The sequence below is a fragment of the Flavobacterium longum genome (assembly GCF_965137575.1).
Lineage (GTDB): Bacteria > Bacteroidota > Bacteroidia > Flavobacteriales > Flavobacteriaceae > Flavobacterium > Flavobacterium longum.
This window is the reverse complement of record NZ_CBCRZJ010000003.1, coordinates 57,672-115,342: the sequence shown is the minus strand read 5'-3', so window position 1 is coordinate 115,342 and position 57,671 is coordinate 57,672. Positions and strand designations below refer to the sequence as shown.

At 48.7% G+C, this 57,671-nt stretch carries 51 protein-coding genes (2 of these 51 cut by a window edge); 24 read left to right on the top strand and 27 right to left on the bottom strand.

Annotated elements, in window-relative coordinates:
* The 4 genes from typA to ACM9J1_RS06095 form a co-directional block, all read left to right on the top strand.
* On the top strand, positions 1-1,578 hold the 3' portion of the coding sequence (gene typA, locus ACM9J1_RS06110; protein ID WP_415581135.1) for a translational GTPase TypA. It extends 222 nt beyond the left edge of the window; only the last 1,578 of its 1,800 coding nucleotides appear in the window; the start codon falls outside the window, past its left edge; the stop codon is at positions 1,576-1,578.
* Positions 1,579-1,670: 92 nt separating this feature from the next.
* On the top strand, positions 1,671-3,677 hold the full coding sequence (locus ACM9J1_RS06105) for a tetratricopeptide repeat-containing sensor histidine kinase (protein WP_415581133.1): 2,007 nt from the start codon (positions 1,671-1,673) through the stop codon (positions 3,675-3,677).
* 6 nt (positions 3,678-3,683) lie between these two features.
* Positions 3,684-4,433: a LytR/AlgR family response regulator transcription factor gene (locus ACM9J1_RS06100; RefSeq protein WP_415581132.1), complete on the top strand. Its 750-nt coding sequence runs from the start codon at positions 3,684-3,686 to the stop codon at positions 4,431-4,433.
* Positions 4,434-5,038: 605 nt separating this feature from the next.
* On the top strand, positions 5,039-8,023 hold the full coding sequence (locus ACM9J1_RS06095; protein ID WP_415581130.1) for a fibronectin type III domain-containing protein: 2,985 nt from the start codon (positions 5,039-5,041) through the stop codon (positions 8,021-8,023).
* Positions 8,024-8,076: 53 nt separating this feature from the next.
* On the opposite strand, the gene ACM9J1_RS06090 is transcribed toward ACM9J1_RS06095, so the two are convergent.
* Genes ACM9J1_RS06090 through ACM9J1_RS06070 form a run of 5 tightly spaced genes read right to left on the bottom strand, consistent with a single transcriptional unit; the run spans position 8,077 to position 17,522 of the window.
* Positions 8,077-8,991, bottom strand: a complete 915-nt coding sequence (locus ACM9J1_RS06090; RefSeq protein ID WP_415581128.1) for an alpha/beta hydrolase — start codon at positions 8,989-8,991, stop codon at positions 8,077-8,079.
* Between the two features lie 3 nt (positions 8,992-8,994).
* The gene (locus tag ACM9J1_RS06085) at positions 8,995-13,449 is read right to left on the bottom strand and encodes a T9SS type B sorting domain-containing protein (protein WP_415581126.1); all 4,455 of its coding nucleotides are present in this window, start codon (positions 13,447-13,449) and stop codon (positions 8,995-8,997) included.
* Positions 13,450-13,475: 26 nt separating this feature from the next.
* On the bottom strand, positions 13,476-15,776 hold the full coding sequence (locus ACM9J1_RS06080; RefSeq protein ID WP_415581124.1) for a choice-of-anchor L domain-containing protein: 2,301 nt from the start codon (positions 15,774-15,776) through the stop codon (positions 13,476-13,478).
* Between the two features lie 16 nt (positions 15,777-15,792).
* Positions 15,793-16,626: an ABC transporter permease gene (locus ACM9J1_RS06075; protein ID WP_415581123.1), complete on the bottom strand. Its 834-nt coding sequence runs from the start codon at positions 16,624-16,626 to the stop codon at positions 15,793-15,795.
* 5 nt (positions 16,627-16,631) lie between these two features.
* A complete protein-coding gene (locus ACM9J1_RS06070; protein WP_415581121.1) occupies positions 16,632-17,522 on the bottom strand; it encodes an ABC transporter ATP-binding protein in 891 nt (296 codons plus the stop codon).
* Positions 17,523-17,660: 138 nt separating this feature from the next.
* Between ACM9J1_RS06070 and ACM9J1_RS06065 the strand changes: the two genes are divergently transcribed.
* Positions 17,661-19,727, top strand: a complete 2,067-nt coding sequence (locus ACM9J1_RS06065; RefSeq protein ID WP_415581119.1) for a CotH kinase family protein — start codon at positions 17,661-17,663, stop codon at positions 19,725-19,727.
* 13 nt (positions 19,728-19,740) lie between these two features.
* Here ACM9J1_RS06065 and ACM9J1_RS06060 read toward each other — a convergent pair whose 3' ends face one another.
* The 10 genes from ACM9J1_RS06060 to ACM9J1_RS06015 form a co-directional block, all read right to left on the bottom strand.
* Positions 19,741-20,154, bottom strand: a complete 414-nt coding sequence (locus ACM9J1_RS06060) for an arsenate reductase ArsC (RefSeq protein WP_415581118.1) — start codon at positions 20,152-20,154, stop codon at positions 19,741-19,743.
* A 1-nt stretch (position 20,155) separates the two neighbouring features.
* Positions 20,156-20,290, bottom strand: coding sequence for a hypothetical protein (locus ACM9J1_RS06055; protein ID WP_415581117.1), 135 nt, complete (start codon positions 20,288-20,290; stop codon positions 20,156-20,158).
* Positions 20,274-20,732 (bottom strand): DUF6428 family protein, encoded by a 459-nt coding sequence (locus tag ACM9J1_RS06050; RefSeq protein ID WP_415581115.1) that lies wholly within the window; start codon positions 20,730-20,732, stop codon positions 20,274-20,276. Before ACM9J1_RS06050 ends, ACM9J1_RS06055 begins: the two co-directional genes overlap by 17 nt.
* Positions 20,733-20,743: 11 nt before the next feature.
* On the bottom strand, positions 20,744-21,076 hold the full coding sequence (locus ACM9J1_RS06045) for an ArsR/SmtB family transcription factor (protein ID WP_415581114.1): 333 nt from the start codon (positions 21,074-21,076) through the stop codon (positions 20,744-20,746).
* Positions 21,077-21,211: 135 nt separating this feature from the next.
* Positions 21,212-21,451, bottom strand: coding sequence for a hypothetical protein (locus ACM9J1_RS06040; protein ID WP_415581112.1), 240 nt, complete (start codon positions 21,449-21,451; stop codon positions 21,212-21,214).
* Between the two features lie 191 nt (positions 21,452-21,642).
* Positions 21,643-22,701: a nucleoid-associated protein gene (locus ACM9J1_RS06035; RefSeq protein WP_415581110.1), complete on the bottom strand. Its 1,059-nt coding sequence runs from the start codon at positions 22,699-22,701 to the stop codon at positions 21,643-21,645.
* 92 nt (positions 22,702-22,793) lie between these two features.
* Positions 22,794-23,327, bottom strand: a complete 534-nt coding sequence (locus tag ACM9J1_RS06030) for an IS1096 element passenger TnpR family protein (RefSeq protein WP_415581109.1) — start codon at positions 23,325-23,327, stop codon at positions 22,794-22,796.
* A gap of 70 nt (positions 23,328-23,397) precedes the next feature.
* The gene (locus tag ACM9J1_RS06025) at positions 23,398-24,681 is read right to left on the bottom strand and encodes a chloride channel protein (protein ID WP_415581107.1); all 1,284 of its coding nucleotides are present in this window, start codon (positions 24,679-24,681) and stop codon (positions 23,398-23,400) included.
* Positions 24,682-24,822: 141 nt separating this feature from the next.
* On the bottom strand, positions 24,823-25,218 hold the full coding sequence (locus ACM9J1_RS06020) for a hypothetical protein (protein WP_415581105.1): 396 nt from the start codon (positions 25,216-25,218) through the stop codon (positions 24,823-24,825).
* A 60-nt stretch (positions 25,219-25,278) separates the two neighbouring features.
* Positions 25,279-25,737: a YciI family protein gene (locus ACM9J1_RS06015; protein WP_415581103.1), complete on the bottom strand. Its 459-nt coding sequence runs from the start codon at positions 25,735-25,737 to the stop codon at positions 25,279-25,281.
* Between the two features lie 155 nt (positions 25,738-25,892).
* On the opposite strand from ACM9J1_RS06015, the gene ACM9J1_RS06010 reads away from it, so the two are divergent.
* From ACM9J1_RS06010 to ACM9J1_RS05990, 5 genes are all read left to right on the top strand, one after another.
* Entirely contained in the window at positions 25,893-28,046 is a 2,154-nt protein-coding gene (locus tag ACM9J1_RS06010; RefSeq protein WP_415581101.1) for a TonB-dependent receptor, read from the top strand.
* 136 nt (positions 28,047-28,182) lie between these two features.
* Complete coding sequence (locus tag ACM9J1_RS06005; RefSeq protein ID WP_415581100.1) at positions 28,183-28,809, top strand: hypothetical protein; 627 nt, start codon at positions 28,183-28,185, stop codon at positions 28,807-28,809.
* A gap of 36 nt (positions 28,810-28,845) precedes the next feature.
* Positions 28,846-30,186, top strand: a complete 1,341-nt coding sequence (locus ACM9J1_RS06000) for a 2TM domain-containing protein (protein WP_415581098.1) — start codon at positions 28,846-28,848, stop codon at positions 30,184-30,186.
* Positions 30,186-30,827, top strand: coding sequence for a 2TM domain-containing protein (locus ACM9J1_RS05995; RefSeq protein ID WP_415581096.1), 642 nt, complete (start codon positions 30,186-30,188; stop codon positions 30,825-30,827). The genes ACM9J1_RS06000 and ACM9J1_RS05995 overlap by 1 nt, the downstream gene beginning before the upstream one ends.
* Positions 30,827-31,579: a LytR/AlgR family response regulator transcription factor gene (locus ACM9J1_RS05990; RefSeq protein WP_415581094.1), complete on the top strand. Its 753-nt coding sequence runs from the start codon at positions 30,827-30,829 to the stop codon at positions 31,577-31,579. Before ACM9J1_RS05995 ends, ACM9J1_RS05990 begins: the two co-directional genes overlap by 1 nt.
* A gap of 99 nt (positions 31,580-31,678) precedes the next feature.
* Here ACM9J1_RS05990 and ACM9J1_RS05985 read toward each other — a convergent pair whose 3' ends face one another.
* From ACM9J1_RS05985 to ACM9J1_RS05975, 3 genes are read right to left on the bottom strand one after another with little or no spacing between them, the layout of a single operon-like run.
* The gene (locus ACM9J1_RS05985) at positions 31,679-32,698 is read right to left on the bottom strand and encodes a COX15/CtaA family protein (protein WP_415581092.1); all 1,020 of its coding nucleotides are present in this window, start codon (positions 32,696-32,698) and stop codon (positions 31,679-31,681) included.
* Between the two features lies 1 nt (position 32,699).
* Entirely contained in the window at positions 32,700-34,133 is a 1,434-nt protein-coding gene (locus ACM9J1_RS05980) for a CCA tRNA nucleotidyltransferase (protein WP_415581091.1), read from the bottom strand.
* A 42-nt stretch (positions 34,134-34,175) separates the two neighbouring features.
* The gene (locus ACM9J1_RS05975) at positions 34,176-34,745 is read right to left on the bottom strand and encodes an L-threonylcarbamoyladenylate synthase (RefSeq protein ID WP_415581089.1); all 570 of its coding nucleotides are present in this window, start codon (positions 34,743-34,745) and stop codon (positions 34,176-34,178) included.
* A gap of 66 nt (positions 34,746-34,811) precedes the next feature.
* Between ACM9J1_RS05975 and ACM9J1_RS05970 the strand changes: the two genes are divergently transcribed.
* From ACM9J1_RS05970 to ACM9J1_RS05950, 5 genes are all read left to right on the top strand, one after another.
* Complete coding sequence (locus tag ACM9J1_RS05970) at positions 34,812-35,921, top strand: glycosyltransferase family 4 protein (protein WP_415581088.1); 1,110 nt, start codon at positions 34,812-34,814, stop codon at positions 35,919-35,921.
* Complete coding sequence (locus ACM9J1_RS05965) at positions 35,918-36,739, top strand: polysaccharide deacetylase family protein (RefSeq protein WP_415581086.1); 822 nt, start codon at positions 35,918-35,920, stop codon at positions 36,737-36,739. The genes ACM9J1_RS05970 and ACM9J1_RS05965 overlap by 4 nt, the downstream gene beginning before the upstream one ends.
* 3 nt (positions 36,740-36,742) lie before the next feature.
* On the top strand, positions 36,743-37,633 hold the full coding sequence (locus tag ACM9J1_RS05960; RefSeq protein WP_415581085.1) for an ATP-grasp fold amidoligase family protein: 891 nt from the start codon (positions 36,743-36,745) through the stop codon (positions 37,631-37,633).
* A gap of 68 nt (positions 37,634-37,701) precedes the next feature.
* Positions 37,702-39,327: a glycosyltransferase gene (locus ACM9J1_RS05955; protein ID WP_415581083.1), complete on the top strand. Its 1,626-nt coding sequence runs from the start codon at positions 37,702-37,704 to the stop codon at positions 39,325-39,327.
* Entirely contained in the window at positions 39,324-40,139 is an 816-nt protein-coding gene (locus tag ACM9J1_RS05950) for a glycosyltransferase family 2 protein (RefSeq protein ID WP_415581081.1), read from the top strand. Before ACM9J1_RS05955 ends, ACM9J1_RS05950 begins: the two co-directional genes overlap by 4 nt.
* Here the strand turns inward: ACM9J1_RS05950 and ACM9J1_RS05945 are convergent.
* The 4 genes from ACM9J1_RS05945 to ACM9J1_RS05930 all read right to left on the bottom strand — a co-directional run bounded on the left by ACM9J1_RS05945 (position 40,133) and on the right by ACM9J1_RS05930 (position 43,274).
* The gene (locus ACM9J1_RS05945) at positions 40,133-40,774 is read right to left on the bottom strand and encodes a hypothetical protein (RefSeq protein WP_415581080.1); all 642 of its coding nucleotides are present in this window, start codon (positions 40,772-40,774) and stop codon (positions 40,133-40,135) included. The genes ACM9J1_RS05950 and ACM9J1_RS05945 overlap by 7 nt on opposite strands.
* The gene (locus tag ACM9J1_RS05940) at positions 40,774-41,847 is read right to left on the bottom strand and encodes a glycosyltransferase family 9 protein (protein ID WP_415581078.1); all 1,074 of its coding nucleotides are present in this window, start codon (positions 41,845-41,847) and stop codon (positions 40,774-40,776) included. The genes ACM9J1_RS05945 and ACM9J1_RS05940 overlap by 1 nt, the downstream gene beginning before the upstream one ends.
* 136 nt (positions 41,848-41,983) lie before the next feature.
* The gene (locus ACM9J1_RS05935; protein ID WP_415581076.1) at positions 41,984-42,799 is read right to left on the bottom strand and encodes a 2,3,4,5-tetrahydropyridine-2,6-dicarboxylate N-succinyltransferase; all 816 of its coding nucleotides are present in this window, start codon (positions 42,797-42,799) and stop codon (positions 41,984-41,986) included.
* Between the two features lie 79 nt (positions 42,800-42,878).
* On the bottom strand, positions 42,879-43,274 hold the full coding sequence (locus tag ACM9J1_RS05930; RefSeq protein ID WP_415581074.1) for a hypothetical protein: 396 nt from the start codon (positions 43,272-43,274) through the stop codon (positions 42,879-42,881).
* 131 nt (positions 43,275-43,405) lie between these two features.
* Between ACM9J1_RS05930 and ACM9J1_RS05925 the strand changes: the two genes are divergently transcribed.
* The 4 genes from ACM9J1_RS05925 to ruvX all read left to right on the top strand — a co-directional run bounded on the left by ACM9J1_RS05925 (position 43,406) and on the right by ruvX (position 46,652).
* Positions 43,406-44,146 carry a class I SAM-dependent methyltransferase gene (locus tag ACM9J1_RS05925; RefSeq protein ID WP_415581073.1) on the top strand — a complete coding sequence of 247 codons (741 nt, stop codon included), beginning with the start codon at positions 43,406-43,408 and terminating at the stop codon, positions 44,144-44,146.
* Positions 44,147-44,155: 9 nt separating this feature from the next.
* Positions 44,156-44,986: a copper resistance protein NlpE N-terminal domain-containing protein gene (locus ACM9J1_RS05920; protein WP_415581071.1), complete on the top strand. Its 831-nt coding sequence runs from the start codon at positions 44,156-44,158 to the stop codon at positions 44,984-44,986.
* Positions 44,983-46,056 (top strand): winged helix DNA-binding domain-containing protein, encoded by a 1,074-nt coding sequence (locus tag ACM9J1_RS05915; protein WP_415581069.1) that lies wholly within the window; start codon positions 44,983-44,985, stop codon positions 46,054-46,056. The genes ACM9J1_RS05920 and ACM9J1_RS05915 overlap by 4 nt, the downstream gene beginning before the upstream one ends.
* Before the next feature lie 182 nt (positions 46,057-46,238).
* Complete coding sequence (ruvX, locus tag ACM9J1_RS05910) at positions 46,239-46,652, top strand: Holliday junction resolvase RuvX (protein ID WP_415581068.1); 414 nt, start codon at positions 46,239-46,241, stop codon at positions 46,650-46,652.
* Here the strand turns inward: ruvX and ACM9J1_RS05905 are convergent.
* The gene (locus ACM9J1_RS05905; RefSeq protein ID WP_415581066.1) at positions 46,649-48,853 is read right to left on the bottom strand and encodes an FUSC family membrane protein; all 2,205 of its coding nucleotides are present in this window, start codon (positions 48,851-48,853) and stop codon (positions 46,649-46,651) included. The genes ruvX and ACM9J1_RS05905 overlap by 4 nt on opposite strands.
* Before the next feature lie 156 nt (positions 48,854-49,009).
* On the opposite strand from ACM9J1_RS05905, the gene def reads away from it, so the two are divergent.
* The 4 genes from def (at position 49,010) to ACM9J1_RS05885 (ending at position 51,295) form a co-directional block, all read left to right on the top strand.
* The gene (def, locus tag ACM9J1_RS05900) at positions 49,010-49,597 is read left to right on the top strand and encodes a peptide deformylase (protein ID WP_415581064.1); all 588 of its coding nucleotides are present in this window, start codon (positions 49,010-49,012) and stop codon (positions 49,595-49,597) included.
* A gap of 67 nt (positions 49,598-49,664) precedes the next feature.
* Positions 49,665-50,147, top strand: coding sequence for a DUF5606 family protein (locus ACM9J1_RS05895; protein WP_415581063.1), 483 nt, complete (start codon positions 49,665-49,667; stop codon positions 50,145-50,147).
* Between the two features lie 110 nt (positions 50,148-50,257).
* The gene (mazG, locus tag ACM9J1_RS05890) at positions 50,258-51,031 is read left to right on the top strand and encodes a nucleoside triphosphate pyrophosphohydrolase (RefSeq protein ID WP_415581062.1); all 774 of its coding nucleotides are present in this window, start codon (positions 50,258-50,260) and stop codon (positions 51,029-51,031) included.
* A 30-nt stretch (positions 51,032-51,061) separates the two neighbouring features.
* Positions 51,062-51,295 carry a hypothetical protein gene (locus ACM9J1_RS05885; protein WP_415581061.1) on the top strand — a complete coding sequence of 78 codons (234 nt, stop codon included), beginning with the start codon at positions 51,062-51,064 and terminating at the stop codon, positions 51,293-51,295.
* A gap of 70 nt (positions 51,296-51,365) precedes the next feature.
* On the opposite strand, the gene ACM9J1_RS05880 is transcribed toward ACM9J1_RS05885, so the two are convergent.
* Positions 51,366-53,591, bottom strand: a complete 2,226-nt coding sequence (locus ACM9J1_RS05880) for a DUF349 domain-containing protein (protein ID WP_415581060.1) — start codon at positions 53,589-53,591, stop codon at positions 51,366-51,368.
* 269 nt (positions 53,592-53,860) lie between these two features.
* On the opposite strand from ACM9J1_RS05880, the gene ACM9J1_RS05875 reads away from it, so the two are divergent.
* On the top strand, positions 53,861-54,151 hold the full coding sequence (locus ACM9J1_RS05875) for a hypothetical protein (RefSeq protein WP_415581059.1): 291 nt from the start codon (positions 53,861-53,863) through the stop codon (positions 54,149-54,151).
* Between the two features lie 121 nt (positions 54,152-54,272).
* Here the strand turns inward: ACM9J1_RS05875 and ACM9J1_RS05870 are convergent, their stop codons facing one another.
* The 3 genes from ACM9J1_RS05870 to ACM9J1_RS05860 form a co-directional block, all read right to left on the bottom strand.
* Positions 54,273-55,016 carry a shikimate dehydrogenase family protein gene (locus ACM9J1_RS05870; RefSeq protein ID WP_415581057.1) on the bottom strand — a complete coding sequence of 248 codons (744 nt, stop codon included), beginning with the start codon at positions 55,014-55,016 and terminating at the stop codon, positions 54,273-54,275.
* Between the two features lie 55 nt (positions 55,017-55,071).
* Positions 55,072-56,475 (bottom strand): tetratricopeptide repeat protein, encoded by a 1,404-nt coding sequence (locus tag ACM9J1_RS05865; protein ID WP_415581055.1) that lies wholly within the window; start codon positions 56,473-56,475, stop codon positions 55,072-55,074.
* Positions 56,476-56,590: 115 nt separating this feature from the next.
* Positions 56,591-57,671: the 3' portion of an aspartate aminotransferase family protein gene (locus ACM9J1_RS05860; protein ID WP_415581566.1), read on the bottom strand. It continues 107 nt past the right edge of the window; only the last 1,081 of its 1,188 coding nucleotides appear in the window; the start codon falls outside the window, past its right edge; it ends in the stop codon at positions 56,591-56,593.

The following is a 57,671-nucleotide window of genomic DNA, read 5'->3' as shown; positions in this document are numbered from 1 at the left end:
CCGGGTCACGCCGATTTTGGTGGCGAAGTGGAGCGCGTCCTGAACATGGCCGATGGCGTTTTGTTGCTGGTGGATGCTTTTGAAGGCCCGATGCCGCAGACGCGTTTCGTGTTGCAAAAAGCGCTTGACCTCGGCAAGAAACCTTGCGTGGTTATCAATAAAGTCGATAAAGAAAACTGTACACCCGAAGAGGTCCACGAGAAAGTATTTGACCTGATGTTCGAACTCGGCGCCGAAGAATGGCAGTTGGATTTCCCGACGGTTTACGGATCGGCCAAGCAAAACTGGATGTCCGACGACTGGCGCAATAAAACAGAAAACATAGAGCCGCTTCTGGACATGGTGTTGGAACACATTCCGGCACCCAAAGTGTCTGAAGGCACGCCGCAAATGCTCATCACATCACTGGATTTCTCGTCCTTTACCGGACGTATCGCCATTGGCCGTCTGGAGCGCGGTATATTGCGTGAAAATATGCCGATTTCCCTCGTCAAGCGCGATGGTAAAGTCATAAAGTCGCGCATCAAGGAATTGCACACGTTTGAAGGTTTGGGCCGCAAGAAAGTCGAGGAAGTCAAAGCCGGCGACATCTGCGCCATCGTAGGGATTGAAGGGTTTGAGATTGGCGACACGGTAGCCGATTTCGAGAATCCGGAAGCCTTGAAAACCATTGCCATCGATGAACCGACCATGAGCATGTTGTTCACCATCAACGATTCACCGTTCTTCGGCAAGGAAGGTAAATTCGTGACCTCGCGCCACATCAAAGACCGTTTGGCGAAAGAGCTTGAGAAAAACCTCGCTTTGCGCGTCAACGATACCGATTCCGCAGATAAATTCATGGTGTTTGGCCGTGGCGTGTTGCACTTGTCGGTACTCATCGAAACCATGCGCCGCGAAGGCTACGAACTCCAGATCGGGCAGCCGCAGGTCATCATCAAGGAAGTCGACGGCGTGAAATGCGAACCTATCGAAGAATTGACCATTGACCTTCCGGAGAATTTATCTGGCCGTGCCGTGGAATTCGTGACCGTCCGCAAAGGCGAAATGCTCTCCATGGAAACCAAGGGCGAACGCATGATCATCAAATTCAACATCCCGTCGCGCGGCATCATCGGGCTTCGAAATGCCTTGTTGACGGCGACGGCGGGCGAGGCCATCATGGCACACCGTTTCATCGGGTACGAGCCATTCAAGGGCGAAATCTCAGGCCGTATCAACGGTTCCTTGATTTCAATGGAGAACGGCAAGGCGATTCCGTACTCGATCAACAAACTGCAGGATCGCGGCAAGTTCTTCGTTGATCCTAACGAAGACATTTACGAAGGGCAGGTCGTGGGTGAAAACTCGCGCGCCGATGATATGGTCATCAACATTACGAAAACCAAGCAGCTCACGAACTTCCGTTCTGCCGGTGCCGACGACAAGACGCGCATTACGCCTGCCATCAAGTTTTCATTGGAAGAAGCGCTCGAATACATCCAGAAGGATGAATACGTAGAAGTGACGCCGAAGTCTATCCGCCTCAGGAAAATCTACCTGAACGAGAACGACCGGAAACGTTACAAGATTGAATAATGAAAGCCGCCTGAATGGGCGGTTTTTTTTTGCCGTGGATTTTACAAAATCTATTTCGATACATTTGTGGGGCAAATCAGCTTCAAGCCAACATGCCTAAAATCTACGCTTTACCAATACTCGGTCGTCTTATATTTCTGTCGGTATTCGTTTTGGTGTTCACCAACGCAAATGCGCAAAACAATGTTGATTCGCTGAAGCAGGTCATCAAAAGCCCTGTTCATGATACCACGAAATTGAAAGCGATCGGTTATCTGCTGAACAATCTTCCCAACTCGGCGAAAGAATACGACTTTTACAATGAAATGTTCAGGCGCACCGCCTTGCACGCGCTACAATCCAAAAACCTGCACCCGCTGGTAAAAGAGCGCGGCTACGATGCTTTGGCGGTTTACCATGTGAACAAAGCTTTTCAATCTATGCAAACGGATTATTTGCGCACGATTAAATACCTGAACATCAGCTTACAGTATTACGATCCCAAATACTTCGTCAGTAAAAAGTATGCTTGGGGCGGAAGAGGAAATGTGTTGATTTGCCTGGGTGTCATGTACAACAAAATAGGGAATACCCAACAAGCTATCAACAACTATTTTGAAGCGCTGCGTATCCTGGAAAAACGAAAAGATGACAGTTCCACGTCGTATGCATATCAAAGTATCGCCAACCTTTATAAGGAACAAAATAAATACAAACAGGCGTTGGCGTATTATGTCAAAGCCTATGATATTTATTATAAAAGCGACAAGCTGAGTTATCAGGATAACATCCAAAAGGCCTTGCTTTTCGCCAATATAGGGAAGTGCCATCAGGCGTTGCAACAATGCGAACTGGCAGGCGTGTATTTGAATAAAGGCCTTGAGGTTGCCGAGCGGTTAAAGGATAAAGACCTGTTGTCCGAACTGTATTTTAACCTGGGCAAGAACGCAGACCAGTGCAATGGCGATATCGGTAAAGCGCAGGCGGACTATCAAAAGAGCCTGTCTTATAGCACGTTGCCCGAGAACAATGCCAACGCGCACATTGCCATCGGGCAGGTATTGCTCAGACAGAAAAAGTACGCCGATGCCGAGCGGAACCTGAGAACCGGATTGGACGTCGCCAGAAAAATCAAACATCTGGAATTCCAGAAGCAGGCACTTGAGCATTTGTCGGTCTTGTACAAACAGCAGAGACAATTCGAAAAAGCGCTCGAAGCAACGCAAGAATTTGCAGTGATCAAAGACAGTATCAAAAAATTTGAGAACGACAATGCGTTGACCAAGAAGCAATTGCAATATGAATACGACGCCAAACAAAGCAAGATGCGGCTGGAGCAGGAGCGGAAGCTCAGTGCGGTGAAATTGGAGAACCAAAAGGAAGCCGCTTTTAAAAACAACCTGTTGATCGGGCTTTCGGGTGCATTGTTGCTGCTTTTTGCCATTGGCTACTTTCAATATAGAAATGGCAAACAAAAACAGGCGATTGCCCAGTTCGAAAAAAAGTCGCTCCGCCAGAAGTTGTTGTTGAGCCAGATGAATCCGCATTTTATCTTCAATTCCATCGACAACATCCAGAGCCTGATCCACAACAAGCAAGAAAACGAAGCCGTGAAATACCTGACCAAGTTTTCGAGTTTGACGCGTCAGATTCTGGAGAACTCCAATGAAAATTATATTTCCTTGACCGAAGAACTGGCGATGATCGACAACTATTTGGTGATCCAACAACTGCTGTACAACAATAATTTCGATTTCAAGGTGAACGTCGAGGACGACATGGATACCGATTTGATTTTACTGCCGCCGATGCTCACGCAGCCCTTTATAGAAAATGCGATCAAACACGGGCTGAAGTCAAAAGAAAAAGGATTTATTTTCATCAGTTTTACGTTCAAAGATCAGAAACTTGTTTTTGAAGTGATCGATAACGGCGTAGGATTTAAAAATGAAAATACCGGCAGTAAGAAATCCATGGCGATGCGGATTACCCAAGAACGGCTCGCGTGGATGTCAAACGAAAGCGATTTTAAGGTGCATGTCGAGAATAGGGTGGACGACGCGGGTACGGTTATCGGCGCCAAAGTTTTTTTTGAGATACCGTATATTTACGAAAAATAAAACCACATGTTACGAGCCGTTATTATTGAAGATATCGATGCCATACGACGAAAGAATATTGATGTCATCAAGGCCAATTGTCCGAACATTGCGGTTATCGGACAGGCGAACAGCGTCGAAAGCGGCGTCAATCTGATCCGACAGATTATTCCGGATATCGTTTTCCTGGACGTGGAAATGCCGGACGGAACCGGTTTTGATTTGCTCCAGAAACTCGCCCCGATTCACTTCAAAGTCATCTTCATCACCGGATATGAGGATTTCGCCATCAGGGCATTCCGCTTCAGCGCGATTGATTATTTGTTGAAACCCCTCGACCCGGCCGATTTGGTGGAAGCGGTAAATAAAGCGGAGGAATCGCTCAGTAAAGACGTCCTGGAATTGAAACTCAATACGCTGTTTTCAAACCTTGAACGCCCAAAAAATCTACAGAAATTGATCCTGAAAACGGCCGAAAAGATTTATTCGGTCAATATCCAGGACATTGTGAATTGCGAATCCGACAAGAATTATACGACGTTTTATTTCATCAACGCGCCCAAACTGGTTGTTTCCACAACGTTGAAGGAATATGAAACCTTGCTCAAGCCCTTTCAGTTTTTCCGTGCGCACCAATCGCATCTCATTAATATGCTGTACTTCGATCACTTCATCAAAAACGACGGTGGCAACACGATTGTGATGAAGAACAAGAACAAAGTGCCGCTCGCGATCCGAAAGAAGGAAGAGTTTTTGGCGCTGATTGACAATTTATAGGATTTTTGTTCAAACGAATTTTCAACCACAACCTACAAACTTTCATGTGCGGTTGCCGAATGTTCATTTCCATAATAGGGCTTTCTTTTAATCTATAGTTTTAGGGCTTGTATAGCATTACAACCTCTAAAACTGAATTAAAAATGAAAGGGATTATCTCCAGTTATCTTCACAAAAAAAATGCAATTGCCTTACTTGTCAGTGCGCTTTTGTTTTCAACAACAATTACAGCACAGTGTACCAATGGAACAGGCTCTAATTCAGCCTTTACGCCCAATTATTCAGGTAATCTTGAAACCATTCAAAGCATTAGTGCGGGTCATTTTGCCAAGGTGAACATATTGCCCAATAAGTACTACACTTTCGTGTCAACGCTTCAAAATCAAGCGTCCAACGGTTATACAGGCTTTATAACCATTACCAATGAAGACGGTTCTTTAGTTTTAGCGAATGGTTATGGAAGTTCTCCGCTCTTTTGGGAATCCAGTGCCAATACGGGGGTTATTCGATTTTACGTTCACACTTCCGCAAATTGCAATACCTCAACTGCGAATTATAATTATTCCATCGCAAGTTACAACTCACTTTGCGCCGCGCCGACAAATTTGACGACCACCAATATCACCAATACCAGTGCGACGCTGAATTGGACGCCACCTGTTTCGGCGCCTGCGAATGGTTATCAATATTACATCAGTCAGACCAGTACGCCGCCGCTCAATAACGATTCAACGCCTCCGACAGGTTATTCCTTGACGAGTAGTAAAGTGATCAACAACCTTAACCAAAATACCACTTACTATTGGTGGGTTCGGTCGAGCTGTGGCACCCAAAATACCATTTGGATCTATTACGGTTCTTTTACGACGGCGGCAACCATTTGTAACCAGCCTTCTAATTTGTCGGTGAGTGCGATAACAGGAAATTCTGCCTTGCTGTCTTGGACGGCACCTTCACCAACGCCATCGGATGGCTACCAGTATTTTTATAACACCACCGGAGCTACACCCATCAATGCATTTGACGTCAGTAACACGAGTGTTACCTTGAATGGTCTACAACCCAACACGACCTATTATTACTGGGTAAAGTCTGTTTGCGGTTTCAATATATTTAGCCCGTGGTTATTTGGAGGCTCTTTTACTACTTTGAACGGACAGTTTTGTAATGTTGCCACCTACGGATTGCATCCTCCAGCTACATTTACGCCTGCCTGCACCGGAACAGCAGAAAATATCGCAATCGATGCCTACGCAGGGGAATACAGCAACGTGGCCATTACGGCCAATACCAACTATACGTTTTCCAGTTCTGTTGCTACAGATTATATCACATTGACCAGCCAAGACGGAAACACACTCCTGACGAAAGGAACGACACCGTTGTCTTGGAACTCCGGAACCAACTCAGGCGTAATCCGCTATTATTTTCATAAAAGCGCTGCCTGCGATAGCGAAAACGTCGATCGAACCCGTTCTATCACCTGTAGCAGTTCGGCCAGTTGTCTTCCGCCTTCGAATTTGTTGAGTTTTGATGTAAGCAGTTCAACCGCTTCCATCAGTTGGACGGCTTCTTCATCCAATCCGTCATTGTACGATGTGTATATCAGTACATCGGCTACGGCGCCAACCGCGGGAACAACGCCCAACGGAAATATTGATGCAACTGCAGCCACCATCAACAATTTATCGCCCTCAACGACCTATTATTTTTGGGTACGGTCTGATTGCGGCGCCTTGGAAAGTGTCTGGGTTTCTGGCGGAAGTTTCACGACAACAGGAGCCAGTTGCAACGCGCCTTCCAATATCACGAAGTCGAATATCACCAGCAGTACGGCGCAGATCAATTGGTCGGCGGCAACACCAAGTCCTGCCAGCGGCTACCAGTTTTATTACAGCACGAGCAATATTGCGCCCACAGGTGCCACGACGCCATCGGGAAGTACTGCGCTCACCAATACAACACTCAATGGATTAAGTGCCTCTACGACATACTACGTTTGGGTGCGTTCGAACTGCGGTTCGGCAACAAGCAACTGGGTATCGGGCGGAAGTTTTACGACTGCGGCAGCGGTATGCAATCCGCCGTCTGGTTTGATCAGTTTCAGCATAACCAGTAACTCAGCCGGGATAAGTTGGACCGCTGCCGTTCCGGCGCCAGAGCAGTATGATGTCTATTTCAGTACATCCAGTGTCGCTCCTAATGCCGGTACAATTCCCATAGGCAGTGTGTCTGGTGTGTCGGCAACGTTGATTGAATTGTCGGCCAATACAACCTATTATTTCTGGGTACGTTCTGATTGTTCATCTACCCAAAGTGCTTGGTCGGCAGTGGGAACGTTCACTACGCTTGTGGCGGTTCCCGGGTGCACCAACGCCTCGTTCGGCCAGTTTCCGGACGCCACTTTTACGCCATCTTGTGACGGTTCAGACGAGTTGATCGTAATCAATGCTTATGCGGGCGAATATTCGTTGGTGAATATCGTTGCCAATAGACAGTACACGTTCCAAAGCGACGTCGAAACCGATTACATTACCATTACCAATCAGGATGCAACGGCGACCTATGCTTATGGCACGACACCGTTGGTTTGGAACTCGGGGAGCAGCAGTGGTGTCATCAGGTATTATTTCCATACAAACGCGGGCTGCGGCGAGCAAAACCAAGATCGCGGACGCTACATCCGTTGCCAGACGCCGCCACCGTGTAATGCACCGGCCGGCGTGTGGGTCACAAACGTCACATTCAACGGCGCACAATTGGGTTGGGCAACGGCGTTTCCACAACCGTCGAATGGTTATCAGTATTACGTAAGCACGTCGGCTACCGCACCAACTGCCGCTACTGTCCCAACGGGTACTGCAGCGACCAATTCTGCGGTGCTTTCGTCCTTACAGCCACAAACGACTTATTACTTTTGGGTACGCACCAATTGCGGCGGTACGCCTAGTGTCTGGACCGCCACGGCCGGAACATTCACTACGTCTGCGCAACCGCTTCCAGGCTGTACGGAAGCGCCATACGGCGAATTCCCCAGTTCGGTATTTACGCCCAACTGCACAGGAAGCAACCAAATCATTGTCTCAAACGCCTATGCCGGCGAGTATTCGCGCGTGAATGTCGTGGCGAACCGGCAATACACGTTCAGCAGTTCGGTGGACACTGATTATGTGACGATCATGGACGTGAATGCCACTACCACCTTGGCGCACGGCGCATCGCCATTGTTATGGGATTCGGGTAGCACCGCCGGTGTCATTCGTTATTATTTGCATACCGATGCGTCTTGCGGCACCGCGGATGTTGACAGGATACGCTACATTTCCTGTGCTGCCACATTGGGTGAAGTAACTGCCGAGATCACCTCGCTGGAATGGCATCCGAACCCGGTGAAGGACAGGTTGTATTTAAGTCATGAAGACATTATAGACCAAGTTGAGGTTGTGGATGTACTAGGGCAAATCGTGAAGACTGAACTACCGAATCAATCCAGTGTTGCCATTGACTTTACCAATGTAGCGGAAGGCGTTTACTTAATAAAAGTTTTGTCTGAAGGTCGCGCCAAGACCTTCCGGATCGTAAAAGAGTAGTAATAGTTTTTCATTTCAAAAGGCCGCTTCTTTCTTGGGAGTGGCCTTTTGCTTTAAAGCCCTAACAAGAAGAACAACGGTTGATCAACGCGTACCGCCCAGGAAGTTTCGGAGTGGTCCAAACCCTTAAATTCGCGTGTCATCCAGTTTTTATCGGTGTAGCCGATGGCTTCCATGATGGCGTCAGCCTTCAACTGGTATGGTTTATAGACGGCATCGAGCGTTTGGTCACCGTAATCGAAATAGAATTTATGGACTTTCGGATCCGGGATATTGGCGGTCATGTAGTCAAAGAAAGCCTTCGGGATCGGATTGGTCTTTTCGTTTTCCATGACACCGGGCCAATGTGTAGACAAGCACATCGCGCCGCCAAAAACATCTGGGTATTCGCAAACCGCATACATCGAAATCAATCCGCCCATGCTGGAACCGCCGATGAATGTGTCGGTTGGGCCAGATTTTACCGAGAAATTTTTGTCGATGAAAGGCTTGAGTTCCTTGACGATAAATTTAAGGTAATTGTCTGAACTTACTTTCGTCCCGAACAGGGGTTGCCCATCGCGCTTGAGTGCATACAGCGAATCCTGTGTTTTCTTCGGGAGTGATTCAAAAGGTTTTTGCGGAAAATAATTGCTGTGTCTTACGCCCGCTACATTGGAAATGCCCACAACGATGAATTTTTTCGTGGCGTTCTGCCGGATCAATTCACCGGCGACTTCATCAATTTGCCATTCTTGTTTGTTCCAGGTCTTGTTCGCGTCAAATAACATTTGCCCGTCGTGCATGTACAACACCGCATATTGTTCTTTCGGGTTGTAACCTTCTGGAAACCAAATGTCAACGTTGCGCGGTTCGATGAACTTCGATTCGAACTTTTCGTAATGTTTGATGGAACCCGTTTCCGGAACCATTTGCGCCGATGCCGAAGCAATGGTGAGCAGCAGTAACAAAGTCAAACGTTTTTTCATTGCTTATCGTTTTAAAGCGAAATGTCCTTTATAGGTTCGGCCGTCGTCAAATTTGATGACGTACCAATAATCGTCAGACGGCAGCGGTTGCCCATTGTATGTGCCGTCCCAACCGTTTCCGGCCGCTCCGATTTCCTTCAGCAACTTGCCGTAACGGTCGTAAATGAAAGTCAACGTACCCGCATGGAAACGGCTGCTGACGCCTTTCACGTTCCAAGTGTCGTTGAATCCGTCGCCGTTGGGTGTGAAGAACTTAGGAATGCCCAATATAGAAATTATTTGGCTGCTTGTTGGGCATCCGTTCTTATCTTTTACATAAACGGTGTGAATTCCGGCGGGCACATTGGTCAGGATGTTCGAGGCCTGCATCGCGTTTTCATGGTCGATGGCGAACAGGTAATCACCATAACTGTTGGACGAAAGCGTGACGATGACGGTATTGTCGTCGGACAAATCCGTAATGACGATGTCCTCGATGATGGCCTGGCTCGAGGCGATGACCGGAATGTTCCTTGTCTTGCTGCAACCGTTGGCATCGGTAACAACTACGGTATAGTTTCCTTCGGCCGAGACCGTCAGCGTATAACCGTTGGCGCCGGGAATCAGTACGTTGTTGAAATACCAGAGGTAAGTGTAATCGCTCGGCGAACTGCCATCTTGTAATGCGGCATCAATCGTCGTAGTGAAGGTCGTCGCGTTCACGCACACCACATGTGGAACCAATTCCGGGTTGTCGTCAATGTCCGGCAACGGATTGACTTTGATGTTGAGGAGATACAACCGCGAACAATCATTCCCGCTTTCAATGCGCGCGTAAACCGTTTGCGACGTGTAAGGCAACAGGTTCCGGTAGTTGGTAGGGTTGGCGATGGCGTTCTGTTCCAGCAAAGCATCGGTTTCGTTTTGATAATAACGGATGCTTTGCCCGGCGGATACCGGAATACTGGCCGAGGTCAAGTCGAAAAACAGGAACCCGTCTTCCTGGCCGAAGATTTCACATTGCTCTGGAAGGTTTACCGTGACATTCGGCAAGTTATTGACTGACAAAATCAGCGTACTGTAACTGAAACATCCGCTGGTATTGTCGGTGATTTTTACCACGAGCGACTGCGGGTTGGAGAGATTCGTATAGTCATTTGCGAGGGCGTTCGTGTCATTCTGCGCATCCGAAAGCGATTCAAAATACACGACAGAAAGATTGGTGTCGCCGCCCGTGAGCGCGTTGGCCGCTTCATCCAGATTGAAGATGGTAATGCCGTCAGGGCTCGCGCCGGTGTCGCATTGAATCAGTGTTCGCGTGACCGATGGCGGCAACGGCTGGACGTCCAGCGTTACCACTGATGATTGTGCGCCGCAGATATTGCCACCACGATCCAAAACCACGCGGAATTTCCATCCATCCATGGCGGCGGTCGTGGCCGTAATGGTCAATTGGTTGGTGGTTGTTCCCGAATAGACGGCCGTTTCCGGCAGGTTGCTGAAACTGACATCGTTCGTGGACACTTGCCACTGGTAGGTTACGCCCGGATTCGTGTCTATGGTGAACACCGCGCTTTGCGCTTCGCAGGTTAAGACATCGACAGGTTGCGTTACGATGTCAATTGGCGTTGGCGTTAAATAGTTCGGGTTCGGTGCCGTATATCCGGTGGTTTCGCCCGTGACCACGCCGCTCGTGTTTACGGACGGATTGCTCGCGTTACCCAGATAACCATCGTTGTTGGCATCGGCAAAACCGGCTTCACGGACGTCACTGCATAAGTCGCCATCGGCATCTGCATCCACGGAATTGAATTGCCCATCGGCATCCGTATCGGCTGGTGTGTAGTTCAAGACACCGCTGTCTGTGCCGGTTTCCAGGCCGTTAAACAAGCCATTGTTGCCAAAAGACGCTGCGTTACCATCAACGACGCCGTTGTTGTTGGCATCCGGCGCGCCGCTTCCAGATTCAAACAGATCGTAAATGCCATCGTTGTCGCTGTCCAGATCCAAATAATCCGGAAAACTGTCGTTGTCTGAATCTGATGCGGAAATCCCGTTTCCAAAAATATTGTCGATGCCGTTTCCGTCGTCGTCCGAACCAGACAAAGCCGAGTAATTCTGCCCTTGAGATTCTATTTGGTCCGGGATGCCGTCGTTATCGGAGTCCAGATCGATTTGATCGGGAGTGCCGTCGCCGTCGGAATCTTTGGGAAGGCAAGTCGCTACAATCCTGAAAGTGGCCCGATTGGCTTGCGTGTCCAGCAGGTTTTTGTGGGTAAACGTGAGTGAGTTCGCCAAATGGGACCGAATGCTGAACGTGCCGCTGCCCGAAGCCAATGGCGCGCCTCCGTCCACGCGGAACCGTATTTCGAACGACGAAAATTCTGTAACGCCGCTTTCGTAGATGCCATCGAAATTGGTGTCAATCAGCAATTGGTTGTCCGGGTTGAGTATGGTGAGGCTTTGCGTATCGGGAACGCTTACCACAAATTCTTCGTCGGAATCGATCCAATCGGTGACATCTGCCGAAGACACATACGTCATGGCAATGCTTACCGGTTGGGCATACGTCATTTTGTAAATTACCGAGTTTCCTTTTCCGGCTGTGACTTCGGTAACGAATTTCCCGTTGGCATCGCCCTGAAACGGAATGGCCGCAGGTGTTCCACTGGCCGCCGGGAAAATGCCTGTAAATGAATTGGCGTAGTTTCCTAAAGTGATACTTCCCGCCGCCGGGTTGGTGAGATTCCAATCTTTGTCGCCAAAAGACTCGGTGCAATTGGTCAATCCGTCGTTGTCATTGTCAAGGTCGATGTTGTCATTCGCTGAATCGTTATCCATGTCTGGCGGACAACTGCTCACCGGGATTTCGTCTGAAGTAAGCGTTACACCACAGTCTGAAATTGTCGCTTCTACATAGTAGTAGCCGGGTGAAAGCGGTGTGAATTCGCGGTTTGTAGCGCCTGGAATGGGCAATCCGTTGTAGTACCATTGGAAGGCATCAAATGCCGTGGCCGTACTCACCGATAGTGAACTGTTCGGGATGCAACTCGATTGTTCAGGATCCAGGCGGTCAAAAGAAACCTCAGGCTTAAAGGTAAATCCGGAATAGAAACCGCCAAAGGTTGCCGCGTTACTGGAACCATAAGATGCGAGATACAATTGCCCGGTAGAAAATACGGAAACATTTCCGGACAGTCCGGTAATGGTGTAGGTTACATATCCGGTGTTACCGGTAACCGCTGCCGGACCGTCTATGTTCACCCCAAATGGGAGCGAGGCCAAAGTGTAAGGCACGCCGTCAAGGACAAAATTCAAGGCCGATCCGGTTTGGGTCACAATGGTGACGCGCCCGTCGAAAACCCGATCGCCTATCAAGTTGAGGTCTGGGATGTTGTCGATGACTTTTGGTGTCTGGCAACTCAGCGGCGGCACGAAAAACATTTCCTGGTTGGCCTGATCGGTTCGTCCGTCGTCACCGATGCTTTGGTAAGCAAAAATATTCTTGGTACTGCGGACGTATAAGTTGCCTTGTGGTCCATAGTAATTTCCGGTCAAAGAGGCATACTGTCCTGCATCCAGTGTTGTCGCGGGAAGAATATCTCCGTTGAGGAATATTTCGGTATCATCTTCATGGGCAATCAATAAAATACGTTCTACAGGATCTTGCCCGGTGCCGCGTATGAAGATATAGTCTTTTCCGGTTCGTTCGCTCGAGACGATTTGGTCAAAGCCGAGGTCGAGGTTTCCCATTTCGCCATTCGTTCCGCCAAACGAGCCGCAGTTCACGGCAATAGGTTTGTCCGAAGAAACCAATGACCCGATCAGGCCGCTCCGATTGGCATCCGTTGGCCCCATTACCGCCATCACGAAACTTTGGCCGCTATCCAAGACAATATCCTCGGGTGCGTTTCCGGCGAGTTGGTTGTTGTGGAGGATTACGCCGGGAGCGATGCCGCTGAAGGAGACGTGTGTATTGTTTTCGGTGGCCAATATCGAAACAAAAGTGTAATGTACGGTGCCGTAACTCGGTGCTTGTGTATTGAGGTAAGCACCAATCCTGAATTGCGTGCCGAGCGCCGCCAATCCTTTGGAAACAATAAGCCCGGCTTGGTTTGAATTTCCTGCAATCACCCGGGCCGATACCGCAATCAAGTCTTCGGCTTCGATGATAAAACCTTTGTCGGACATGACGGTGCTAACGAGATCGCTATTCACATCGAGTTGGGTGCCTTGCCCGAAACCGATAAACGATACATAGGGCTGATCCCGGGAAACGGTGCCTTCTTCTACACCGCCGCCTAAACTGATGATCCTAAAACTGACCGGCGCGAGGCTTGGGGTAGAAATATAGAGGAATTGATCTTCGGGAACAACGTCTGGCGACGACGACAATGGCGGCAAATAATGCGTTTTGCTGAATTGCGCCAGCGCGGTCACGGAAACCAGTAAAATAAGTGCAGACAGCCATTTTCTCATGATGTCAAATGTAAGAAATTCGGACTTTATCTTTTGAGCGAAAAATGGCCTTTAACAATTGTCCTGTCGTCCAAAGTCAGTACGAACCAATAATCTGTTGCAGGCAGTGCTGTGCCGTTATATGTGCCGTCCCAACCGTTTGTATTGGCATCCTGATATTTGAGCAATTTCCCGTATCGGTCAAAGATTTTAAGGGTAGCGCCTTGCCTTAAAAATAGGTTTTTGATTTGCCACAAATCGTTGAAACCATCGCCGTTGGGTGTGAAGAATCTGGGGTAATCCAGTACGACCACAGACAGTGGCGGTGTCGTTCCGCATCCGTTTTTATCACGCACATACACACGATATTCTCCCGGCGATACCGGACTGAAGGTATTGGCATCTTGCCAGCTGGCGCCATCCAGTGAATATTCATAAGCACCATTTCCGGTTACATTCACGGTTATCGTGTTGTTGTTGCCCGAAAAATCGGCGATGTCTACGGATGTGATTTGTGCAACTTGCGATGCAATGACGGTGAAATTCTTTGTCGCCGAGCAGCCGTTGGCATCGGTCACGGTCACCGAATAGGAGCCAGACGTTGCAGCGGTAATGCTATTAGACGTCTCGGATGTGTTCCAGAGATAGGCCGAAAAAGAAGCGGAAACACCAATACTGACAGGTGTATTGTCGCATAAATAAACGATTTCGTCCTGAAAATCACTCGGGTTGAAGGTGTTGACCACGAGCGTCACCGGGACAATGCCGTAACAATCCGGGCCGTTCACAATCAGCGCATAGACGATTTGCTGCAACGCCACGGTATTGGTAAAATTGTCCGGAAGCGGATTTTGCCCCAGTATGGCATCAGACGATGACGCAAAATACGAAACAGACAAACCCGCCGGAAGCCCGGCCAGCACTTGCGGCGTTACTTGTGTACTGAATGTAAAAGACGTAGATCCGTCTTCCGGGCCATCCGCATCACAAATGGAAACCGGGGTTTGCGGTGCGATGGCGTTGTTCGCGATCTGAAGGTTCACCGTTGCGTAATTCGCGCAACCAAAACCGTTTTCGACCTTAGCGACCAGGCTGCTGCCCAACGTGTTTGAATAAGCTGTCGGATTGGCTATGGCGTCCGTCCCATTCTGCGCATCGGTGAGGCTTGGATAGTACGTAACGCCCAGGGAGCTGTCACCAAAAGTCACAACAGCATTGGCTTTCGTCAGGTCAAAGGTCGAGATGCCATCATTATTATCGTCACACTGTATGAGCACGGTCGGGTCGTTGACTACGGGCAGGGCCGCATATTCGATAACCGCTTCGCCTTGGGCAATGCAGCCGGTTCCGCCCAAATTCACGTCCACAGTATAGGTCCCGGAATCGGTAACGGTATATGTGGCGTTCGTGGCGCCGGGAATGGGATTGCTGTTCTTAAACCATTGGTAGGTGTTGGTGCCCGATTCGGTGGCGTCAAGCGTTACGGTGTCGCCTTGACACACCGGGTTATTTGTCGCGAACAATCGGTCCGGACCAATGTCTGTGCCCACACTGAAGCTGCCGCCACCCAGAAAAATCGCAGAATCGTACCGTATGTTTTCTTCATCAGCGATAACCAGTTTGATGTGGTATGGCGTTCCGGGAATGACGGTCGCTTTCGCTGTCAGGACCACTGTTTGCCCGTTGAAATTCACCGGATAAGCCGAATCGTTGTATCCGCCGAAATATTGTTCGTTGATCGCCGGGCAATTGCCGCTGATTTCGGGATGTACGGTCGTCACCAAAACCGGCGTGTTGGTGTTGGGCAATACCGCGAGATTTTGATAGGGTTGCGAACTCCCGACCGGTTTCAGCAAAAATGCAAAACCGTCAGAATAGCGGCAAGGCGCCGTTCCCGAATATTCTTCAGAAGCAAAAATGTAGTCGAAACTAATCTGGCTGGACAACGGCGTAAAATCGAATTCCAGTACAGTCGCGTTGTACGTATTGCCGATGCCAAGCGCTTGTTCGAGATCCTGATCGCCGGCCCACGAGGTTGAGCCTTCGTCCACCAAATTGTTGTTTGGGCCTTCGGCACGCACCGCCCGCGCCGTACTCAGGACGATACCATCGGTAAACGGAAAAAGCGGTGAAGTGTTCGTGAAATAGCCGAAACTCTGTTGCCCGGCCGAAAAAGTATCGCCGCTCACGGCAAAATTCGACACGTTGGCGCACGGGCTGTCAATCAGGACATCCTGCACCAATTGTTGTGCGGAATAGGTGTCGTTCACCTGGATGTTCTGTGCGAATAATCCGGTCGGGATAAAAGCGAAAATCCAATAAAATCGTGCCTTTGCCCTTTGTATCATAGCAACGGCAAAGATACTACAAATCGCGTTTTTTCAGCAGTTTGTATGAGATTAACACAAATATAACAGTCCATACGAGTACGATGACAATCGACCAAAAATGCACACCGTAATCCTTGACGTTGTTCATCCCGATCTGGCCCTGCATCGTTTTAATGACCGAAAGCCTTGTAAATGGTTCCACCAACAGGTTGGAAATGGATTGTAACGGGAAGAAAGAAGCAATGGTATCGGCGGTTTTTTCATTGAAAATCTGCCAGCGCATCAAGCCATAAGCAATGCCTTCGCCGATGTACCAGACCAATAGGAAACCCAGCGCGAAAGCCGAGCGTTTCACCAAAATGCCCAGGAAAAGACAAAACGAGAAGAAACCCACCAGTTTGACGAAGAACGCCAGCAGGTATTCCATTTCCGAAAAAATGATGCCCGGTTCTTTGTACGATGAGAAACACAAGCCCAGAATCAGGCTCATCACAAAAACGTAAACCGTTGATGCCAGCGCGAAAACCACTACCGTGAGAAACTTTGATTTGATGAATTCTTCCTTGCTCATGCCGTCGATAAGGTTTTGCTTGAGCGTGCCGTAACTGTATTCGTTGGCCATCATGGAGACAATGACAATCGCGAGGAAGAACTTGAAATAATCGGCCATATACGAATTGAAATGCCAGATGTACGGGAAGTTGAAAATGCCCATTTCGGCCAGGTGCAATTTGAAGTTCCCGATGTCAAACTTAATGGAAGCAATGAGCGCGATGAACGACAATAGGATGAAATAGGTCAGTGTCAGAACGCGGCTCGCGCGGTTTTTCCAGATTTTCTGGAATTCTATGGAGAGAAGTCTTTTCATGATGATTATTTGGTAAGTTCGAGGAATTGCTCTTCAAGCGTGTTTTGGCGGCGGACCAGATGCGTGACATACACATTGCGCGATACCAGGAAACGGTTGATTTCATCTGGCCTTACGGAATTTTTCGTCCGGAGAATGATGCGGCCATCTTGTTCTTCTACCGATTGTGTTTCCGGATAATCCCGCAATGCTTCCCTAAGCGACCGCATTTCGACGGCGGCCAATTCATAAAACGATTGCCCTTCGAGCATACTGTCTACGCGGCCAGAATACAGGATGATGCCTTTTCTCAGTACCAACACATGCGAACAGACTTTTTCCACTTCGTCCAAAAGGTGCGATGCCAGCAGAATGGTCGTGCCCTGCGCCGCAATTTTTTTGATGATTTCCCGGATTTGGTGGATGCCTTGCGGGTCGAGGCCGTTTGTGGGTTCGTCCAGGATTAGGATTTCCGGGTCATTGAGCAGCGCCGATGCAATGGCCAACCGCTGTTTCATACCCAGTGAAAACGTCCGGAACTTGCTGTCCTGTCTCTCGATCAGGCCTACAAGTTCCAGTTTTTCGGCGACCTTACTGTAGGGTGCGCCTTTTATTTTACAGACCAATTCCAGATTTTGACGCGCGGTCATGTACGGATAGAAATTCGGGCGTTCAATGATCGCGCCCACTTTCTTTAGCGCATCGTGCGTCTGCATTTTTCCGCCGAACCAGGCGTAGTCGCCGGAAGTCTTGTTGACCACATTCAGGACGATGCCCAGTGTGGTCGACTTTCCGCTGCCGTTTGGCCCGAGGATGCCATATACATTGCCTTTTTCGATTTCGAGGGAAACATTGTTCACCGCGTGTACGCGTCCGTACTTCTTGTGGAGATTCCTGATGGATAAGATGGTTTCCAAATGTTGGTTTTTTTGGTTCGGTTGCTTGACGACCAAGATAAAAAATTGTTACCGAAGAAAGCGGTAAAAAGTTCCCACGCGAAAAAATAACCGGTAAGGTCTTGATTTGGCTATATTTGCTTTCAAAATTCCTCTTCGATGTTTAGAAAAATACTCCAAATAGGCATGTTGCTCACCGGTGCCTTGGTTTTCGGCCAAACGTTCAACGGCACTACCGGCCCAATTTCGGACGACGGACAACTCAACGATTACAGCGTGCCCGTTTTTGGGCTGTCAACGCCGCTGGGTGCAAGCTTTGGTTTGGTCAAGGTTTGTCTCAACATCACACACACTTGGGATTCAGATTTGAACGTATCGCTCATCGCGCCCGACGGCACACCCGTAAACCTTTTCTCCGGGCTCGGTGGCGACGGCGACAATTTTTCCGGAACTTGTTTGAGTCAGGAAGCGGGTGAAAGCATCAACCAAGGCAGCGCGCCGTTTACGGGATTGTTCCGTCCGCAGCAAACGCTCGGCAATGTCAACAACGGGCAAAGCGGTAACGGCGTTTGGACTTTGCGGATTCTCGATACGTATCCGGATGCCGACACGGGTTCGGTTTTGGGCTGGAGCATCGAATTCGGCGAAAATGCCGCCACGCCATTCGTCTTTACGTCGTCCAATTTGCCCATCGTCATACTCAATACCAACGGGCAGCCCATCTTGGACGACCCGAAAGTGCCGGCCACGATGACCATCATCAGCAACGACCAAGGCTTGCCCAATTTTGCTAACGGCACGGGTACGGCCTACAACATCGGGATTGAAGTCCGCGGGAATTATTCGCAGTCGCTGCCGCAAAAGCCTTATAAATTCGAAACCTACGATACAGAAGGGCAGGAGTTGGATCTCTCGTTACTCGGAATGCCAGAGGAACACGACTGGACGCTGATTTCCAACTACAATGACAAAGTATTCATGCGCAACACCATGTCCTATGAGCTGTTCCGGCAAATGGGTCATTACGCTGCAAGAAGCCAATATTGCGAGGTCGTCCTCAATGGCGATTATCAGGGCGTTTATATGCTCATGGAGGCGCTTAAACGCGATAATGAAAGAATCGACATCGCCAAACTCGACGCTGATGAAAATGCAGGGGTAGACGTCACCGGCGGCTACATCCTCAAATGCGACTACTGGAATTGGGACGACAGTTGGCAAACACAATTCACCCCAATCGGCCATCCGGAGCGCGACGTGCATCTGGTGTACGAATACCCGAAGCCCGAAAACATCACGCCTGAGCAACAATCCTACATCCAGACGTTCATCAATGATTTCGAAACGGCCTTGTACGGAAACAATTTTTCCGACACCGCCACGGGTTATGCAAAATATATTGATACGGATTCGTTCATCGATTATTTCATCGTCAACGAACTGGCCCGGAATATCGACGGTTTCCGCAAGAGTTTTTGGATGCACAAAGACAAAGACAACAGTGATTCCGAACTGTCTAAACTCGCCCTTGGTCCGGTGTGGGATTTCGATTGGGCGTATAAAGACATCTGGAGTTGTTCCATTTTTGAAGCCACAGACGGGTCAGGTTGGGCGTATGACATCAATGATTGCAATCCTGATGTGGCGTCGCCAGGCTGGCATATCCGCTTGTTGCAAGATCCGGCATTCGCCAACAAATTGCGCTGCCGCTGGGAATCGTTCCGCACATCTTTCATGAGCGATGCCGCGCTGCTGCAGTACATTGACAACACAGCCGCATTGCTCCAGGAATCGCAGGCGCGACATTTTGACCGCTGGGGCAATCTCGGCGTAAATACCGGAACGCCCGAAGTCCAACAGGATCCGGCCACTTTTGCCGGTCAAATCGCCAAATTCAAGGATTGGCTTTTGTTGCGTACGGCGTGGCTCGATGCGAATATTCCCGGTACGACGAATGACTGTGCGCTTAGTATTGGGCCTCGCAACCCCGAGAATGCCAAGATTTATCCAAACCCGGCGAGTGACACTTTTCAATTGTCATTAGCGTCGACATGCGCGGTCGATAAAGCGGCGTTTTATGACGTGTCGGGCCAACTCGTGAAAATGGCCACACCGGCGCGCGACGGGTCGTTCTCGGTGGCCGAATTGGCCAATGGCGTATACTTATGCAAGCCTATCGTAAACGGTATCGCTTACAGACCCGTGAAACTAGTGGTCATCCACTGAGGTGATGGTTGCGTTATAGGTTTTCTTCGACAAAACGGCGACTGTATTCCTTGATTTGCCCGCGGACATTCCGGAAAACTTCCATAATATCGCTTTCGGTTCCGGTCGCTTTGGCCGGATCAGGGAAATTATGGTGAAATTTCTGGGCGTTCGACGGGAAGAACGGACAGTTTTCCTTGGCGTTGTCGCAAACGGTAATGACGAAGTCAAATTCAATGTCGGCATATTCGTCTACGTGATTGCTCGTATGGCCTGACAGATCGATGCCGTCTTCGGACATCACAGCAATCGCACGCGGGTTTACGCCGTGGGTTTCAATGCCCGCGCTGTAAACTTCCGCTTTATTTTGTGCAAAATACCTCAGATAGCCTTCCGCGATTTGGCTTCGGCAACTGTTGCCGGTACAAAGGATAAGTATTTTCTTCATATTACACGAGCAGCCAGATGAGGTTTATGATAAAGAATTTCGGATCCCAGCCAAAAAGCAATTGCAATACGATCACGGAAGTCGTGATCACGATGGGCCTTTTGTATTTGACGAAGAGGTTAACAGCAGTTTCCATCGGTTCCGCAGCATGAGGTTTCCAAATCGGATAGTTTCAGTTTTTCTTTCGGGATGCCGCAATGGTCGGCTGCCAGACAGGCTGTTCTCTTGGCCAGCAACAGGAAGTTTTGGCCGTTGAACCCGAGGTCGTATTTCCCGATGGTGTCAGACTGGTATTCTACTTCGATGTCTAGGTCTTCGATGCCGAGGACTTTTTCGGACAATGCGATAATGTTCTGAAGTTTCCCGGGTTTGAGCCGATGATCAAAGTCATTCGCGTCCCACAATTGGAAGTTGACGACTTTTTCGGTCCTGACCACACCGCCGCAATCGATGAAATGTTTGGAGACGATGCCGATTTCGGTCACATGGAAATGTTTCGGCACGAAGGTGCCATTTTCCAGTTGGAAATTTACCGTATCGACAGTGGTGAGCAGTTGTTTGATTTCTGATAGTTTCATGATGGAATTATTTAGCAACAGTTATTTTTCTTTTGTTCCAGATGTCCGGAAACGGTTTTGAAATAGGATTGTAGGATTTCCAAGCCGCTTTCGTCGATACAATAGCAAATGGCGTTTCCTTCCACATTTCCTTTGATCAGGCCGGCGGTTTTCAATTCCTTCAAGTGTTGGGAAACCGTAGGCTGGGCGAGAGGCAACACATTCACGATGTCGCCGCAAATGCACGTGTCAACGCCCATGAGGTATTCTATGATGGCCACGCGTGCAGGATGCCCGAGCGCTTTGGCGAGGTTGGCGATTTGGTTTTGCTTGTCGGTGAAATGTTCGGTCTTGGTTGCGCCCATGATTGATTTTTATATTGCAATATTACGATAAACTTTATTGCAACCAAATTTTTTAGGATTATTTTTTTGTGTTGTTATCGGATAAAAAAAGAAACCCCGCCGAAGCAGGGATTATAAATGACAATTTGAGCCTTTTTAAACGTGTGAATGACGCCGCTGGTACAAGTTGATCAGCGTTTCGTTGATTTCACGGTGTTCCTGGGTAAGGGAAATGGTTCGTCCTACATCATCGTTGGTGACTTGGAGGTGGCACACTTTACACTCGAATTCCTTGAAGTGATTGGTGACGTATTTGGTGGTGACGAATTTGTGGCCAAACAATGTGCACAAAAGGCGTCCGGCCAGAGAATGCTCCTTGTAAGTTACTGATTTCATGTTCTGTAGGTTTGGGATGATAAACATACAAGAGCCGACTCAACTTCCAAAAAAAATCCGATGAATTACCTAAAAACACTATGAAACAACAGAAAAGGACTACAAATGTTGACCTAGGAAAAGAAAAAATCCGCAAGTCATGGGCAAGTGCCGCCGATTTACGGATTTGATTTTTAACGACTTACGTCTGGCTAGCTTTTCTGTTCTTTGTTGAAGTAGACCAAATAGTAGTACATCTGTTTTTCTTCGTCCCAGCCTTTTTCCACGAATTTCTCCGCGCTTTCCGGGTTGATGAAATCGAGCTTGATCTGGATGTTCGTATCCAGGTTGATGACGTTCTTGATGGATTTTCTGGCGTCGCTTACCGCAGCATTCGCAATCGGGAATGTGGTCACGTCCTCGATCGAGAATTTCGGGCCTTTGTCCACTTTGTAACTTTTGAACTCGGGAACCAAGTCCGGGTTGTCGAGCACTTCGTTCAGGAAATTGGTTTCCTCGAACTGGTCGTTCTTGGCGAAATAGTTCACCGAGCGGTTCATGAACATGACTTCCTCTTTTTTGTCTTCGGCAGGGAAAACCACGTCTTTCGCGAAGTTCTGGCAGAATTTGAGGTATTTCTTGGTCATGAAGTTTTCGTCCTCGAATGCATCCACCGAGAGGAAATGTTCCAGCCAGTAACGCGCGTCGTAACGGTTCGAATCTACCGTCAGGATTTTGTAGCCTTCGTCTTTTTTATGGTTAAAGATCAAACAGCCTTTGTCGAGTTTGTTGAGGTTGATGCCTTGCTGCAAGATCATTTCGAGTTGCGAACCTCTTTCGCTGAATTGCAAAAAGTCCGTCTGGATTTCGCTTTTGAAAATGCCCACGGCGTCCACTTTCTGGTTATCGATAGACAAATGCGTCAGGTACGCCACGTAGACTTCGCCGTTTTTGATGTGCGGATGCCCGCTTTGCTCATACAAATGTTGCGTGATTTTCTTCGACACCTCATGCACGTTCTCCGGATGTTCGAAAATCTCCGAGGCGTATTTGTACATGTCGTTGTAATCCAGGTCGACTTCGTGCGCAAATTGGTAGTAATTCTCCTCCTTATCGCGGAACGGCTTCAGGAAAAACTCTTTCAGCAGTGGCACGATTTCATCGTTGAGCGCATAGGGTTCGCCCGACAAAAACACAGATTCATTACGGCTTTTATTTCCAACGCGGTGGATGGAAAGGGTTTCGATGTGCGTGTTGTATAAGTTGATCAATGCAATGAATAATTAATAGTTAATAATGAATAAGGGTGAAGGTTGGAATTGGATGCAGAATGACAATTATTAATTGTTCATTATTAATTGGTTTAATTCCAGTTTTCCTCAAACCCGAAATCCTCAAAATTCTCGTTGTCGCCGAAAGCATCGAGGTCGTCTTCGTCATAATCGTCATCGTCGAAATCGAATTCATTCTCGTCGGTGCCGAATTCCTTCTCGGGCGCATCGGCAGGCATTTCACCGTGTGCAAAAAGCGTTGACGGATAACTTTCGCCCGGTTGCGGTTCTTCCATCGCGGCCAATTCCACGAAAAACGTCCACATGTTCATGAAGTCGTACACGTAGATGATTTTGGTCTGGTCTTCATTGAGCAATTCGCTCAGCGCGTAATCCGACATGATTTTCTGTTCGCCGGGAACGTCGCCGCCGTCGAAGAGCGAAATCTCGTCTTCCTGGTTCCAGCTTTCGTCGCAGGTGTAGAATGAGGCGAGTTCAGAACCATCAAAACCAAAGGCATTGACAATGGCGTTGTGCAAGTCTTCGAGCGAGTCGTCCGAAGCGATGGCGATGTCCCTGAACACGTCTTCTTCGGTGTCCAGAATCACCCTGAATTTGTAAATCATAACAAAAAAATTATAGGAAGCGCAAAGGTAAAATTAATATCGGGTTGGCGGCAAAAAAGAAATCAACAAATTACCGCGATGGTACTTGCGCCGCGATTTTGTGGATGGAATACACCGTGTGCGGGTACACTGCCTTTGCGACATATTTTGACAGCAGGCTGACGCCAAGTATCGGGACGAATAATACATAGTTGCCCGTGAGGCCGCAAACCAGGAAAACAGCAGTCAACGGCGCATGGATGCTGGCGCTCAAAACCGCCGCCATGCCCACCAACATAAAGTTCAGCGGGACAACGTCGGCGCCAAAAAACGCATTGGCGCACATCGCGGACAGCCATCCGAGAAATGCACCCAAGAACAAGCTTGGCGCAAAAACACCGCCATCGCCGCCAGAAGCCAACGTGGCCGACGTGACAATGGGTTTCAATAACAATACCCCCAATGTGGCGCAAACAACCGGTAGTGTTAATGTTGTTGTTGGCGTGATGAACATCGTTTTCAGCGCGTGGTAGCCATCGCCGTACAAAGCCGGAAATGCCAATAACGACAACGAAAGAATTGCGCCGCCGATGACCATTCTCTGTCGCGCATTGATCGGCTGGAACCGGCTCTTGAAAAACAGGACGCAACGCGTGAGGTAAATCGAGAGCAGTGCCGCCAGGATACCCAATATCAGCCAATACGGAACTGCACGATAATACCATCCGGTAGGGTTGATGTCGAACAGTCTGGGTTCGGCCAAATAGTAAAGAAGCACGGACGTACATGCGATGGCGACAGCAACCGCCCACGCAAAGGTTTTACTGATTTTACGCGAAATGACTTCGTACGCAAAGAAAATTCCTGCGAGCGGGCTGTTGAACAATGCGGTGATCCCGGCAGCCACGCCTGCGCAGATCAATTCGGTTTTGTATTCGCGGAAGAAATTGGCCTTTTGTTGCACGACCGACCCGACTGCCGCCGACGCAACAACCGTAGACACCTCGATGCCTGTAGAACCGCCGAAAACTACGGTCAAAAAGCCGTTGAAGAAATGCGAAGGGATTTTATAGGCTGGAAGGTTTTTCTTTTTCGATTGTGTGCATTCAAAGATTTCGGTGATGCCTTTGTTCGGTTTCTTCTCAAACAAGTATTCGCGCAGCAAAGAAATCAGCCCAAGCCCAATGAACGGCAACAATACAAAAAGCCACGGATGCAGCGACGCTTGTGTAAAGAGTCGGTGTTCATATTGGTCGGTCAAATGCTTGAGCGTGACGGCCAATAATGCCGATAGACATCCGATAATTACTGAAGCAACGGTGATTTTCCGGAATTTGATGAGTGAGCGGCGCCGCTTGATCTGGGAATGTGTCATGGCAGAAGGCAAGAACTACAAAGTTACTATCGGGTGTTTAAAAACGCCAGAAACGGATGTTATTTTTAGGAAAGCTTTGGCATTGCGCCCGACAGCAAAAAAAAGCCGCATCAAGCGGCTTTAAAGTATTTCAGTTATTTTTTAATGTTTCTCGCTGGTGCAAAGCCCGACGATTTCGTGGAAGATATCGTGCGCTTCGGTGATTGATTTTTTCAGCGCGTCGTTCGAAGCGTTGCTTTTCACAAGTTTATTGACTTCCTGGGTTTTCACCTGCAGTCTTTTAACGGTTTCCATGAGCCGCTCGGTCTTGATTTCGCGTGGCACTTCCTTCGTGGACAATTCCATGGCTTTGTCGGCCAAGGTTTGCGAAAAATTCTTCAGCGGTTCAAAGTTGCCCTGTTCTACTGGATGGAAACTTCTGGACATCACTTCGTGGAAGGTTTTCATCGCCGGCCATTTGTCTAGCGTACTTTGTGCAGATGCAGGTACGGCCATCAAAAACAAGATCGCAATGGCCAGTGTCTTAACGTATTTCATAGTAGTTTTAATTAGTTTCTTTCAAAGATAGAAAAATATCGCTCGCGTGAAATCAATCGGTTAGAATTTTTCCTTTGCGATTTTGTTGTGGATTTCATTTACTTGACCCATCGCCGCCGAACCGTACCAAGGATAATATTCGGCCTTGAGCAAACCGGCCGCAACTGTAGGGTCAGACGACACGAGTTCTTTGGCTTCTTCCATCGACGTCACATTGAAGATATACAATCCGCGGAACGCATTCTCGTTTTTACCGAACGGCCCGGCTACCGCCAATTTTTCGGATTCGGCCATTTTCTTAATGTTTTCCATGTGTCCGGCGAAAATCTTGTCGCGCTTGGCTTTGTCTTCCATTTGGGTGTCGCCGGTTTTCAGGATAACCAAAATGTAGTTCTTCATGCCGTAAGCATCCGCGCCGAGCTTCAAGGCCAATTTTGGATCGTAACTTTCGTCTTGTGCAACGGCCGAACCGCCGGCCAGCAACAACACGAGCAGCAAATGTTTAAGATGTAATTTCATGATAATATTGTTTTTGGTGTGGATTAATTCCAGGGAATTTGGTCGTCCAAGATACGATTTCGTTTACAATTCATCCTGAAAATTCTGCAATTCGGTCAGGAATTATTTTATAGGTTTACGTCCCGAAAGATATTTGCCGCATCAAATCAAGCAAAATGAAATCAATTTTATCGACACTGTTTTCTCTCCTGTCTTTAGCATGTTTTGCACAATCCGTCGTTTCGGGCAAAGTTACCGATATGAAAGGCAACCCGATTCCCGGCGCCAACATTTACATCGACGGTAGTTACGACGGTGCCAGTTCTGACGAAAAAGGCCAGTTTTCTTTTACGACGTCCGAAAAAGGCAAACAGGTTTTGGTCGTGAGTTTCCTCGCCTATGAAACCTCCAGGACCGAAATCGAGGCTGAAAATGCCACCAATCAAACCGTCAAACTCAAGGAAAGTGTCAATACACTCGACGCGGTCGTGATTACCGCCGGAACTTTTGAGGCCGGAGATAAGGCACGCGTTTCGGTGCTCAAACCACTGGATATTGTTACTACTGCTGGTTCTGCCGGCGACATCGTAGCGGCGTTGCAAACCTTGCCGGGCACGCAAACCGTGGGCGAAGATGGCCGCTTGTACGTGCGCGGCGGCGAGGCCGATGAAACCCAGACGTTCGTAGATGGCATCCGTGTGGCGCAACCGTATGGCGCAACCACCAATGAATTACCTACGCGCGGTCGTTTTTCCCCGTTTCTGTTCAGCGGGATTTCCTTTTCCACGGGCGGCTATTCAGCAGAGTATGGCGAAGCCTTGTCCAGCGTATTGCTTTTGAACACGCAGGATGAGCCAGACCAGAACAAAACCGATATTTCGCTGATGACCGTCGGGCTCGGGTTCGGCCATACCAAGAAATGGCAAAAGAGTTCACTGTCCGTCAATACGGCCTATATCGACTTGGCGCCGTATCAGGTCGCGATTCCGCAGGACGTGGAATGGAACAGGCCGTATCAGTCGCTTTCCGGCGAAACGGTCTACCGCTACCAATTCGAGAAAGGCTTGCTCAAGGTTTATGCGGCTTTCGATGCCGCGCGTTTTGATGTGGATCAGGAAACCGTCAATGCGCCTTACGTAAACCGCGTGGATCTGCAGAACAACAACTTCTATCTCAACAGTTCTTATTTGGGCGATTTGCCGGGCGAATGGCAACTGTTCACCGGCTTGGGCTACGGTTACAGCAAGAATACCATAGGGCTCAATCTGGACGATGTGGACAACGACGAGAACGCGCTGCACTTGAAAGTGAAACTCCGCAAGAATTTTTCGGATCGGTTCAAACTGTCTTTCGGCGCGGATTATTTCGTCACGGCATTTGATGAAGTATATCAGCAAAACGCCGGCGACCGGTTCGCAACCGGTTACGACGCCAATCTGGCGGCAGCCTTTGCGGAAGGAGACATTTTCTTATCGAAGAACTTCGCGGCCAAAATCGGCATCCGGGCGTCGCACAACAGCATTCTGGGTGAAGCCACCGTATCGCCGCGTGTGTCGCTGGCCTACAAAATCAAGCGCAAAGGGCAATTTTCGTTCGCTTACGGTGAATTCAGCCAGGCGCCGCGTGCCGAATACCTGAAGTTTTCTGATTTTCATCAATTCGACAACGAGCGTGCACGGCATTATATCTTGAATTACCAATATAGCCGCAATAAACAAACATTTCGTCTGGAAACGTACCTCAAGGAATACCGCGATTTGGTTAAGTTTTCCGGCGACAGCCAGCCGCTTGATTACAATAACGATGGCTCGGGTTACGCCAAAGGCATCGACGTATTCTGGCGCGACGGGAACAACATCCGCAATCTGGAATACTGGGTTTCGTATTCGTTCATCGATACCCAGCGCGACTACAAGGATTTTCCGACCTCGGTAACGCCGAACTTCGTGGCCAGCCACAGCCTTTCTGTCGTGACGAAATACTGGATCAACAGTTGGCGGTCTCAACTCGGTGTGAGCAATAGTTTCGCTACGGGACGACCGTTCAATAACCCAAATGACACGGCGTTCATGGCGAGCCGGACGAAAAGCTACAACAACATGAGCGTGAGTTGGGCATATCTATTATCGGCGCAGAAAATCCTGTATTTTTCGGTGTCGAACGTGTTGGGCAACCAGAATATCTTTGGCTACGAATACGCGGACACGGCCAACGCAAACGGCATTTATGAGCGTCGTGCCATCCGACCGACCGCGGACCGTTTCTTTTTCGTGGGCTTCTTTTGGACGATTTCGGACGACAAGAAGAGCAATCAGTTGGATAATTTGTAAAGTCGAAAGCCGAACGCGCGTCAAGTTCTGCAATCGGCTGCGGTTCATCCTTAAAAATCAACAGTTCAGTAGAAAACAATTTCATCATCTTAAAACCGCGGCTACATTTGCCGGGTAATCTTTAAAAAACAACATCATGAAAAAAGCAATTACCACCATCGTATTACTGGTTAGCGTGCTGGCGGGCGCGCAAGGAAAATTTGAAGAAGGCATGGGCAAGGCGTTCCAATTGTGGGGCGAAGGCAAACCTGATGAAGCATCGGCTATGTTCGAGCGAATTGCTTCGGCGGAGAAAAACAGTTGGCTCCCGAACTATTATGTGGCGCTGGTCAACACGACCTCGTCTTTCCAGAGCAGAGACAAAGAACGTGTGTCGGCCCTATTGAAGAAAGCCCAGGATGCGCTGGATATTGAGTTTGTAAAAGACCCGAACAACCCGGAGTTTTTGATTATGCAAGCCATGATTTATACCGGTTGGGTGGCGTTTGATCCGCAAACCTATGCCATGACATATTCGTCGAAAGTAATGGAATTGTACACCAAAGCGCAGGTGCTTGACCCTACCAATCCGCGGGCGGTGTTCTGTAAAGCCGAGTACGAAATGGGCGGTGCGAAATACTTCGGGTCAGACATCAAGCCGATGTGCGCAGAAGTTGACCGTTCCATAGCGTTGTTCGAGAATTTTAAACCAGCCTCGCCGTTGCACCCGAAATGGGGTTTGGACCGCGCCTTGGCGACACAGAAAGAGTGCAACAAGAAATAGTAAAGCATTTGCTTTCATTAAATTAAGTTTGTCGATATGAAGTATTTTATAAAGATATTATTTCGAGGTCTGGTGATCAGTGCTGTGGTGGCTACCATCATGATTTCGCTCGAAATAGCGTTCGGCAGAACGTTGACCATCGACACAAATTTTGCAATTGAACTAGGGTATTATTGTATGTATTGCGTGGTTCTTACGGCAATCAATAGCACATATTTCGATTATGTGAACCGAAAGGTGAGCTGGCGTAAATTCGGACGTTACCGGATTTTGATCAGCGCGTTGGGCGGCGTCGCGTTGACGACATTGGGAATTTTCCTGATCCGGGCGGTGATCAATGTGTTGATAGAAGGCAAGTCGCTAGACTTATTTTTAAAGGGCGAGCGCGTGCAGTTCTACATTATCTCACTGTTGATTACGCTCGTCATTACGTTGTTTTTCCATGCCGTTTATTTCTACAAACGTACGCAGGAAAACAAAGTAAAGGAGCAGAAGATCATTGCGGGCACGGCGTCGGCGAAATTCGAGACGCTCAAGAACCAGATTGATCCGCACTTTTTGTTCAATAGCCTGAATGTGTTGAGCTCGCTCATTGAGGAAAATCCAGACTCAGCACAAAAGTTTACTGCCTCTTTATCAAAAATTTACAGATACGTTCTTGAACAAAAAGATAAAGAGTTGGTTTCGGTGGAAGAAGAGCTTTCGTTTGCGCGGACGTACATGAATCTGCTGAAGATGCGCTTTGAAAACAGTGTGTTTTTCGAGATGCCGGAAACGGTTCCCGCGGAAGCCTGGGTGGTGCCGCTGTCGTTGCAATTGTTGTTGGAAAACACGGTAAAGCACAACGTGGTAAGCGAGCAAAAGCCGCTTTATATAAAGATTTATGTTGATGGCGATGTATTGGTCGTCGAGAACAAACTCCAGAAGAAAGAAGTGTTGCAGAGCCGTCAGGGTGTAGGGTTGCAGAATATCGTCAGCCGATACGCCATCATCACCAACAGAAAGGTCATGCTCGAGGAAACGGCAGATGCCTTTGTCGTTAAAATCCCAATCCTGACCAAGCAGGTTGCAGTATTGGACCCGATCTACATCGACGAACGCAACGCATACCAGCGCGCGCAAAAGAAAATGGAAGACATCCGCGATTTTTACGGGCATGCCACGTCGTACGTGCTGGTTATCGTCGGACTCGTCATTTTGAATGCAGTTACCACGCCAGACTATTGGTGGGTTTTCTGGCCAGCCATCGGCTGGGGTATTGGGTTGGGTATCCACGGTGTTGCGGTGTATAGCCTCGTGCCTTTTCTTGGAAAAGACTGGGAAGAGCGAAAAATCCAAAAGATCATCGAGGAAGAAAAAATCAAAAAATGGGAATGATGGAAAAGCGGAACCTACAAGAAGAGCGCATCTACGAAAAAGCACGGAAAAAAGCCAAGGAAATTAGAGGGTTTTACATCAACCTGACGTGTTATTGCGTCATCATCCCGACGCTCTTCGTCATCAACCTTATTTACTTCCCAGGTTTTTTCTGGGTGTTCTTCTCGGCGCTCGGATGGGGTTTGGGGTTGGTTTTCCATTACATGGAAGCGTTCGACAAAGGGTATGCTATTGGGCAAGATTGGGAAGACCGCAAGATTGCAGAAATACTTAAGAAAGAAAATATTAAATCTCAAATAGACAGTCAATTAAAGAAGGATTTGAAAATGGAAAATTATTACAATTCCGAAGAAGCCAAATACGAGCGCGCCAAAAAACAGGTGAAAGCACAGTCGGGTTTCTATAAGCACTTGATCAGTTATATCTCCATCAACCTTTTCATCATTCTGGTGAAGGTTTTCAGGGAAGGCACAGATGTGCTATCGCAATGTGACACCTATACCGTCGCGTTCTTCTGGGGCATCGGCCTTGCGTTCCATGCCATTGGCGTGTTTTATAAACAGGCGGTATTCGGCAGGAATTGGGAAGAGCGCAAGATTCGCGAGATCATGGAAAAGGACAAACGCCAAAAATGGGAATAATGACCACAATCATCATCGAAGACGAAAAGCCCGCGGCGCGCCTGTTGCAGCGAAAACTGGACAAGCTCGGTGTTCCCGTGCAGGAAATGCTGCATTCCGTGGAAGAAGCGATTGCGTGGTTCTCCAATCATCCGCATCCTGAGCTGATTTTCCTGGACATTCAGCTTTCCGACGGGTTGTCGTTCGAGATATTTGAGGCGATCGACATCAAAAGCGCGGTCATCTTCACGACGGCATATGACGAATACGCGCTCAAGGCATTCAAGCTGAACAGTATCGATTACCTACTCAAGCCGATAGATGAGGATGAGCTGGCGGCTGCCGTGGCAAAATACCGTGAGCGGCAACCGGTAAAATCGCCGGTTAATGTTGATTTTGACGAAATCAGGCGTTTGCTCGGCGCGCCGGCCAAGGAATACCGAAAGCGGTTCACGATCAAAGTAGGGCAACACTTAAAAGTAGTCACTACCGCCGACGTGGAGTGTTTCTACAGTGAAAACAAAGGTACGTATGCGCATACGTCCGATAACCGCGATTACCTGATCGACACTACGCTGGAGGTTTTGGAAAAGGAATTGGATCCGACGGCGTTCTTTAGGGTCAGCAGAAAACACATCGTCCCGATGGCATCCATCAAGGAAATTACCGTGTACAGCAACTCGAGGCTAAAGGTTATTTTGCCGACTTACAAGGCTGATGAAGTGATCGTCAGTCGGGAAAAAGTGCAGGATTTTAAAACTTGGCTAGGTTAAAAATAAGGAATACTTATTATTTAAGTAATAAACTTTATAAAACTAGAAACCAATGTTTTAGACAGCTTCGATAGATTTGTTCTATTGATGGAATTCTGGTTATTTGGACAGTCGGTGCAGGACATAGGTCATGTTGGTCAACAGCAGAAAAGCCACGACCTGATGCAACAGTCCGAGCCACAACGGCACGCCGTACAGCAACGTAAGCACACCTAGCGCGAACTGCGAAAAGACTACGATGATCAGCAGACGCAACCCTTTTGATTGATGCGCGTCGGTCGTTGTCTTTTTGCTTCGGAAGTATAGCAACACCATCGCGGCGACTACAACGTATGCCAGTGTCCGGTGTACGAACTGCACGCCGCTCTTCCCCTCGGTCAACGCCAAGAGCGCCGAGTCTTTTTCTAACCAGACGCTTTCATGCAAAAATTCGCCGTCGCTCATCAGCGGCCAATGGTTGTGTACCAATCCGGCATTTAACCCGGCCACAAATCCACCGTAGATGATTTGAACAAGGAGCAACACCAAGGCGTAGCGTGCCAGATTCCGCAATGGGTGAATCGTTCGTCGCTCCGGATAGATCAAATCCAATCCAACCCAAAACGTATAAGCAAAAGTGATGAATGCCGTAAAGAGGTGCAGCGCCAGCCTGAAATGGCTCACGTCCGGGTTGTCCACCAAGCCGCTTTTTACCATAAACCAGCCAAAAAACCCTTGCAAAGCGCCCAATCCCAGTAAGATGAGGCATTTCTTGATGGTGGCGCGGTCCAATCTTTTCTTGATCAGGAAATACACAAACGGGATGATGAAGACGATGCCGATAATCCGCCCGATAAACCGATGGAACCATTCCCAGAAATAGATGAATTTGTAATCGTCGAGCGTAAAATCTTTCTGGCTGTTGATGAGTTTGTACTCGGGGAATTGCTTGTATTGCTCGAACGCCTGTTCCCATTTGGCTTCAGACATCGGCGGGAACGTGTCGGTCACCAAATGCCAGTCGGTCATGGAAAGGCCGGAATTGGTGAGCCGCGTGATGCCGCCAACCACAACCATGATAAAAATCAATACACATCCTGAAAATAGCCAGATTACCACCGGCCGGTCTGTCTTTTTCATATTATTCCACGTTTTTCTGGGGTTTCAAACCTAATGTAGATGCTTTCTGGATCACGAAACGCTTCGCCGCGTCGTAATCGTTCGGGATATCGCCTTCCAGGATGGCTTCCTTTACGGCGTCTTTCAAAATGCCGATTTCGCGCGACGGTTGTAAATTGAACATTTCCATGATTTCCTCGCCCGTAATCGGCGGCTGGAAATTCCTGACGTGGTCGCGTTCTTCCACTTCCACGATTTTGCGGCGCACCAGTTGGAAATTCTGGTGGTAGCGTTTGTAGCGGTTCGGGTTTTTGGTCGTGATGTCGGCCTCGCACAACGTCATGAGGCTTTCCACGTCCTCGCCCGCATCGAAAACCAATCGGCGTACGGCAGAATCCGTGACTTCATCCTGAGAAAGCACGATTGGGCGCGAAGACATCATCACCATTTTCTGCACGAATTTCATCTTCTGGTTCAGCGGCATGTGCAGGCGTTCAAAGAGTTTCTTCACCATTTTCCCGCCCAGGAATTCATGCCCATGGAACGTCCAGCCCACTTTTTTGTCGTAGCGTTTCGTAGGCGCTTTACCGATGTCGTGCAACAATGCTGCCCAGCGCAGCCATAAATCTTCGGTGTTTCGGCAAATGTTGTCCACCACTTCCAGCGTGTGGTAAAAATTGTTCTTATGCGTTTGGCCTTCGATCTCCTCAACGTTGTTCAGCGCTGTGAGTTCGGGCATGATCAAGTCCAAAAGCCCGGTCTGGTATAGCAAGAGGAAGCCCGTCGATGGTTTCGGCGTGGCCAATATCTTGTTCAATTCCTCGACGATGCGTTCGCCGGAAATGATGCCGATGCGTTCCTTATTGCGGCTTATCGCCTCGAGCGACGCCTTTTCAATGTCGAAGCCGAGTTGTGTGGCAAAACGGATGGCGCGCATCATCCGGAGCGGATCATCTGAATAGGTAATGTCTGGATCCAGCGGTGTGCGGATGATTTTATTCTCCAGGTCGTCAAGCCCGCCGAACGGATCGAGCAATTCACCGAAATTCCGTTGGTTCAGCGACAAAGCGAGCGCATTGATGGTGAAATCGCGCCTATTCTGGTCGTCCTGGAGCGTGCCGTTTTCCACAAGCGGCTTGCGGCTGTCGCGCTGGTACGATTCTTTTCTGGCGCCAACGAATTCAATGTCGATGTCCTGAAAACGCAGCATCGCCGTGCCATAGTTCTTGAAAACCTGCACTTTCGGACGTTTCGGCAGCAATGCCGATGTCTTGAGCGCGAGTTCGATGCCGCTGCCCACAGCCACGAAGTCGATGTCTTTCTTGTGGTCTCGCCCCAAGATCAAATCACGGACAAAACCGCCAATGACGTAGCTCTCAACGTCCAATGCTTCCGAGGCTTGCGCAACGGTTTCGAAAATCTTATGATGTAAGGCTTCTTTGTAATTCCTGACCACAGGCTGCTCTGTTTTACCCAATTGTCAACTTCCAATTGTCCATTATTTCCTGATGATTTTCACCTGCGAATCGCTCGTCAGCTTAATGATGGCCGAAGGTTTTCCGCCCACTTTATCGCGGTGCAAATTTACGACATAGTCTACGCCGTTTATGATTTCAGGCGATATTTCTTTGAACGAAAGCGGTGTAGGTTCACCAGATATGTTGGCCGATGTCGATACCAGGGGTTTCTTCATGCGTTCCATGAGTTTGTAGCAGAATGGTTCGGTCACCAGCCGCACACCCAAAGTCTGGTCTTCGGCGATGATATTTTTGGCCACATTCCTGGGATTGTCCAAGATCAACGTCGTCGGTTTTTCGCTCAAATCCAGGATTTGCCACGCCACTTCCGGGATTTCCTTGAACACGTTGTACAGCATTCGGTCGCCGTTCATCAGCACAATCATGGATTTGGTTTCCTCGCGGCGTTTGAGCGCGTAAATCTTCGCGATGGCTTCGGGGTTGGTCGCGTCGCAGCCAATGCCCCAGACCGTATCGGTCGGGTAGAGGATAATGCCGCCTTTCTGGATGATTTCAAAGGCGTTATGCACTTCGGTATTGAGGTCGCCCATAGCTAAAGTTTGCCCAAATTTACGGCGCGATTACAAAATGAACTCGTATTTTTGCCAAAAATTTTTATGCGGCTTATCCATTTCACGGCTTCCAAAGGTTGGCGCGGGCACGAACAGAAAATCATCTACCTGTACGAAGCATTCCGCGATTATGGCTATTGTGAGCAACAGTGGATCGTTTGCCGCGAAGGTTCAGACATCCACAAGGTCGCGTCAGACAAAGGTTTCAACACCATTACGTTCGAATACAAGTCTGAATACGATTTTAAACTGGCCAAAAGACTCCGGCAGATTTCCGAGGAAAACAAAGTCGATCTGGTGTTCATCCACAGCAGCCAGGCGCATACGATTGCCGTTCTTTCGGCGGTGTTCAAAGGCTTGAAAACACCGTTGGTTTTGTGCCGCACGATGATCAAGAAAATCGACACGAACGTCCTCAGGAAATGGAAGTACAATTATCCCGGAATCAAAAAGATCATTTGTGTGTCGCAGCCGGTGGTCGATGTCTTGAAACCAGCCATTAAAGACCATTCGCGTCTTTGCATCGTGGGCAGCGTTACTGATTTGCAGAAATACGATAAGAAATCCACGGGGATTTTACGCCGCGAATTCAACATTCCGGAAGACCATAAAATTATCGGAAACGTGTCGGCGTTCGTTCCCGTAAAAGATCATGTCACGTGGGTTGCCACGGTCGAGGAGTTGAAAAAACGCGGACTGAAGGCCAAGTATGTCCTAATCGGCGACGGGCCGCTGGAATCTGAAATCAAGGAATTGGTCAAATCAAAAGGGTTGGAGACCGACGTCATTTTCGCCGGTTTCCGCCGCGATGTGCCAGACATCTGGCCGGAATTGGACCTCTTTCTGTTTACGTCGAACAACGAAGCCACCGGAAGCGTCGTGCTGGAAGCCTATGCTTCGCATGTGCCGTCTGTGGCCGCGCGCGCTGGTGGAACGTCCGAAGTGCTGATAGATGGCGTCACCGGATTTTTGGCCGAAGCGCGCAACCCAATCGATTTTGCAGACAAGGCCGAAGCGATTTTGTCCAACGATGCGTTGCGTTACAGCATGATTGAGAAAGGCTACCAATTCCTGAAGGAAAATTTTACGAAGGAAGTCATCGCCAAGAAAATGTTCGATGAACTGAACGAAGTATACCAAGCCGCAAAAAAATGATGTACCTGTTTGTATTCCTAGCGCTTGTATTGCTGGCCTGTTTGTGGTATATCGACAAACAGACCCGGTTCTTTACGCCTGCAGGAAACAAACTGCGCGTTTTGGAATACCATTCCATTTCGACGGACGGTTTTGAAGACCAGATTACGATCTCGAAAGAGAAATTCATAACGCAACTCAACTATCTAAAAAGCGAAGGCTACACGACGATGTGGCTTTCGGAAATCGACGATTATCAGCAAAAGCGAAAAGGCTTGCCACCAAAAACCGTAGTGCTTACTTTTGACGACGGTTACGCAAATAATTACACCGAACTGTTTCCGCTCTTGAAACAATACGGCATGAAAGCCACGTGTTTCATGGTATTGGGCCGCATCGGGCAAAATATCGATTGGGCCGGGAAATATGTAAATGATTCGATGCAGTTGATGAACAAGTCGCAGTTGCAGGAAATCAACTCGCACATCGAAGTCGCACACCATACGTTCAAGCATGACAACTATACAAAAATCACCTTGGATGAAGTCGATGATGACTTGAAGCAGTCGAATGCCGTTATCGAAACTGAGAAACTTAACGTATTTCCGGCGCTGGCCTATACATTCGGACGCTATTATCGGAAGAAAGGCGAGAAGCAGACACGTCTGTTCGCCATCTTGAAACAAAACGGGATCAAATATGCCTTCCGCATCGGCAACCGCATCAACAAATTTCCGTTGAACAGTTTTTACGACATCCAACGTACCGACATCCGCGGTACCGATTCGATGGATGATTTCAAGACCAAACTCCGTTTCGGGCGGAACAAATTATTTTAGCCTATGGGTTTGATGAAATTCCTCAAACGAAAGTACAAACAGCTCCAGATTGCGCGCATCCGCAACTCCGGCATGAGCGACGAGCAGTTTTCTAGATTGCAGGTGAAATACGTCGCCGGCCAGGAATTGCACCTCAATCCGCCGGTGCTGTTCTGGGAAAAACTGCAATGGCTGAAACTGCATAAATACACCGAAAGCTACGGTGATTACGCAGACAAATATGCGGCGCGTCAAATCGTCGCAGATAAAATCGGCCCCGAATATTTGAACGAGTTGTACAAGGTGTACGACAGCGTCGATGAAATCAACCTCGATGAATTGCCCAACCAGTTCGCGTTGAAATGTACGCATGCATCGGGATACAACGTCATCGTCAAGGACAAATCCAAGCTCGACTGGCCAAAAGCCAAAGCGAAATTGGAAAAATGGATGAAGCGCAATTACTACAATTGGTACCGAGAACGCGTGTACAAAGACATCAAGCCGCGCATCGTCGCCGAGAAATACCTCGAGCAATCCAACGGCGAACTCGTCGATTACAAATTTTTCTGTTTCCATGGCGAGCCGAAATTCTGTTCCATGAAGATTTACGAAGACGGCCAGCCCGCGCGCGGTTTCTTTTCGATGGACTGGAAAAAGGAAGAACCGGACGAAACCACGCGAGAATACATCAAGTCGTATCCGCCAAAACCGCCAATGTTCGATGAAATGGTTGAAATCGCCCGAAAATTGGCCCACGGTTTTATCTTCATCCGCATTGATTTGTATCAGATTGATGGCAAGATTTACTTTGGCGAATTCACGTTTTTCCCAACCGCCGCCGTCTGGATGGTGCCGCACATCACCAGGTTAAACAAAGAATGGGGCGATTTGATTGATCTCTCGAAAGCCTAACATCTAGCCACTAGCCACTAACAACTAGCAACTAAAAAAAGGTAAATTTGCCTAAACCCGAAACACCAATGTTCCATCACTATCTCATCACGCGTTTCAACCTCCGGAACCCCAAATGGGATGTGACCAAGAACAATGAAACGCTGCTCACCGATGACTGGATGGAAGACCGGATGTGGCTTTTCGAGAATTTCTGCTTTCCTTCGGTGACTGCGCAAACCTGTACCAATTTCACGTGGTTGCTCTTTCTGGATGTCACGACCAAGCCAATTTTCAAAGAAAGGATTGAAGCGTTGGTGAAAAACATCGGGAACATCAAAGTGTTTTACATCGATGGCATGCCGTCGTTTTACCCCGAAATCAAGAAATACATTTCGACACATTCGGCAAGCGTGTCTTATTTGATAACGTCTCGCATTGACAACGATGATTGTATCCATAAGGATTTCATCGGCGAGGTGCAAAAGCGGTTTAATTCCCAGGAATATCAGGCGGTTGATGTCATCAAAGGTTATTCGCTCCAGATCAAGCCCGATTTTATGTTGGGCAAGAAAGAGCACATTTTCAACCCGTTCATCAGCCTGATCGAGCGCAATGCCGATCCGCGTACCGTGTGGCAAAACGATCACAACATGTGGAAAAAGGAAACACGCATTACACAAGTCAAAGACCGGCGGCTCTGGATGTCAATCATCCACGAAAAGAACAAAGTCAATGAATTTGACGGCTACGACAACGTAAAATGGGACGACGTGCGCACCGACTTCATCCTGTCTCCGGCCTTGGACAAGGAAATCGCGGCCAAACTCCTGCCGCACAGCCAATGGTGGTTTTTGAGTTTGCGGAACAACTTGTACGTAAAGTCGGTGTTGTTCAGCAAAGTGCTCAAGAAAACCTTTGGGATTTACCGGATCAAGGAATCGAAATTCGGAACGATGACCGTTCATTCGGGTTTTGCGCAGTGGCGGAAGAACATCGAGAACCGCATCGCGAACTTTTCAAAGGAAGGCGAAGCGCTCGGGCCGGCCAAACGCAACGCCATCAAGATTTTTGACATCGACGGGCAAAAAGTCAACATCAAGTCCTTTAAGATTCCGGCTTGGTTCAACGCGGTCGTCTACCGGTTCTTCCGGAAAACGAAAGCGCGCCGTTCCTATGAGTACGCCAATATCTTGCTCGAAAACAGCATCGGAACACCACAGCCCATAGCATTCTTGGAACATTTCGGATGGATTACGCTCAAAGACAGTTACTACGTGAGCGAACAACTGCAGGCCGATTTGCTCTTCCGCGAATTGACCACGAATCCGGATTATCCGGAGCGCGAAATCATCCTGCGGCAATTCATCGCATTTTCGTACAAGTTGCATGAAAAAGGCATCGAGTTCATCGACAATACTTCGGGTAATACGCTCATCAAAAAAGACGGCCCGCAAGCGTATTCCTTCTATCTCGTGGATTTGAACCGGATGAATTTCCACAAATCGATGCCGCTTGAAAAGCGTATTTCGAATCTCGCGAAATTGACCACCAAGCAGGATATTTTGGAAATCATGAGCGACGAGTACGCCAAATTATCAGGCAGGAATTATCCTGAAATACTGGCGATGATGCACAAATACGCGCACCATTTCCAAGACCAGTTCAACCGCCGCCGCCGCCTGAAGAAAAAATTAAAATTCTGGAAGAAATGAAAGCATCCGTCATATTCAGTACGTACAATTCGGAAGCCTGGCTTGAGAAAACCATCTGGGGATTTTCGGCGCAGGACGAAACGGATTTTGAGATCATCATCGCCGACGACGGTTCGAAACCCGCTACCAAAGAACTGATCGATGCGCTTCGGCCGCAGGTCAAGATGCCGATCATTCACGTGTGGCAGGAAGACAATGGGTTCCAGAAATCGCAAATTCTCAACAAAGCCATTCTCGCCGCCACGACAGATTACCTGATTTTCACCGACGGCGACTGCATCCCGCGCAAAGATTTCGTTTCAACGCACCTGCAATACCGCGAAAAAGGTTATTTCCTTTCGGGCGGCTATTTCATGTTGCCTATGGAAACGTCTGTCGCCATCACCAAAGACGACATCCTGTCCGGGCGCTGCTTCCGTCTGGAATGGCTCACGAAACACGGGCTGAAATCCTCGTACAAAAATGTGAAGTTGGCCGTGCACGGTTTTACGGCGAGTTTCCTCAATTGGATTACGCCCACCAAGGCTACCTGGAACGGCCACAATGCTTCGGGTTGGAAAGAAGACTTGGTCGCGATTAATGGTTTCAACCAAGACATGCAGTACGGCGGGCAAGACCGAGAACTCGGGGAAAGGCTGTTCAACAAAGGGTTGAAATCGAAGCAAATCCGATACAGCGCCATCTGCATCCACCTAGATCACAAACGCGGTTATGTGAACGAAGAAACGTGGAAGAAGAACTACGCCATCCGCGCGAACACCAAGAAAAACAAAGTGGTGCGCACGCCTGTCGGGATTGATTCGAATCAATAAGTCCGTCGGCGAGAAAGAAAACTGCCATAGGTGATCAGCCGGGCAAACAAAAACGTTGCGGCCGCGCTCAACAGAAACGTTGCGGCTGGGACGATGACCATCCAAATCCCTAGTATTTCCCGTTTCCGCTTCGTGTAAAATGCCGCGACATCGTCCAGTGCGACCTCGAATCCTTTCCGTGCCGATAACAGTTCTTCTCGCGATTGGTAAAGCTTCAGTTTGTGGCCGTGCAAATTCAGTGAAAAATACCAGCCATCGGTATTCTGCCCAATCAACACATCGTCTACCTGCTGTATTTGACGGACTGTCAGGATGTCTTCGCCGTTGCGTTGGATGTACGCTTCCTCGGTCAAATCAATCATCAGCATGGAATACTCGTCGTTGATCGGGACATACCACGCATCACCAATGCCGATATCGACGTTTTTCCATCCTGACACCGCACCGGTAGCGAACAATCCCATAAAAAACCAACCGTAGAAGAACACGAACGGCGACAATGCCGCTGCGACGATTTTCCGTCGTTTAGGCGGTTTTGCAACAATAGATGTAATCACGATGGCGACTAATGCCAACACGGCGCTCACGACAAAAATGGCGATGAGATACATCAGGATTACGAACCCGGCACCCATCAGTTGTGTTTCAGGTAATCGGTCAACGCGGGTAAAATCAACTCGGGCGTGAAAGCTTCGTACAATGCCATCGCCTTGCTTTTCATTTCCTTGGCCGATTTCCCGCCGTACAATTCGGGTTTGAAATCCTTCAGATGTACCGATACCGTGTGCTTTCCGTCTTCAAAGGAATTCCAGGCTTCTTTCTTGATCCAAGTCGAGAAAATCGTAAACGTCGGTTTGCCGATCGCCTTGGCCATGTTCACCGCACCGCCTTCGTTCCCGATAAGCGCGTCGCAATGGTAGGTCACGGCCAGGAATTCGCGGATGCTGCCCGGCACCAAATCGATTTTGATGTGGGCTTGCGTGTCGGGTTTGCACAAATCGAAAACGGCCTGCGCTTCCGCCCGTTGTTTAGGGATGTAGTTAAATAGCAGCATGGCGCCGGTTTGCGCGACAATTTCATCGAGCAATTGCGCCATGTATGGGAACGGATAGGTCTTGTTGTGTCCACTGCCCAATACGCCGACCATGTAGGTTTTTCCGGAAATGCCATAGTCGGTCAGGATTTTTTTTCCGTGGGCAATTTCGGCTTCGGTAAGGAATATTTTGGGACGGTTGTCAAGAAGTTTATGGTCTTTGGTCTTTGTCTTTTGGAGGAAATCCGAGACGAGTTGCATCCGGTTGTCGATGGCCAGTCCGGCATCGGTTTTCGGGACGGAAAATTCCCTGTAGGTTTTGGTGTATAGAAAGTTCGTGTAGGATTTCCGGAACCCAATTTTCGTCTTTGCGCCCGATACGCCCACGACCAGATTGCTTTCCAGCTTTCCGTAGGCGTCAATCACGATATCGTATTTCGCTTTTCGGATGGAAACCAAGAATTTCAGCAATGCTTTTTTGCTCTTGCGGAATTCGTCCGTAAAGAAAATAATCCGGTCAATGTTCGGGTTGTTTTCCACGACCGGTTTGGTGAACGGATAAATCAGGTAATGGATTTCAGAATCGGGGAAAATCGTCTTGAGGTTGTTGCAAACGATGCTTGTGGCGAGTACGTCGCCAATCATTTTTTGCTGAATAACCAGAATTTTTTTCATTGAAATTTTTTGGGCGTTTCCCTTCGGGCAGTCGGCTTTGCAAGCCTCGTTTCCCGTCGGGCCGCGCTTTCCGATCTATCTTTTGCTTCCCGGCGTCAGCAAAAGGATGACGCTGCAATCGCTAACGCAGATTCGTCTACACCGCAACGTCGTAATCGCGCAAAGCATCGTTCAAACTCGTCTTCAAGTCCGTCGACGGTTTGCGTTTCCCTATGATGAGCGCACAAGGCACTTGGTATTCGCCCGCGGAAAACTGCTTGGTGTAGCTGCCCGGAATAACCACTGAACGTGCCGGTACGACACCTTTCATTTCAACGGGCTGGTCGCCGGTGACGTCAATAATTTTGGTGGATGCGGTCAAACAGACATTGGCGCCCAGTACAGCTTCGGTTTCAACGCGCACGCCTTCCACGACGATACAACGCGACCCGATGAACGCGCCGTCTTCAATGATGACTGGTGCGGCCTGTAAGGGTTCGAGTACGCCGCCAATCCCGACGCCGCCACTCAAATGGACATTTTTCCCGATTTGTGCGCAGCTTCCTACCGTAGCCCAGGTATCGACCATGGTGCCTTCATCGACATACGCGCCGATGTTGACATAGCTCGGCATCATGATCACGCCTTTTGAAATGTATGCACCGTGACGAGCCACAGCATGCGGCACCACCCGGATGCCTTTGGCGGCATATCCGCGCTTCAATGGAATTTTATCGTGGTATTCAAAAATGCCCACTTCAAATGTCTCCATTTTTTGGATCGGGAAATACAGTACAACGGCTTTTTTTACCCATTCGTTCACCTGCCAACCGTCAAGCGTCGGGTCGGCCACGCGGAGTGTGCCTTCGTCCAAAAGGTCAATGACTTTTCGGATGGCGGCAAGCGTTTCCGGTTCCTGTAGTTTGGAACGGTCGTCCCAGGCGGCTTCAATAGTGGCTTTGAGGTGGTTCATGTCGGTCTATTTTCACGCAAATATACGGGCATTTCACCAAAGCCAAAACGAAAAAAACGGTAAAAAAAATTGTAGTGCCTTACTCTTCGGTGTTGGCAATGGAAGCCGTCGCGGTAGCCGCAATATCGGTTTTCTGGAATTCCACCATCAGGCGCTTGTCGCCGTCATAAACGAACATCCGGTCATTGTCAATCAATGTAATGGTGATTTTGTGGCCGTCTTTGTCTTTGCAAAGATATACCGTGCCGTCGTTGGTGAATTGGTTGGTAGACACGATGTCAAGGTGGTACAACCTGTCGATGTTCATCGAGATTTCGTTGTCGGAGAAGTAGGCCACGCAATCTTCGTCGGTCGTCAAAGATTCCTGCCATTGTTGCTGCGCGTTGCGCGCATGGACGGCATCGAGCATAAATACTTTCGGTTGCGCAAAGCAGGGGCAAGCCGCCAGCGCGAGAAGTGTGATAAGTGCTTTCATGTTCATTAAAGTAGATTGGTTGCGGCAAACATAGGTATTTTCTTCTTAAAGGCGACAAAATGTATAAAATAATCGATGAAATACATATTTTTTTCAGTCGACAAAATTCGTAAATTTGGTTTTTTCCGATAATGAAAGACAATTTCTCTAAGCAAGCTGCGGCATATGCACAGTTCAGGCCGCATTATCCCGAGGAGATGATTGATGCCATTTTAAGACACGTCAATGCGGGCGATTGTGCGTTGGATGTGGCCACCGGAAATGGGCAAGTAGCGGTTTTGCTGACGCAGCATTTTGAGAAGGTATATGCCACAGACATCAGTCAAAAGCAAATCGATCATGCCGCGCAAAGGCCAAACGTGTATTACCACGTGGAGGCCGCCGAGCGCACCCGCTTCAACGACCATCAGTTTGATTTGATTACCGTGGCGCAAGCCATCCATTGGTTTGATTTCGAGTCCTTTTACAAGGAAGTCGACCGGATTTTGAAACCCGACGGGATTTTCGCGGTAATGGGCTACGGGCTGTTGAAAACCAATCCTGAGACTGACGCCATCATTGGCAACCTTTACCGAAACATCATCGGGCCGTACTGGGATGCCGAACGTCGCTACATCGACGAGATGTATCAAACGATTCCGTTCCCGTTCGACGAAATACCGTGTCCGTCGTTTGCCAACAGTTTCAATTGGGCATTGGACCAGCTCGTAGGTTATCTCAACACTTGGTCGGCGACGCAACATTATATAAAAGCAAACGGCGAGAATCCTGTAACTTTGATTTACCCGGAATTGGAAGCCAGTTGGCGCAACAGTAATAAGGAAGTCGTTTTTCCGTTGTTGTTGCGCATCGGAAGGAAGACAATCACTTAAAAAAAAGCTATGAAAAGACAGACCTTATTTTTACTATCGGCCATCGCCTTGCTGAGTTGCCAGAACCAGAAGGCTGAAAACCCCAAACCCGCGCCCACGGAAATCGCCACCGACCAGCCGTTGCCTGCCCAAAAACCGACGGCCACCAATTCCATGGATTACCTCGGATTTTACAAAGGCACGTTGCCTTGCGCAGACTGTGAAGGCATTGAAACCTCCGTCGAACTGTCGGAGGATTTCACCTACGCCATGACGACACGTTACAAGGGAAAAGGGACGAAAGTGTTTGAAGGCAAAGGCGTTTTTCAATGGGACGACACCGGAAAGAAAATCATCCTGAGCGAAAACGGCAAAATCACCGCGCAATTCCTGGTAAGCAACAACGCGCTCACCCAACTCGATGCGTCCGGCAACGTGATTACGGGGCAGTTGGCCAGCCGGTACATCTTGAAAAGGATGAGCGACGCCGCCGCCGAGAAACTTCCCGAACCCAAGCAAGAGCCGCAAAACCTGGTCGGCGTCAAATGGAAACTGGTGGAACTCAACGGTTACAAAGTGCAGCAGGAAGGAGAAAAGCCTTATTATATAGAATTGGATCCGATGAATGCTTTTACCGGATTTGCAGGCTGCAACAGTCTGCGCGGCCATTATGAGACGCGCGGCGGAAAAATCCGGTTCATGCGGATCGTGGGCACCATGAAAGGCTGCCCGGCCTTACCGACCGAGGAAAAATTCAAGACCGTACTTAGTAGGGCGAACGCGTTCGTCGTCGAGGGCAAATCCTTACGCTTCCTGGAGGGCGAAACCCTTTTGGCGACATTTGAACCGATGCCGAAATGACGCGCGAAACCATTGTGGCCACGAGGTTGCAAGCCCAACTGCTGCATAAGCCGACGTTTAACACCGCGCCGGAAGTCGTGAAGCATTTCGGGGCGATGCAGGCACAGGATTATCCGATGAGCTTGTTTGCCGTAGGCGTTCGTTCGCCCGGCAGTACCTACGCACAGATTGAACAGGCGCTGGACGATGGCCATATCATCCGGACGCACGTGTTGCGCCCGACCTGGCATTTGGCGCCGGCCGAAGACATTGGCTGGATGCTGGAACTTACCAGCGAGAATATCCTCCGACAAATGAAAAGCATGAACGCCAAGCTGGGACTCGATGCAAAGCTATTCACTAAAAGTGCCGATATCATCATGAAAGCCGTTTCGGATGGTGAACACAAGACGCGCGATGAACTGACCGCAATCTTAAATGCGCACAGCATCCGCACCGATCAGTACCGAGGTTTGCATATACTGGCCTACGCCGAACTTCAAGGCCTGATCTGCAATGGTCGGCGTGCCGGGAAACACCACAGCTATGCACTTATGTCGGAACGAGTCAAGCATCCGAGAAGGTTAGGCAAGGAAGCCGCTTTGGCCGAATTGGCGCTTCGGTATTTCACCAGTCACGGCCCGGCAACGTTGCGTGATTTCATCTGGTGGTCCGGGCTTTTGGTGGCCGAAGCGAAAACCGCAGTGGCTTTGACCGAAAAAGAATTGGCCAATAGTACCATGGACGGTGAAGTGTATTATTGGAAGGAAGCCGGCCATGCGCCAACCGACCGAAAAGTGATGCTGTTGCCGTCTTTTGACGAATACCTGATTGCGTATAAAAATCGCCGCGCGGCCATCGACGAAAAACATATGCCACATGCTTTTACCAGCAATGGTATTTTCAAGCCATTGATTGTGTCTGGCGGGGAAGTGGTTGGCGTCTGGAAGCGTACCGACAAGAAAAACCGCGTGGAAATTGAACCGACGTTTTTAAAGAAAGTCAGCAAGGCCGTTGAAAAAGATACCCTAGATGCGGCGGAAAGGTTCGGATTATTTTTGGGCAAGGAAGCCTCGGTACGGTCGCGTTAGGGATGGAAGCGGCAGCCCGCAGCTTGCAAAGCGAGGACTACAGCGTACAGCCCGGCGCTTGCGCAACGCCCAAATCCTAAAATTGCAAACATCTTAGTAGCTTTGCATCGGAAATGAATAAGAACCCGACCAATTGCCGGAACTAGCCACTAACAACTAGCCACTAACAACTACGAACCAGCATGAGAATACTCGCCCTAGATTACGGACAGAAACGCACCGGGATTGCCGTGACCGATGAACTACAAATCATTGCGTCTGGCCTGACCACCATTGCGTCAGAAACGGCTATTGATTTCTTGCGCGACTATTTTGCGAAAGAGAAAGTGGCCAAAGTGCTCATAGGCGAACCACGCCAGATGGACAATACGCCGTCTGAGAGCACGGCGGTAATTGAAGTTTTCGTATCAAAATTCAAGGAGACTTTTCCGGATATGCCTGTAGTTCGGGTGGACGAACGCTTCACCTCTAAACTGGCTTTTAAGGCGATGCTGGACAGTGGATTAAAGAAAAAACAGCGTCAGGACAAAGGGTTGATCGATGAAATCTCGGCCACGATCATGCTCCAGGATTACCTGACGCGCAAGATGTTTTAGGCGTGTGACTTGAGCGATTGTACCGCTTTGAGGATGTTTTCGGTCATGTTGGTAAGCCAGACCAGTTGCTCGATGACCAGTTGCGCTTCCTGCATTTTCAGCTTAAAAGAGGCTTCGTTGATGTTCTTGCTTTGGGCGAGTTCCTTGGCACGGATGTTCCTGAGTTCGGTGAACCGGAGCGACAAATCTTCTTTTTGACGTGGCACGGGCGGCTCGTCTTTGAGCAATGTCAATGCATCGTTGAGGTTGGCGATGGCCGTGTCTACGATGGCATTGAATCCCGCCGACGCCTTAGATGTCTTATAAGATTGAATGTACGTGCCGAGCGACGCCAGCGAAGACAACAGCGTGTGGTTCATCACGGCCAGTTTATAGACCTGCTGCAATGATTTTTGCTTGGATTTCGGTTCCTGCGCCATGCGTTGGAACGAAGCCATCAGGTTTCCGATTTCGATAAATGCTTCTTTTCGCGCCAAGCGGTATGACACCGGAATTTCCCCTTTTTTATTGTACAATTCCGAGATTTCGCGCAGGTAATCGCGGTTGGCCTTGACGGCATTTTCGGTATGCGACGGCACGCTCAAGAATTCCCAGGTTGGCCAGAAGAAATGGTTGGCCATGAACGCGAGCGCGGCGCCGGCTACGGTGTCAAGGATGCGGTATTGTACGACATCTTGGATGTGCGGTGTCTGCAGCCCATATATAAAAACGACATACATGGTCACGAAAGTTGCGCCAACCTTGTAGTTGGTGGTCGTGAAGGCGAATCCTAAAATCATCGACAATACGGCCAGCCCGCTGATGACATAGTCGTTCTGCATGACAGACAACAGCCCGAAAGCCAGTAGTCCGCCGAGTATCGTACCGAAAATCCTGTGGTAGGAACGCTCTTTCGTCAGGCCATATCCCGGACGCATGATCACGACGATTGTCAGTAATATCCAGTAAGCGTTCTGAAACGGCAACAGTTGCCCGATGATGAATCCGAATAACATCGTCACCGTCAACCGGAGCGAATGCCTGAAAATCGTGGATGAAAAGCTGAGGTTTTCGGTGAAGGTACTGATCGGGTAATACTGCGGCTTGAGGAATTTCTCCAAATCTTTGTCGGCGCCCTTGAAATCGTGTTTGAATACGGCGAGTGTCAACGCGCGCTCGGCGATGTTGATCTTTTCGACCTGTTTTTCTGCGTAGTGGTGCATCGTCCGGAGCAGATACACGCCTTCGGCGGCATCGTGGCCCAGTTCTTTTTCGTAGTCTTCGATGGCTTTTTCCAGCGCGGCCAAATCGTCGAACAAACGGTTGCCCGAGGTGTATTTCGAGCGGTTCTCGATGCTTTTGGCGAGTTTCTTCAGTGTCGATGCGAGGTTGTACGCGAGTTGCTGATAGGTCGCGAGTACGTTCTCATGTCCTTTGAATTTTTCGTGGAGTTTGCCGTGGTCAAACGACGTAGACAGCGCCAGTTCCAGGATTTCCAGGAGCGAAATGAACACGATGAGCATTTTCCGGTTCTGGTTGGACGGCCCGGAACCCAGCCGCGAGTTGATGAGCGCCTCCCGCAGGTGTTCGTGGATGGTGTTGAGTTCCACCTGGAGTTCGAGCTGCTTTTCGATGATTTTCTCTCGATTGGCACCTACGGTCCACAAATCGCCGCGCAGCTTCAGGTATTTGGACGTCAGCCGGATGCAATCATACAATTGTTTTTCGGCGTAACGGTTTGGGCGGACGTACCAGAACGCCATCGACACGAGGAAATAAAACAAGCCGCCGGCGAGCATGAGTCCACAATGTTCGTACAATTCACGCCCGGAGTAAATCGTGCTGAAGACTAATGAAACAGACAGCAATCCTGAGAACGACACATTCGTGGCGCGGTAGCCGTACACCGAAATCATCGACAGGAAAAAAAGCAAGCCCACGAAAACCGGATAAAAAAGCCACGGGTACGGATACACTATTGACACGAGCAACGCGCTTCCGGCTACTATAAACGCACCAGACAACAGCCCGTTGACTTTGTGCGTGAGGTTGCTGGAAATGTCGCTCGGGGAAGTCAGGAATGCGCCGAGTGCAATCGCAAAACCGGTCTTGAAATCGCCCAGCCACGAAAACAGGATCACCGGTATGGCTGCGGCAATGGTAACTTTAACCGCGTTGGCGAATTCGATGCTGTCGGTAAATTTCCTGATTTTGTAGACCATACCCGAGAATATGGGCAAAGGTAGGAATTGTAACAGGTTAACCTTTCAGCCGATGGCGTTTTAAGAGTATTTTATAAATATTCGCTAATTATTTTTTCGTGTTTCCTCGGGCTTTGTTTTTTTCACTTATTTTTGCAGACGTTTACCACTAGACACATGATTTTACCTATTATTGGTTACGGCGATCCAGTGCTTCGCAAGGTTTGCGACCCGGTTGCCGCAGATTATCCAGACCTGAAACAAGTCATCGCAGACATGTACGATACGATGTACAATGCGCATGGCGTGGGTTTGGCGGCGCCGCAGGTTGGGTTGCCCATCAGGATTTTCATTGTCGATACCGAACCGTTCAGCGACGACGATGACTTGTCTGCCGATGAACAGAAACAACTCGGTTCATTCAAGCGCACATTCATCAACGCGCAAATGCTGAAGGAAGAAGGCGAGGAATGGGGTTTTAACGAAGGTTGCTTGAGCATTCCGGAAGTTCGCGAAGACGTGTATCGCAACGAGCGCATCACCATTGAATACGACGACGAGGATTTCGTCCGGAAGACCGAAGTATTCGACGGCTTGATTGCCCGCGTCATCCAGCACGAGTACGATCACATTGAAGGTATTTTGTTCACAGACCGCATATCGTCGCTCAAGAAACGCCTAATCCAAAAGAAGCTCATGGGCATTATGGAAGGCAAGGCGCGCCCGGATTACAAAATGAAATTTGCCGCGAAAAAAGGAAGGTAATTAATTGACAATTGACAATGGATAATTGACGATTGGTGATACGAAAAGAATAAAAGTTAAAAAATAAATGGAATTAGAAAAAGTATTGGCGATTACCGGACAGCCCGGATTGTATTCACTCAAATTGCAGACGCGTACCGGTTTTGTGGCCGAATCGTTGGTTGACGGCAAGAAAATCAACGTCGGGATGCGCAACAACGTAAGCCTTTTGTCGGAAATCTCGATGTACACGCACACCGAAGAAAAACCGCTGGCCGAAGTGATGCGCGCCATAGCCAAGAAAGAGAACAATGGCCCAGCCATTTCGCACAAGGAAGACAGCAACAAACTGATGGCGTATTTCAAGGAAGTTTTGCCGGATTACGATGAAGATCGCGTTTATGCGTCTGACATCAAAAAAGTGTTGAACTGGTACAACTTGTTGCAAGCGAAAGGCATGGTGTCGTCCGAAGCGCCAAAAGGCAAAGGAGAGAAAGCCGAAGCCGCAGAAACTGCTGAAGGTGAAGCACCGGCGGAAAAGAAACCGGCCAAGAAAGCCAAGAAAGAGTAGTGGAAAACTATTGACAACTTCACGTCCCGAGGCCAGCATTTGGTTTCGGGATTTTTTATTTTTAAGACGCGACAATTTGCTGCCGGAATGCAGCAGTAATTAGCTCACCGATGACTACAAAAGAACAGAAACTCGAAGCGTTCGGCCGGCTGCTGGACATCATGGACGATTTGCGCGAGAAATGTCCGTGGGATAAAAAGCAGACGTTTGAATCGCTCAGGCATTTGACCATTGAAGAAACCTACGAACTTGGCGACGCCATCCTGGACAACAACTTGGAGGAAATCAAGAAAGAACTGGGCGATTTGCTGCTGCACATCGTATTCTACGCCAAGATCGGAAGCGAAACCGGGACGTTCGACATCGCCAGCGTGGCACATGACATTTGCGAGAAACTCATCCACCGGCATCCGCACATTTACGGCGATGTAGTGGTGGCCGACGAGGAAGAAGTGAAGCAGAACTGGGAAAAATTGAAGCTCAAGGAAGGCAAGAAGTCTGTTTTGGAAGGTGTTCCGAAAAGCCTGCCCGCGCTGGTGAAGGCGTCGCGCATACAAGACAAGGTGAAAGGCGTGGGTTTCGATTGGGAAGAACCGCATCAGGTCTGGGACAAAGTCCAAGAAGAACTTCGGGAATTGCAGCATGAAGTGTCGGCGCAGAACCACGATAGGATCGAAAGCGAATTCGGCGATGTGCTGTTCTCGATGATCAATTACGCCCGTTTTTTAAACATCAACCCCGAAGACGCGTTGGAACGTACCAACAAGAAATTCATCAAGCGGTTTCAATATTTGGAAAGCAAATCAAGCGAATCGGGCAAGCCGTTGTCTGAGATGACACTTGCCGAAATGGATGTTTTTTGGGAAGAAGCGAAAAAGTTATAATAAATTAGCCTAGTTGGCCGTTGACAATACATGAAAAGATTGATGCCATTAATCGTCTGCGTCTGCACGGCCATTACATTGACCGGATTGGTTTTTCAGATGGAACAAGTGAACGATCCGGTTCCTTCGTCTTACAATCATTGGAATGACTTGCCTTTCTTGGTAGTCCTTGTGGCGTTTTTCACGCTTTTTTTCTTTGCCGTCTTTTTACTGGGTCGTTTTTTTGTTAGTCGCTTGGTAAAGGCTAAAAAAGAATTCAGATAAAAAGAAATCCCAAATCCTGAAACATTCAAGCTGTTTAGAATTTGGGATTTTAATTTTAGGGTTTCTGAATTTATTCTTGTGCGATGCTGCGCAACTGCTTCAACTTCGCTTTCAGCATATCAAGTTCTTCCTTGTGTTTTTCGATGCTTTTGCGGACTTCGGCCACCATCGGATTCTCTTTCTTGGAATCTTTGCTGGTGAAAAACTGGATGTTGTTCTCCAGCTGGAAAATCTCCGATTGCACTTCATCGATCTTGCGCATCAGGAAGATTTTCTCGTTGTCGAGCTTGCGTGTGTCGTTGCTACCCGATAACGCTTCTACGCGGTTGGTGAAGCGCATCATGTCTGATTCTTTCTTGCTGAGGCTGAGTTTCTCGAACAAAGCGTCAAGGACTTTGTTGAATTTCCCTTCCACGTGACGACGCGCTTGCGGTACGCGGCCAAAACTTTTCCAGGTTTCGATGTGCGCCTTGATGGCATCGAGATCTGGTTTGTGTTCGCCGGTGAGTTGAAAATCCTTGAGCGTTTCCAAATAGGCTTTTTTCTTCTCGAATGCTTCCACTTCCTCGGCGACCTCGCTGCTGCGCGATTCTTTCATCTGCTCGAAATAATGGTTGCAGGCCGCTTTGAACGCTGCCCAGAGTTTGTCCGAGTACTTGCGGGGCACATGCCCGATCTGCTTCCATTCTTCCTGGATTTGCTTCATGACCGGCGTAGTTGCCGCGTAATCGGTGTTGTCTTGCAATTCCTGTGCACGTGCCACCAAAGCCTGTTTGCGGGAAAGGTTGTCGTTTTGGTCTTTCTTGATGTCTTTGTAGAACGCATTCTTGGACGAATTGAAATTGCGCACCGCGGTCTTGAACGATGCCCAGATTTCTTCATTTACATCTGATGGGGCTTTCCCGACGGCAAAAAATTCACCGCGAAGCGCTTCCACTTTAGCCATTTGTGCCAGCCAACCGGCGTGGTTATTGGCCTTTTCTTCAGACAAGGCTTCAATCTTGCCGATGATTTCTTTTTTCCTCGCGAGATTTTCCAATTCAGTACCGCGCATTTTCTCGAACAATGCCTCGCGCTTGTCGTGCATTTGTTTGGTGATGTCGCTGAAACGGTTCCAGATTTCCTCGCGGTGTTCTTTAGAAACCGGGCCAATGTCTTCCTTCCAAAGTTTGTGTAAATCCTGCAACTCACGGAACGCTTTGTTGATATCTACCATCTCCAGCAACGCTTCGGCACGGACGATGATTTTCTGCTTCTGCTCCAGGTTGTGTTTGAAATCTGCGTCGCGGGCTTCGCGGTCAAGATGCAGGTAATCGTAGAAATTCTCGACGTGGAAATGGTAATTGTTCCAGACGTGGTTGTATTTGTCGCGCGGAATCGGGCCGGCATTTTTCCAGCGTTCGCGCAATTCATTGAAATGTTTGAGCGTATCCTTGATGTTTTCTTGCGGGTTGATGAGGTTTTTCAACTCCTCGACGATGGCCAGCCTTTTGTCCAGATTGGCCTTCAAATCGTGCTGGATGCTCTGGAAATGCTTGTTTTTGCGGTCGCGGTATTGCGCATACAATTGGTCGAAGCGCGCCTTCGCCGGCAGATGATAATGGAAATCCTCCGTGGTTTCAGGGTTGGCGTTGTGCCATTCTTCACGTTTCTCATCGATGAAATGATGGTATTTCGAAAGAAAACTTTTTCTGACTTCTTCGACGTGGTCTTTCACCGACATCACTTTGTCTGCAGCGGCAAGCGTCTCCATTTCGCCGACGAGCTGGTCCATTTCCATGGCTTCGTAATCTTTCATCGGAACGGCTTCGTGCGCGCCGTGTTCGCTGTCTTCGGCGTTGGTCTCGGCGATGGCATTCACCGCCTCTTCGGTTTCGGTCGAAGCTTCAGCGGGCTTGGTTTCCGCTTCTTCGGTTGCGGCCGATTCAACGGCAGTTTCCGGCGCTGCTTCAACTTGAACTATTTCGGCCACGGTATCGGCGGCCGTATTTTCTGGGATTTCTTCTTCGGATGAATCAGGTTGGTCCGCATCGGCCAGTACTTCTTCTGAAACGTCATCTGCAGTTGCGGTTTCGGAAACTTCTTCCTGCGCCGGTTCTGTCACTTCCGCTACGACGGATTCTTCCGCCGCGGTTTCCGGCTCGATGGCGTCATCTGCAGGCGCAGCATCGGTTTCAGGTTGGCCTGATTGAGCGTCTTCAGCGGGTAACGCTTCGCCCGTTTTTTCGGCGTTTGCCGGTTCTTGGTTTACACTTCCGTCTGCATCGTGCAGGTTATCATTCTTTTCGTCCAACATTTGAGCAATGTTTTGGGGTTCATAAATTTTTAAGAACGCGAAAGATAGTAAAGCGGTTCTAATATTCAAAAGAAAACCAAGTTTTATCGCATTTTCGCGATTTCGGCGGCGTGAACTTTTTAAGCGATTTTGTATGCGTTTCTGTTTTTTGTAGCTTTGGAAAAAGCAATCGTAAACCTAAATCTTGTACCATGGAATATCGTAAATTATTTGTGCTGCTCTTGTTTGTTGGATGTTCGGTTGTTGGATTTGCCCAAGACCGGCCGAGTATGCCAGAAGATTTAAAACAGGAATTGGTGAATTTCCAGCAGGAAAGCAAAGAGCGGCTGAAGTTAACCCCGGAGCAGGAAGAGCCGTTTCGCGAGATTTCGACGCGTTACTTTAGGGAATTCCGCGAGGTGAAAAAAAGCGACATCCGTGTAACGGAAAAATTCCGCAAGGTCAAAGACATCCAAACCAGAAAAGACGCTGAAATGAAAGCGCTTTTGACCGAAGAGCAATACGCAACCTATCTGGTCATTCAGCAGGAAAGGCGTGATAGGATGCAGCAGAAAAGGTAGTCTTCAAATTGAATTTGGTAAACCCGAAAGGTTTTTAAAACCTTTCGGGTTTACTATTTTAACCCATCGCAAAACAACCGAAATGCCACAAGAGTCCATTACGGTAAAACCACCAAAAGAGTTAAATGTCGCGGTTCCAGATTACCCAGGATTTTTCGGCCTGCAATTCCAGCATTTCCAATCCGTTTTTGGTCACGGCGCCGTTTCTGGCGGCTTTTTTAAGAAACAAAGTCTCTGCCGGATTGTAGATTAAGTCATAGGCGATATGATTCGCGCTGAACTTTTCATACGGAAGTTCCGGACAATCATCAACGCGGGGAAAAGTCCCGACGGGCGTTGCGTTCACCACGATTTGCACCAACTCAACGGCCGAATCGAGTTCATCATACCGAATTGCTCCGTCAATTTCCTGCCGCGACACATGCCGACAGGCAATGTCCAGTGAGGCGAGTGCATACGCCACAGCCTTTGACGCGCCACCCGAGCCTAATATCAGTGCAGATTTATGGTGCGGTTTCAATAACGGTTTCAGCGATTCCGTAAAACCGTGCGCGTCGGTATTGAAACCTTCCAGTATGCCGTTCTTGTGTATTTTTATGGTGTTGACCGCGCCGATGGTTTGGGCGGTCGCATCGAGCTTGTCGAGATGCGGCAATACTGATTGTTTAAACGGAATCGTGACATTCAGCCCAATCAAATCAGGGTTTCGGGAAATTACGTCACGAAGATTTCCGATGTCGGCCATGTCGAAATTCACATACTCGCAATCATGCAAGCCTTCATCCACGAATTTTCGCGAAAAATAGCTGCGTGAAAACGAGTAATCAATGTTGCGTCCAACCAATCCGAAAAGTTTCCTGGCCATATGCAAAAATAAAAAATCCGGTTACTACACCGGATTTTCTGTTTAACCCAACTTACTAATTCTTCTTCTTTTTCTGTTTGGCGATGTACGCTTGCACGTCCTTGCGCTCCCAGACCGCAGGAAATAATTCTTCAATAATCGTGTGGTTTTCCAGACTAAGCCGCAATCCGTTGCACAAGTGGAAAATACCTTTTTCAATTTCATGCAACATAAAATGCAATCCTGCCAATCGGTATTCCACTTCAAATTGCTCCGGGAAATATTCGGAAGCCTGCAGTAATGTTTGCACCGCGCTGTCGAATTCGCCCAAATATTGCAGCAAATCCACCCAGAAAATCCAGGTGTCGAGTTCGTAATCGCCGAATTCCACCGCTTTCCGATAGCCGTATTCGGCTTCTTCGTATAAATTCAACGTCTTGCTGATGGTCGCGTAACGCTTCCAATACAGGCGGTTTTCGTTGTCTATGGCGATGGCTTTGTTGACGTAGAACAAGGCTTTCTGGAAGTTTTTCTGGCGTACATAAAAGTCGGTGATCGCAATCCAGCCTTTGTCCAACAGCGGATCTTCGTGTACCGTCCGATTGAAAAACTTCAGCGCCAAGACCTTGTTGCCCAGCTTTTCGTAACATTTCCCAATCCGCAACAAGGCGTACGATGTCGGTTCATCCAATTCCATCGTGCGGTTGTAGCTTTCAATCGCTTCCTCGTACCGCTTTAATCTTTCGAGCGCTTTTCCTTTTTCCATGAACGCGCCAATGAATGTTTCGTCTATGTAAGTCGCATATTCAAAAGCGGTAATCGCATTTTCGTAATCCTTCAACCCGTAATATAAACGACCTGATTGGTGCCAAGCGATTTCGCTGTACGGGTTGCGTTCGATATAGGTTTTCAGGTATTCAATCGCTTCGGCGTTCTGGTCCAAAAACTCGAAACAATACACGACATTGTACAATGCGGTTTGGTCTTCGATGTCTTCTTCCAAACATTTGATGAAACTTTCCTTGGCCAATTCCAGATTGTCCATGAACAGGTATTCCATCCCGATGAGGTTGTACACGTCGGCGTAGTCGTCTGTATATTGAAGCGCAATCCTCAAGAGTTCGACCGCTTTTTCGTGGTTGTCGCGCTTGGAATAGATGTTGGCTTTCTGGATGTAGATTTCCTCGTTGTGCGGCTCAATCGCATACAATTCGTTGAGTAGCTTTTCGGCTTGGTCGAGCTTGTCTTCATAGACGAGCATTTCCACCTGTACCAACCGAAGTCCGGTAGATTTCGGGTGTTGTTCGAGGGCCAACTTCAGGGCTTTCTTGGCCAGTGACGTTTTTCCGGTATCGAGATAATGGAGGACAATTTCTTCAAATTCTTCCGAGTCGAAGAACAAGACCTTATTGGTTTTCAGCATCGACTCGAACCGCTTTAAGGATAAGCTGTTTTCTTCTTCTTCGCTGCTCAAATGCATAAGCTTAGGTTTAAAAGTTATCCATACTAAAAGTACGGAGCAATCAAGATATACGTAGAAACGGGGTTTTTTGTTGTAAACAATTTAATTAACAAAAAATTAGCGGATGCAAAGGCTATCGTCCGGCAGCGATTTCATCCATGGTTTCCAGAATGATTTTGCAACCTTCCCGGATTTCGCCTTCACTGATGGTCAGCGGCGGTGTAATCCTGATGGCGCAACCTTCAAAGAGCAGCCAAAACAAAATCAAGCCTTTGTCCTGGCACCGTAAAATAACTTCGTTCGTGATTTCGGGACTGGCCGTCATGGCCGCGAGCATCAGCCCTTTGCCCCGGATTTCGGTCACCAAAGAATGTACCAGCAATGACCGGAAGAGTTTTTCTTTTTCCAACGCCTGTTGCATCAATCCGGTTTCCAAGACTTCCTGCAATGTTGCCAGGCAGGCCGCCGCAATTACCGGATGGCCGCCAAACGTCGTGATGTGGCCGAGTTTCGGGTCATGGCTCAGCAAATCCATTTTATCGCCTGAAGCCACGAACGCGCCTACGGGCATCCCGCCGCCCATGCCTTTTCCCATGATGACAATGTCCGGTACGGCGTCGTAATTCTCAAAACCAAAGAGTTTTCCGGTTCGTCCGAATCCCGGCTGTATTTCATCAATGATGAGCATGGCGCCCACTTGGTTGCAGCGTTCTCGTACTTTCCGTAAGAAGCCATCTTTTGGTTCAATGAATCCTGCGCCGCCTTGGATACTTTCCAGGATTACGCCTGCGGTCTTGGCCGTAATTTTCTCCAGATCCGACTCGTTGTTGAACGTGATGAAATCCACGTCCGGGATCAGCGGCCGGAAGACTTGTTTCCGCTCCTCAAAACCCATGACGCTCATCGAGCCCATGGTGTTGCCGTGGTACGCGTTGTAACAGGAAATCAATTGGCTGCGTCCCGTTGCCCGACGGGCAAGTTTCAGCGCGCCTTCGGTGGCTTCGGTGCCCGAATTGACCAAGTAGACTTTATTGAGATATTCCGGTAAATGCTGCACGAGCAATTTGCAATAGTCCACCGCTGGTCCTTGCGCGTATTCGCCATACACCATGACGTGGGAGTAAAGGTCGAGTTGTTTTTTAATCGCATCATTCACGCGCGCGTTGCCATGCCCTACGGAAACCGCCGATACGCCGGCCACAAAGTCCAAGTAG

What these genes read in the sequence shown, in the direction of transcription:
- ACM9J1_RS05905 (WP_415581066.1), bottom strand. Translation starts at nt 48,853, where the DNA reads ATGGTCTACAAAATCAGGAAATTTACCGACAGCATCGAATTCGCCAAC.
- ACM9J1_RS06080 (WP_415581124.1), bottom strand. Translation starts at nt 15,776, where the DNA reads ATGATACAAAGGGCAAAGGCACGATTTTATTGGATTTTCGCTTTTATC.
- ACM9J1_RS06010 (WP_415581101.1), top strand. Translation starts at nt 25,893, where the DNA reads ATGAAATCAATTTTATCGACACTGTTTTCTCTCCTGTCTTTAGCATGT.
- ACM9J1_RS05985 (WP_415581092.1), bottom strand. Translation starts at nt 32,698, where the DNA reads ATGAAAAAGACAGACCGGCCGGTGGTAATCTGGCTATTTTCAGGATGT.
- ACM9J1_RS05950 (WP_415581081.1), top strand. Translation starts at nt 39,324, where the DNA reads ATGAAAGCATCCGTCATATTCAGTACGTACAATTCGGAAGCCTGGCTT.
- ACM9J1_RS05895 (WP_415581063.1), top strand. Translation starts at nt 49,665, where the DNA reads ATGGAATTAGAAAAAGTATTGGCGATTACCGGACAGCCCGGATTGTAT.
- ACM9J1_RS05945 (WP_415581080.1), bottom strand. Translation starts at nt 40,774, where the DNA reads ATGGGTGCCGGGTTCGTAATCCTGATGTATCTCATCGCCATTTTTGTC.
- ACM9J1_RS06100 (WP_415581132.1), top strand. Translation starts at nt 3,684, where the DNA reads ATGTTACGAGCCGTTATTATTGAAGATATCGATGCCATACGACGAAAG.
- mazG (WP_415581062.1), top strand. Translation starts at nt 50,258, where the DNA reads ATGACTACAAAAGAACAGAAACTCGAAGCGTTCGGCCGGCTGCTGGAC.
- ACM9J1_RS06000 (WP_415581098.1), top strand. Translation starts at nt 28,846, where the DNA reads ATGAAGTATTTTATAAAGATATTATTTCGAGGTCTGGTGATCAGTGCT.
- ACM9J1_RS06085 (WP_415581126.1), bottom strand. Translation starts at nt 13,449, where the DNA reads ATGAGAAAATGGCTGTCTGCACTTATTTTACTGGTTTCCGTGACCGCG.
- ACM9J1_RS06090 (WP_415581128.1), bottom strand. Translation starts at nt 8,991, where the DNA reads ATGAAAAAACGTTTGACTTTGTTACTGCTGCTCACCATTGCTTCGGCA.
- ACM9J1_RS06065 (WP_415581119.1), top strand. Translation starts at nt 17,661, where the DNA reads ATGTTTAGAAAAATACTCCAAATAGGCATGTTGCTCACCGGTGCCTTG.
- ACM9J1_RS05915 (WP_415581069.1), top strand. Translation starts at nt 44,983, where the DNA reads ATGACGCGCGAAACCATTGTGGCCACGAGGTTGCAAGCCCAACTGCTG.
- ACM9J1_RS05935 (WP_415581076.1), bottom strand. Translation starts at nt 42,799, where the DNA reads ATGAACCACCTCAAAGCCACTATTGAAGCCGCCTGGGACGACCGTTCC.
- ACM9J1_RS05975 (WP_415581089.1), bottom strand. Translation starts at nt 34,745, where the DNA reads ATGGGCGACCTCAATACCGAAGTGCATAACGCCTTTGAAATCATCCAG.
- ACM9J1_RS05970 (WP_415581088.1), top strand. Translation starts at nt 34,812, where the DNA reads ATGCGGCTTATCCATTTCACGGCTTCCAAAGGTTGGCGCGGGCACGAA.
- ACM9J1_RS06105 (WP_415581133.1), top strand. Translation starts at nt 1,671, where the DNA reads ATGCCTAAAATCTACGCTTTACCAATACTCGGTCGTCTTATATTTCTG.
- ACM9J1_RS06055 (WP_415581117.1), bottom strand. Translation starts at nt 20,290, where the DNA reads ATGGAAACTGCTGTTAACCTCTTCGTCAAATACAAAAGGCCCATCGTG.
- ACM9J1_RS06020 (WP_415581105.1), bottom strand. Translation starts at nt 25,218, where the DNA reads ATGAAATACGTTAAGACACTGGCCATTGCGATCTTGTTTTTGATGGCC.
- ACM9J1_RS05960 (WP_415581085.1), top strand. Translation starts at nt 36,743, where the DNA reads ATGGGTTTGATGAAATTCCTCAAACGAAAGTACAAACAGCTCCAGATT.
- ACM9J1_RS05995 (WP_415581096.1), top strand. Translation starts at nt 30,186, where the DNA reads ATGGAAAAGCGGAACCTACAAGAAGAGCGCATCTACGAAAAAGCACGG.
- ACM9J1_RS05930 (WP_415581074.1), bottom strand. Translation starts at nt 43,274, where the DNA reads ATGAAAGCACTTATCACACTTCTCGCGCTGGCGGCTTGCCCCTGCTTT.
- ACM9J1_RS05925 (WP_415581073.1), top strand. Translation starts at nt 43,406, where the DNA reads ATGAAAGACAATTTCTCTAAGCAAGCTGCGGCATATGCACAGTTCAGG.
- ACM9J1_RS05940 (WP_415581078.1), bottom strand. Translation starts at nt 41,847, where the DNA reads ATGAAAAAAATTCTGGTTATTCAGCAAAAAATGATTGGCGACGTACTC.
- ACM9J1_RS06045 (WP_415581114.1), bottom strand. Translation starts at nt 21,076, where the DNA reads ATGGGCGCAACCAAGACCGAACATTTCACCGACAAGCAAAACCAAATC.
- ruvX (WP_415581068.1), top strand. Translation starts at nt 46,239, where the DNA reads ATGAGAATACTCGCCCTAGATTACGGACAGAAACGCACCGGGATTGCC.
- ACM9J1_RS05865 (WP_415581055.1), bottom strand. Translation starts at nt 56,475, where the DNA reads ATGCATTTGAGCAGCGAAGAAGAAGAAAACAGCTTATCCTTAAAGCGG.
- ACM9J1_RS05885 (WP_415581061.1), top strand. Translation starts at nt 51,062, where the DNA reads ATGAAAAGATTGATGCCATTAATCGTCTGCGTCTGCACGGCCATTACA.
- ACM9J1_RS06050 (WP_415581115.1), bottom strand. Translation starts at nt 20,732, where the DNA reads ATGAAACTATCAGAAATCAAACAACTGCTCACCACTGTCGATACGGTA.
- ACM9J1_RS05955 (WP_415581083.1), top strand. Translation starts at nt 37,702, where the DNA reads ATGTTCCATCACTATCTCATCACGCGTTTCAACCTCCGGAACCCCAAA.
- ACM9J1_RS06030 (WP_415581109.1), bottom strand. Translation starts at nt 23,327, where the DNA reads ATGATTTACAAATTCAGGGTGATTCTGGACACCGAAGAAGACGTGTTC.
- ACM9J1_RS05875 (WP_415581059.1), top strand. Translation starts at nt 53,861, where the DNA reads ATGCCAGAAGATTTAAAACAGGAATTGGTGAATTTCCAGCAGGAAAGC.
- def (WP_415581064.1), top strand. Translation starts at nt 49,010, where the DNA reads ATGATTTTACCTATTATTGGTTACGGCGATCCAGTGCTTCGCAAGGTT.
- ACM9J1_RS06025 (WP_415581107.1), bottom strand. Translation starts at nt 24,681, where the DNA reads ATGACACATTCCCAGATCAAGCGGCGCCGCTCACTCATCAAATTCCGG.
- ACM9J1_RS06040 (WP_415581112.1), bottom strand. Translation starts at nt 21,451, where the DNA reads ATGAAATCAGTAACTTACAAGGAGCATTCTCTGGCCGGACGCCTTTTG.
- ACM9J1_RS05990 (WP_415581094.1), top strand. Translation starts at nt 30,827, where the DNA reads ATGACCACAATCATCATCGAAGACGAAAAGCCCGCGGCGCGCCTGTTG.
- ACM9J1_RS06015 (WP_415581103.1), bottom strand. Translation starts at nt 25,737, where the DNA reads ATGAAATTACATCTTAAACATTTGCTGCTCGTGTTGTTGCTGGCCGGC.
- ACM9J1_RS05920 (WP_415581071.1), top strand. Translation starts at nt 44,156, where the DNA reads ATGAAAAGACAGACCTTATTTTTACTATCGGCCATCGCCTTGCTGAGT.
- ACM9J1_RS06075 (WP_415581123.1), bottom strand. Translation starts at nt 16,626, where the DNA reads ATGAAAAGACTTCTCTCCATAGAATTCCAGAAAATCTGGAAAAACCGC.
- ACM9J1_RS05880 (WP_415581060.1), bottom strand. Translation starts at nt 53,591, where the DNA reads ATGTTGGACGAAAAGAATGATAACCTGCACGATGCAGACGGAAGTGTA.
- ACM9J1_RS05965 (WP_415581086.1), top strand. Translation starts at nt 35,918, where the DNA reads ATGATGTACCTGTTTGTATTCCTAGCGCTTGTATTGCTGGCCTGTTTG.
- ACM9J1_RS05870 (WP_415581057.1), bottom strand. Translation starts at nt 55,016, where the DNA reads ATGGCCAGGAAACTTTTCGGATTGGTTGGACGCAACATTGATTACTCG.
- ACM9J1_RS06005 (WP_415581100.1), top strand. Translation starts at nt 28,183, where the DNA reads ATGAAAAAAGCAATTACCACCATCGTATTACTGGTTAGCGTGCTGGCG.
- ACM9J1_RS06060 (WP_415581118.1), bottom strand. Translation starts at nt 20,154, where the DNA reads ATGAAGAAAATACTTATCCTTTGTACCGGCAACAGTTGCCGAAGCCAA.